The organism is Pseudomonas sp. NPDC088322 (genome assembly GCF_044740745.1).
GTDB lineage: Bacteria > Pseudomonadota > Gammaproteobacteria > Pseudomonadales > Pseudomonadaceae > Aquipseudomonas > Aquipseudomonas shirazensis.
Genome location: NZ_JBIURK010000001.1, coordinates 283,775 through 339,882 on the forward strand (window position 1 = coordinate 283,775; position 56,108 = coordinate 339,882).

Here is a 56,108-nt window from a genome sequence, read left to right on the forward strand (position 1 = left end):
GCGCCAGGTGGCTGCAGCGATTCGCAATTCATGCTCACGGCCAAGCGACCTGCCGGCGCGCTACGGCGGCGAAGAGTTCGCTCTGGTGCTGCCTAACACCTCGCCGGGCGGCGCCCGCCTGATTGCCGAAAAACTGCGCCAGTCGGTCTACGCCCTGGGCATTGCCCACACCGCACCCGAGGCCGATGCGCGGCTGACCGTGAGCCTGGGCATCGCTACCTTGACCCCGGCCATCGGTAGCCATTGCCGGCAACTGATCTCGGCCGCCGACAAGGGCCTGTACCTGGCCAAGAATAATGGGCGCAATCAGGCCGGTATTGCCTGATAAGCGCCTTGCGCCTGCCCGGCGGGTCTGCCGCCGTGGCTCGGACTGGTTTATACTCACCGGCTTTTCACCGAATTCGCGCGAGTAGCCTGCCCAATGGAAATCCAACCGATCCTCAACACCATCAAAGACCTCACCGAACGTTCCGAATCGATTCGGGGGTATCTTTGACTACGATCTGAAAGCTGAGCGCCTGATCGAAGTCAACCGCGAGCTGGAAGACCCGGCCGTGTGGAACAAACCCGAGTACGCCCAGGAGCTGGGCCGCGAGCGCGCCATGCTGGCGCAGATCGTCGGCACCCTGGACGAGATGTCCAGTGGCCTGGCCGATTCGCGCGAGCTGCTCGACATGGCCGTCGAAGAAAACGACGAAGCGGCGGTCAACGACGTTGTCGAAGTGCTCGAAGGACTCGAAGAGTCCCTGGCCAAGCTGGAATTCCGTCGCATGTTCAGCGGCGAGATGGACATGAACAACGCCTACCTGGATATCCAGGCCGGTTCCGGCGGTACCGAAGCACAGGACTGGGCCAACATCCTCCTGCGCATGTACCTGCGCTGGGCCTCCAAGCGTGGCTTCGACGCCACCATCATGGAGCTGTCCGAAGGTGAAGTCGCCGGCATCAAAGGCGCCACCGTGCACATCAAGGGTGAGTACGCGTTCGGCTGGTTGCGTACCGAGATTGGCGTTCATCGCCTGGTGCGCAAGAGCCCGTTCGACTCCGGCGCGCGTCGTCATACCTCCTTCTCGGCAGTGTTCGTCTCGCCCGAGATCGACGACAAGGTCGAGATCGACATCAACCCGTCCGACCTGCGTATCGACACCTACCGCTCCTCGGGTGCCGGTGGTCAGCACGTCAACACCACCGACTCGGCGGTCCGGATCACTCACGTGCCGACCAACACCGTGGTCAGCTGCCAGAACGAACGTTCTCAGCACGCCAACAAGGACACCGCCATGAAAATGCTGCGGGCCAAGTTGTACGAGCTGGAAATGCAAAAGCGCAGCGCAGCCTCGCAGGCTCTGGAAGACAGCAAGTCGGACATCGGCTGGGGTCACCAGATTCGCTCGTACGTGCTCGACGCGTCGCGAATCAAAGACCTGCGCACCAACATCGAACGCAGCGACTGTGACAAGGTGCTGGACGGCGATATCGACGAATACCTCGAAGCGAGCCTCAAGCAAGGCCTGTAACTTCTCGGCTGCTGAGCTGCAAGACCCTCGCCTGCGGGCGAGGGCAATGAATCCTTGATGGAAAATCTGACGACATGAGCGATCTCAAACTCGACCCGCAAGACCTGCAACAGGAAGAAAACACCCTGATCGCGTTGCGCAAGGAAAAACTTGCCGCCGAGCGTGCCAAGGGCCAGGCCTTCCCCAACGACTTCCGTCGCGACAGCTACTGCAGCGACCTGCAGAAGCAGTATGTCGACAAGACCAAGGAAGAGCTGGAAGCTGCAGCGATCCCGGTCAAGGTTGCCGGTCGTATCATGCTCAACCGTGGCTCGTTCATGGTTATCCAGGACATGACCGGGCGCATCCAGGTCTACGTCAACCGCAAGACCCTGCCGGAAGAGACCCTGGCTGCGGTCAAGACCTGGGACTTGGGCGACATCATTGCCGCCGAAGGCACCCTGGCGCGTTCCGGCAAGGGCGACCTGTACGTCGAGATGACCAGCGTGCGTCTGCTGACCAAATCGCTGCGTCCGTTGCCGGACAAGCACCACGGCCTGACCGACACCGAGCAGCGCTATCGCCAGCGCTACGTTGACCTGATGGTCAACGAAGAGACCCGCCACACCTTCCGTGTGCGTTCGCAGGTGATCTCGCACATCCGCAGCTTCCTTGCCAAGCGCGACTTCCTCGAAGTGGAAACGCCGATGCTGCAGACCATCCCAGGCGGCGCGGCGGCCAAGCCCTTCGAAACCCACCACAACGCGCTGGATATGCAGATGTTCCTGCGGATCGCGCCTGAGCTGTACCTCAAGCGTCTGGTCGTGGGTGGCTTCGAGAAGGTCTTCGAGATCAACCGCAACTTCCGTAACGAAGGTGTTTCGACCCGGCACAACCCCGAGTTCACCATGCTCGAGTTCTACCAGGCCTACGCCGACTACGAAGACAACATGGACCTCACCGAAGAGCTGTTCCGCGAGCTGGCGCAGCTGGTGCTGGGCAGCACCGACGTGCCTTACGGCGACAAGGTGTTCCACTTCGGAGAGCCGTTCGTGCGCCTGTCGGTGTTCGACTCGATCCTCAAGTACAACCCCGAGCTGACCGCCGCCGACCTGCAGGACGTCGACAAGGCCCGCGCGATTGCCAAGCAGGCAGGTGCCAAGGTGCTCGGCCACGAAGGCCTGGGCAAGCTGCAGGTGATGATTTTCGAAGAGCTGGTCGAGCACAAGCTGGAGCAGCCGCACTTCATTACCGAGTACCCGTTCGAAGTGTCGCCGCTGGCCCGCCGCAACGACGCCAACCCGAACGTCACCGACCGCTTCGAGCTGTTCATCGGTGGCCGCGAAATCGCCAACGCCTACTCCGAGCTCAATGATGCCGAAGACCAGGCCGAGCGCTTCCTGGCCCAAGTGGCGGAGAAGGACGCCGGTGATGACGAAGCCATGCACTACGACGCCGACTTCGTCCGTGCGCTGGAATACGGCATGCCGCCGACTGCCGGTGAAGGCATCGGTATCGACCGCCTGGTGATGTTGCTGACCAACTCGCCGTCGATCCGTGATGTGATCCTGTTCCCGCATATGCGCCCACAGGCCTGAGTGCTGTGAACAAGCCGCCTTTCGAGGCGGCTTTTTCTTGGCTGTCATCCGCGGCTCGGCCGCTGGGTGACAGCAGTGCTGTACGACGATCAATTCCACGAGGTATTCAGCGTGAACCCAGCAATCGCCGAACAAGGCGCAGCCGGCGTAGCCAGCGCCGTTGCTGAAAGCGTGCAGTACCAAGGGCGCAAGACCAGCCGCCAGGGCAGTGAACAACGCCGCCAGCTGATTCTCGATGCAGCGATGCGCATCGTCGTCCGCGACGGCGTGCGCGGCGTGCGCCACCGCGCCGTAGCCGCCGAGGCCGGTGTGCCGCTGTCGGCCACCACCTACTACTTCAAGGACATCGAAGACCTGCTCACCGATACCTTTGCCCAGTACGTCGAGCGCAGCGCCGACTACATGGCCAAGCTGTGGGCGACCAGTGAAGGGGTGTTGCGCCAGTTGCTCGCGCAGGACGATGGCAGCGCCGCATCACGGACGCGGCTGGTCGATGAAATCGCGCGGATGACCGCCGACTACGTCAGCCGGCAACTGAGCAATCGGCGTGACTTTCTCATGGCCGAGCAGGCCTTCCGCCAGGAGGCCTTGCTCTGCCCGCGGCTGGCCGAGCTTGTGCGCGCGCACGAACGGATCCTCGCGCAAGGCGCGCGGCAGATGCTCCAGGTAATCGGCTCGCATCATCCCGAGCAGGACGCACAGATGTTGACGGCGATTATCGAGCAGATGGAATATCAAGGCCTGCTTGAACAAACGAACGGGCAGGCCGATGGGCAGATGCTCGCTATTCTTACCCGCTACCTGCACCTGGTGCTGGCATCGGTCTGAGCTGCGAGCGGTTTGCGCTGTCACCGATCTATCTAGGAGAGCCTGATGAAAGCCTGGCGTATGGTGTTGTTGACGTTGTCATTCCTGATGCTGGGCGGTTGTCTGGTGACCTTTGGCGACCCGCTGCCGGCCAACCAGACCGCACCCAAGGCGTTACTGGGCAAGTGGAGCAGCAAGGATGCCTGGGGTGAGCCGCTCAAGCTGAGCATCAGCCGCGCGGCTGGCAACAGCTACAAGGCGCTGGCCACTGCCAAAGGCAAGCCGGCTGAAGACTACGTGTTTACCGTGGCCCGTCATGGCAGCCGCTGGTACCTGTCGGCCGGGGTGCCAAAGCGCCTGGGCGGCAACTTCCTGATTGGCGGCTTCGAGGTCAGCGCCGACGGCAAGGAACTGGTGGTGTACAACCTGGACGTCGATCAGGTGCACGAGGCGCTCACGCGCAAGGAACTCAGCGGGCGCAGTATCGAGGTGCCGGAAGACAACGGTCCGGGCGTGTTGATCGACAGCCCGACCGAGCGAGTGCTGGCCTATCTGGATGACCCGGCCAACTCTGACCTGTTCGTCGAAGTGGCGCGCTTCCAGCGCGTCGGCAAGTAATAGCCGCTACAAGGAATTAGCCGTGGACGAGTATCAGCAGACCATTCGCGCGTTGTCCGACCGCATTGTCGTGGCGCAGACGCCGATCCGCGTGCTCGATGCGGTGAAGTGGGACGATAACATCCGCCAGGCCTTCATCAACGGCAAGGGCAAAGAGCCGCCTGCCGTGGACCGCGCCTATTACCAGTCGCGCCCCCTGGGCTTCGATTCGAGTGCATTGAAGGCCGAGTTTCAGAGCATCGAGCGCGATATCACTCGCCAGCTTGGCCAGTTCAACCCGGTCGGGCAGATCATGCGGCGCATGTGCCGCGAGTACCGCATGGTGGTGCGCATGCTGGAAGCGCGCGGCACCGAGGACTTCGGCCTGATTTCGCAGGAGCTGTATGGTGCAGCTTCCGATGCGTTTCATGCCGGCGACCCGACCCTGGCCGACCTTGGCCTGATGCTTTCTGATTACCTGAACAACATCGATGGCCGCGGCGATCTCAAGGACGAGCCGAAGAACCTCACGGCCAAGCAAGCGGTGGATATCCTCCAGCGCCGGCTGAATACGGTGTTCGGCGAGGCCGAAGGCACCATCCGCGTGTTCGAGTCCGACGGTATCGTGGCCGATGCAGCGGCGGGCGCCGACTACATCAAGGTGCGCGCCGATGCCATGTTCAACAGCCGTGATGTGCGTGCGCTGGAGGTTCATGAAGGGCTGGTGCATGTTGGTACCACGCTCAACGGGCTTAACCAGCCGATCTGCACCTTCCTCGCCAAGGGGCCGCCGTCGTCGACTGTGACCCAGGAAGGCCTGGCCATCCTTATGGAAGTGATCGCCTTTGCCTCGTACCCGAGTCGCCTGCGCAAGCTGACCAACCGCACGCGGGCCATTCACATGGTCGAGCAGGGCGCCGATTTCATGCAGGTGTATGAGTTCTTCCGTGGCCAGGGCTTCGAGATCGGCCAGAGCTACAGCAACGCCAGCCGAGTGTTCCGCGGCTCGGTGCCGAACGGCCTGCCATTCACCAAGGACTTGTCCTACCTCAAGGGCTTCATCATGGTTTACAACTACATTCAGTTGGCGGTGAAGAAGGGCAAACTTGAGCAGATCCCGTTGTTGTTCTGCGGCAAGACCACTCTGGAGGACATGCGCACCCTGCGTCAGCTGGTCGAAGAAGGCCTGGTCGAACCGCCCAAATACCTGCCCGAGCAGTTTCGCGACCTGAATGCGCTGTCTGCCTGGATGTGCTTCTCCAACTTCCTCAATCACCTGAGCCTTGATCGCATTGAAGCCGACTACGCGAACATTCTGTAAAGGCCTGGCGCTGACACTGGCGCTGACCCTCGGCGGCTGCAGCAGCCTGCTGTTCTATCCCGAGCCGGGCCAGGCATTCACCCCCGAGCGGGCCAAGCTGGCCTATCGCGATGTGACCCTGACCACCAGTGATGGCGTGCGCTTGCACGGCTGGTGGCTGCCGGCCAAGGATGGCGTCGAGGTCAAGGGTACGGTGCTGCACCTGCACGGCAACGGCGGCAACCTGCCTGGGCACCTCGGCGGCAGCTACTGGCTGCCGGAGCAGGGCTACCAGGTGTTGATGATCGACTATCGCGGTTATGGCCTGTCTGAAGGCAAGCCAAGCCTGCCTGAGGTGTACGAAGACATAGCTGCGGCCATGAGCTGGCTTGAACGGGCGCCTGAGGTGCAGGGCAAACCACTGGTGCTGCTGGGGCAGAGCCTGGGCGGAGCGATGGCGATTCATTACCTGGCGGGCCACCCTGAGCAGCGTCAGCGCTTCAGTGCGCTGGTGTTCGATGGCGTGCCGGCCAGTTATCGCTCGGTCGGGCGATACGCGCTGGGTACCGGTTGGCTGACCTGGCCGCTGCAGGTGCCGTTGTCATGGCTGGTGCCCGACGGCGACAGCGCGATCCGTTCGATCGAGCGCCTGGACAGCCCGCCGAAGTTGTTTTTCCACAGCATCGACGATGCCCTGGTGCCGCTGGAAAACGGTCTGGACTTGTACCGTCATGCGCCACCACCACGGGTGTTGCAACTGACCCGCGGCGGCCACGTGCAGACCTTTGCCGACCCGACCTGGCGCCAGGTGATGATCCGCTTCCTGGATGATCCGACCCATTTCAACGGCCTGCGGCGCTTGGCCGAAGTGCCTAATTTCCCTGATGAGAAGAACAAGCAATGAGTGAAGAACGCAACGCCATCCCGCTGATTCTGACCGGCGTCGGTAGCATCATCGTGACGGTAGGGGCCCTCTGGTATTACGGCTACCTGCATTTTGCCAAGCCTGAGGATGCCCTGTTGCTGCAGGACTTCACCATGCTCAAGACGGTGCCGGGCGAGGATTACAAGGTCTCGCTGGAGCCTGCGGCGCAGGTGGCGCAGTGCATGGATGGGGTGTTGGTATTGATCGATATGCAGCAGAAGGGCCTGACCGGTGTGCTGGTCGACAATCGCAAGCGTGCGGTGCGCTGTGTTGGCGAGGAGACGCCGCGGCAAGTGCAGTGAATCGCATCGGGGCCGCTGCTCGGCCCCAGCAATTCTGAAACTCCCGCCAAAGCAGAACACAAAAAAACCGCGTGAGCCCAAAGGCTTCACGCGGTTTTTGTTTGTCGCGACGGGGCTGCCAGGCAGCCCCGCTGGCAACCCTTACTGGTTGGCAGCAGTACGCGGTGCAACCGGCTGGTTGTCGTTGGAAATGGTTACTTCCACACGACGGTTCTGGGCACGGCCGGAGTTGCTGGTGTTGTCAGCAACCGGGTATTCCTTGCCATAGCCCTGCGAGACGATACGCGCTGGATCTACACCGGCACGTACCAGGGCCATGCGCACAGCGCCAGCACGACGCTCGGACAGGCTCTGGTTGTAGCTGGCCGAACCGACGCTGTCGGTGTAGCCCTCGACAATCACTTTACGCTCTGGGTTTTCAGCCAGGAACTGCGCCAGCTTGGTCACGTTGGGCAGGGCGCTGCTCTTCAGTTCAGCCTTGTTGAAGTCAAACAGCACGTCGCCGAAGGTCACCAGGGTGCCACGGTCGGTCTGTTTGGCGTTCAGGCTGTCCTGCAGCTTCTTGATCTGGGCGTCACGGGCATCCAGGCGAGCCTGGGCACGTTGCGCCGAAGCGTTCTTCAGCTCGCCTTCAGCAGCGCGCAGGGCGATGGTCTGCTTGGCGACTTCAACGCGCTGGCTGGTCAGGTAGGCCAGCTGGTCGACTTTCTTGGTGTCTTCGCGATCCATGTAGGCCTTGTCGGCCTTGTTCAGCCAATCCTGCGCGTCCTTGGTCTCAAGGGCGGCCAGTTTGGTCGACTGTGGATCGCTCTGCAGCGCTGAGAAGCTGGTGCGAGCAGACTCGAGGTTGGCGTTTGGATCATGCGAGCAAGCAGCAAGGCCAACACTCAGGGCCAGCAGAGCGGGGATCATGACGTAGTTGCGCATAGTGTTCTTCCTTTAATCAGTAACGAAGGCTGGGGGAGGCGGGCAGGCTTATTCAGCGCTGCGCAGGCCTTCCTCACGCAGTTCCTGGACGCCTTGGCGGGAGTCCTGCACGGCTTTTTGCGCTTTGGCAGCCTGTGCCTTGCGCTCTGCTACGCGGGCGTCCCACTCAGCCTGCTCGGCGAGCACCTTGGCTTCTTCGTACTTTTTGTCGTGCATGGCAATTTCAGCTTTCTTGAACTTGTCCTGCGCCGCTTTCATTTCCACCGCAGCGAACTCGGTACCACCGGAGCTCACCGCCGCGTTGACCGCAGATTGGGTCACGGCGTACTGCTCGGTTGGCGGCTTGCCGGCGCAACCAGCGAGGACAAACGTGCTGCCCAGGGCCAGCGCGGCCAGTTTCAGGCCATGCATGCGGGTGGATGATGTTGGCATAGTGCGGCTCTTCATGTTGGTCAGCTCCATTGGATCACTCCTGATGACAATGTCCGTGGCAGTCCATCGCTCGTTCCCTGACAGTGCGCGCTTCAGCTGAACTGTGCACTACCACTGTGTGCAGGGTTTTAGCGTGATGGCTATTGGCTCGGACTGGAGCGTTTTTCGAATAGTTCCGAAAAAAATAGCAAGCCGTTACAAGTATTTTCTGACTGAACGGTCAGCGAGAAACTGCGGAACTTTCAGCTCGCGCAGGGGTAGGGCAGGGTAACTGCGGCGGGGCGCACGGGCCCCCCCGCGGTCGTCAGCACGTTATTTGGCAGGGTCTTGATCGGTGCTTGTGAACGTCTGCAGATGCTGCCGCGACAGCGCCAGAAAGCGCGGCGTAGAGCCTACGTCTTCATACATGGGGTCGCCTTGCTCATCGGTGGCAATGACCTGCCGGCCCTGCACATAGGGGAAGCTCGCTTCCAGCTCTTCGAGGGCCGAGGCGACCAGTTCGCCGAGCAGTTCTTCGGCGGTGCGTTTGGGGAACATATCGATCAGCGCGGCCAGGCGCGCCTCCGATTCCAGGTCCAGATGCAGGATGTGGCTGGTCGGGCTCAGGCTGCCTGCGGCGTTCTGTTCCCAGTGTTGGGCGAGTTCGCGGATTTTCATGATGACCTCTGTGCAGCTTGGATAGGGCGTGATGCCATGCACTGATTGGGAGTGGCTCTGCTCAACTTTAGTTGCTTTGGCGGTGTCAGGCTTGCCTTGAGCGCGCTGCTGTGGGCACTCTTGGGGCTGCTGGTTCCTGAATGGATGCGCGGACGAGCCGCGCTGGAGAAAGGCCTGATGACCGATATCGATGTACGCTTGCGTGAGGATGTCCATCTGTTGGGGGAACTGCTGGGTGAAACCATTCGCCAGCAGCATGGCGATGCGTTTTTGCAGAAGATCGAAGCCATCCGCCACAGCGCCAAGGCCGACCGCCGCGGCGCGGCCGAGCAGCTCAGCTCGACCCTCGACGACCTCGCCGATGACGAGCTGTTGCCGGTGGCGCGGGCATTCAACCAGTTTCTCAACCTGGCCAACATCGCCGAGCAGTATCAGCTCATCCACCGCCGCGCTGCCGACCAGCCCGAGCCGTTCGAGAGCCGGGTTTTGCCCGAGCTGCTGGCCCGCCTGAAGCAGGAAGGGCACAGCGACGATGCCCTCGCTCGGCAGTTGGCCAAGCTCGATATCCAACTGGTGCTGACCGCGCATCCAACCGAGGTCGCGCGGCGCACCCTGATCCAGAAATACGACGCCATCGCCGCGCAATTGGCCGTGCAGGATCACCGCGACCTGACCCCCGCCGAGCGCGAGCAGGTGCGCGACAAGCTGCGCCGATTGATCGCCGAGGCCTGGCACACCGAGGAAATCCGCCGCACCCGGCCGACCCCGGTGGACGAAGCCAAATGGGGCTTCGCAGTCATTGAACATTCACTGTGGCAGGCCGTGCCCAGCCATCTGCGCAAAGTCGACAAGGCGCTGTTCGAGGCAACCGGCCTGCGCCTGCCGCTAGAGTCGGCGCCGGTCCGTTTCGCCTCGTGGATGGGCGGTGATCGTGATGGCAACCCCAACGTCACCGCCGCCGTGACCCGCGAGGTGCTGCTGCTGGCGCGCTGGATGGCCGCGGACCTGTTCCTGCGTGATATCGATAGCCTGGCCGCCGAACTGTCGATGCAGCAGGCCAGTGCTGAACTGCTCGAACAGGCAGGCGAGGGCGCTGAACCCTATCGCAGTGTGCTCAAGCAGCTGCGCGAGCGCCTGCGTGCGACTCGCAGCTGGGCCCAGGCCGCACTGACCAGCAACCAACCGCCTGGTGCCCAGGTACTCAGCGACAACCGCCAGCTGCTCGACCCGCTGGAGCTGTGCTACCGCTCGCTGCACGAGTGCGGCATGGGGGTGATCGCCGATGGCCCGCTGCTCGACTGCCTGCGCCGCGCCGTCACCTTTGGCTTGTTCCTGGTGCGCCTGGACGTGCGCCAGGACGCTGCTCGCCATCGCGATGCGATGAGCGAGATCACCGACTACCTCGGCCTTGGCCGTTATGCCGACTGGGATGAAGAGCAGCGCATCGAATTCCTCCAGGCTGAACTGAAAAATCGCCGGCCGTTGCTCCCGGCCCATTTCAAACCGCAGGCCGAGACCGCCGAGGTCCTCGATACCTGCCGCGAGGTGGCCGCCGCGCCGGCGGCGTCACTTGGCTCATACGTCATCTCCATGGCCGGCGCGGCATCGGATGTGCTGGCCGTGCAACTGCTGCTCAAGGAAGCCGGCCTGACCCGGCCAATGCGCGTGGTGCCGTTGTTCGAGACCCTGGCCGACCTGGACAACGCCGGCCCGGTCATGCAACGGCTGCTCGGCCTGCCGGGTTACCGCAGCGGCCTGCGCGGCCCGCAGGAAGTGATGATCGGTTACTCCGACTCGGCCAAGGACGCCGGCACCACGGCGGCGGCTTGGGCGCAGTATCGCGCCCAGGAAACCCTGGTGCAGATCTGCCGCGAGCATCAGGTCGAACTGCTGCTGTTCCACGGCCGTGGCGGCACCGTCGGCCGCGGCGGTGGCCCGGCCCATGCGGCGATCCTGTCGCAGCCACCCGGCTCGGTCGCCGGGCGCTTCCGTACCACCGAGCAGGGCGAGATGATCCGCTTCAAGTTCGGCTTGCCGGGCATCGCCGAGCAGAACCTCAACCTGTATCTGGCCGCCGTGCTCGAAGCCACCCTGCTGCCGCCACCGCCGCCTGAGCCGGCCTGGCGCGAGGTGATGGACCAACTCGCCGCCGATGGCGTCAAGGCCTATCGCGGGGTGGTGCGCGAGAACCCTGACTTCGTCGAGTACTTCCGCCAGTCGACTCCCGAGCAGGAGCTGGGCCGCCTGCCGCTGGGCAGTCGCCCGGCCAAGCGCCGCGCGGGCGGTATCGAAAGTCTACGGGCAATTCCATGGATCTTCGGCTGGACGCAGACACGGCTGATGCTGCCGGCCTGGCTTGGTTGGGAAAGCGCCCTGAACAATGCCTTGGCGCGCGGCCAGGGTGAGCTGTTGGCGCAGATGCGCGAGCAGTGGCCGTTCTTCCGCACCCGCATCGACATGCTCGAGATGGTCCTGGCCAAGGCCGATGCGCAAATTGCCGAGGCCTACGACCAACGTCTAGTGCAACCCGAGCTGCTGCCATTGGGTGCGCACCTGCGCGACCTATTGTCGCAGTCATGCCAGGTGGTATTGGGCCTGACCGGGCAGCCGGTGCTACTCGCACACAGCCCTGAGACCCTCGAATTCATTAGCCTGCGCAACACCTATCTGGACCCGCTGCATCGCCTTCAGGCCGAGCTGCTGGCGCGCTCGCGCAGCCGTGAAGCCGCTCTGGACAGCCCGCTGGAGCAGGCGCTGCTGGTCACTGTGGCAGGGATTGCCGCCGGCCTGCGCAACACCGGTTAGGGTGCCTCCAAAGGAGGCTCAGGTGGGCGGGGGCGGGCTACGATAGTGCACGGCAGAACAGGGTTGCACCGAGGGCAACCCTTGCCACGGCAGGTCGCAAGTGGCGGTTTATCGCAACTTTGGGACGCTTGTCTGGTCGCCGGGCGCTGTGTATCTTGATCAGCCTTTTGACCGATTTTCTGGTCGACACCTGATTTTCCGGACTTGGCCCTGACGCCGACTCCGTTGATTTGCATAAAAAAATATGAGGAGCACAAGATGCGCGTAATTCTGCTGGGAGCTCCCGGGGCCGGTAAAGGTACTCAGGCAAAATTCATCACCGAAAAGTTCTCGATCCCACAGATCTCCACCGGCGACATGTTGCGTGCCGCAGTGAAGGCTGGCACCCCCCTGGGCATCGAAGCCAAGGCGATCATGGACGCTGGCAAGCTGGTTTCCGACGAGCTGATCATCAACCTGGTCAAGGACCGTATCGCCCAGCCAGACTGCGCCAACGGTTTCCTCTTCGACGGCTTCCCGCGCACTATTCCGCAGGCTGAAGCGCTGGTCACTGCCGGCGTCGAGCTGGACGCTGTGGTCGAGATCGCTGTGGAAGATGAAGAGATCGTTCAGCGCATTGCTGGCCGTCGCGTCCACGAAGGCTCGGGTCGCGTCTATCACGTGGTCTACAACCCGCCAAAGGTTGCCGGCAAAGACGACGTGACTGGCGAAGATCTGGTCCAGCGTAAAGACGACACCGAAGAAACCGTGCGTCATCGCCTGTCGGTCTATCACGACCAGACCAAGCCATTGGTCAACTTCTACCAGAAGCTTGGCGCTGCCAACGGCAAGCCGAAGTACAGCCACATCGAAGGTGTCGGCTCGGTTGAAGCAATCACTGCCAAGGTCCTCGCAGCCCTGAGCTGATCGTTACCTTGCATACGACAACGGCCCGCTTGCGGGCCGTTGTCGTTTATACTGGCGCTCTTTTTCTTGCGTCTGGAAACCCGTTCGATGACCACCTTGCTGGCCCTGGATACCGCCACCGAAGCCTGTTCCGTTGCATTGCTGCATGACGGCAAGGTCACCAGCCACTATGAGGTCATCCCGCGTCTGCACGCGCAAAAGCTGCTGCCGATGATCAAGCAGTTGCTGGCCGACGCGGGCGTGGCGCTTAGCGCTGTCGACGCCATCGCCTTCGGTCGCGGCCCTGGCGCCTTCACCGGCGTGCGCATTGCCATTGGCGTGGTCCAGGGCCTGGCCTTCGCCCTGGAGCGGCCGGTGCTACCGGTTTCCAACCTCGCCGCGCTGGCCCAAGGCGTGTTGCGTGAGCGTGGCATCGCTCAGGTTGCCGCAGCCATCGATGCGCGCATGGATGAAGTCTACTGGGGCTGCTATCAGGCCACTGCTGGCGAGATGCGCCTGGTTGGCCGCGAAGCGGTGCTGCCGCCGGAGCGGGTAGCGCTGCCGGATGGTAGCAGCGGCGACTGGTTCGGCGCCGGCACTGGCTGGGTTTACCACGAGCGCCTGGCGGTACCGGTCAGCGCCATGGACACCAGCTTGCTACCCAGCGCGCTCGATGTGCTGAGCCTGGCCGGGTTTGCCTGGGCCCGCGGTGAAGCGGTCGCCGCCGACCAGGCGCAACCGGTTTATCTGCGCGATAACGTGGCCACGCCCAAGGCGGTTTAAGCGGCTGTTCGTCGGCTGCTTACTTTTGCGCTAAACCTTTGGTGAGAACTGTGGTCCAGTTATCACAACGGCATTAGCGATGGATCTCTGATGCTGCTAAATTGCCATCATTGATCCTGAGTGTTCATTTCATGCGTATCGACGGCTTTTCACCGCAGTCCTATCCGATCAAGCGCGCACCGCGCAAGGCACCGGTGCGTGACGAAGCAGTCGAAGATGCCGAGCTGATCGAAGAGTCCGAGGTTGCGCAGGAAACCCGCACTCGCCGCAGCGCGGGTGGCTTGCCCGCCCGCCAGCAGGACATGGTTTTTCCCCGCGCCCGCGACCGGCGCACTGCAACCGCTCTGGCCAGCTACATGGCGACTGCAGGATTCACCGATTGGGATATGGAAGTGTTGGGGCTTGATCTGTACATTTGATGGATGAAGCCATCGCCCCTGCCATACTTTCTCGGTTGCCCGTCCTGGAGCGAAAGCGCCTGGCGCGACTATCTCTACCCCGCCGATGCCCGCGTCACTGACTACCTCGCGCTGTACAGCCAGGTCTTCAACGCCGTCGAAGGCAATACCACCTTTTATGCCAGCCCGGCACCGTCCACGGTAGAACGCTGGGCGCAGATCATGCCGCCCGGCTTTCGCTTCACCGCCAAATTCCCGCGTGAAGTCAGCCATGGCGGTGATCTACGTGAGCAACTTGAGGCAGGGTTGGCCTTTACCCGGCTGATGGCGCCGCTGGGTGAGCGGGTCGCGCCGTACTGGCTGCAGTTGCCGGCCACCTTTGGCCCTTCGCGGTTGCCCGAGCTTGCGTACTTTCTGCAAGAGATCGGCGTGCCGGTTGCAGTCGAGGTGCGTAACGACGCTTTTTTCGCTCGCGGCGAAGAAGAGCGGTCGCTCAATCGTCTGCTGCATGGCATGGGTGTCGAGCGCATCTGTCTGGACTCGCGTGCGTTGTTCAGCTGCACCTCACGCGAGCCTGCCGTGTTGCATGCGCAGAGCAAGAAGCCTCGCGTACCAGCGCGTCCGGCTGCTTTCAGCCAGCACCCACAGGTGCGCTTCATCGGCCAGCCTGAAGTGATTGGCAACGAGCCGTTCCTGACGCCATGGGTGAGCAAGGTCGCCGAGTGGATCGAAGCCGGCCTGAGCCCTTATGTGTTTCTGCATACTTCCGATAACCAGCAAGCGGCGGCCCTGGCTCAGCACTTTCACCAGCGCTTGAGCGAGCGTCTGCCGGGGTTGCCAGCACTGGCGGAATTGCCACGAGCGCCTGAGGTCGAACAGCTGGGTCTACTCTGACCACTCGTCAATCTGCCGGAGCCAGTGATCATGGATGTACAAACCCTGCGAGCTGAGGCCTTCAAGGCGCTGCATGAGCGTGACGGTGCCTTTGTCATGGCCAATCCCTGGGACGCCGGCTCGGCCAAACTCCTGGCCAGCATGGGCTTCGAAGCGCTGGCGACCACCAGTGCCGGCCTTGCCTTCAGCCTCGGCCGCGCCGATGCCGAGGGTGCGCTGAGCCTGGACGATACTTTGGACAACGCCCGCGCCATCGTCGATGCGAGCGCCTTGCCAGTCGCCGCCGACCTGGAAAACGGCTTTGGCGACTTGCCTGAAGACTGCGCCCAGGCGATCCTGCGCGCGGCCGAGGCGGGCCTGGTGGGCGGCTCGATCGAGGACGCCACTACCCGCAGCGATGCCCCCATCTATGACATGGGCCTGGCCGTCGAGCGGATCCGTGCCGCCGCCCAGGCCGCGCGTAGCCTGCCGTTCACCTTCACCCTGTGCGCCCGCGCGGAAAACCTGTTGCATGAGCGGATGGACCTCGACGACACCATCCTGCGCTTGCAGGCCTACGCCGAAGCGGGGGCCGATGTGCTCTACGCACCAGGCCTGCGCAGCGCCGACGAAGTGCGCGCGGTGGTGCAGGCGCTGGCACCCAAGCCGGTCAACGTGCTGATGGGCCTGGCTGGCGTGCCATTGAACGTCAACCAGCTGCAGGACCTTGGCGTGCGCCGCATCAGCGTCGGCTCGTCACTGGCCCGCGCGGCCTTTGGCGCGCTGCAGCGGGCAGCGCTGGAAATCCGCGAGCAGGGCACCTTCAGTTACGCCGAGCAGAGCATGCCGTTTGCTCAGCTCAACGATCTGTTCCGTCGCTAAGCCTTGATGCGCTGGCTCGGTTGGCTGCTGGTCATCCTCTCTCTGGCGGCGGCGCAAGCCTGGTACCTGGGCTGGCGCCCGCCTGCCGCCTGGAACCCATGGGCAGCGCTCGACGTACGCCAGCCGCCTAACTGGTTGACCGCGTACAAGCTGTCGCGGCTGCGCCAGGATCCAGCCCTGTGCGAACAAGCCCTGCAAAGCTCCGGCCTGCGTTATCGCGCCCAGGCCGACAGCCCGGCCAGCGCGCGCTGCCCTTTGAGCAATGTGTGGCGGGTCGAGGCAGGCCAGGCCAGCCTGAGTAGCAGTTTCCTCGCCAGCTGCCCGCTGGCGGTGGCCTATGCCTTGTTCGAGACCCATGGCTTGCAGCCGGCCGCGCAGCGCGTGTTTGGCCAGCCGGTGACAAGGGTCGAGCACCTTGGCAGCTTTGCCTGTCGCAATGTGTACAACCGCAAGGAAGGGCGCCTGAGCCAGCATGCGACGGCCAACGCCCTCGATATCAGCGCTTTTCGGCTCAAGGATGGCCAGCGCATCGTGCTGGCGCAGGACTGGCAGGTTGGCGGGCAAAAGGCTGAGTTTCTGCGCGAGGTGCGCAAGGCTGCATGTGCCAGCTTCAGTACGGTGCTAGGCCCGGACTACAACGCTGCTCATCACAATCATTTTCACCTGGACATGGGCGTCTGGCAGGTCTGCCGTTAGGCATGTACGCGCACGTTGTTCAGCACCACCGGGCGTGCCCAGTGCATGTCGAACTCAAGGTCGTGCTGCTGCAGCGTCAGGGTCGGCTGATCGAACGGCTCCGGCGCCGGGTCGAGCAAGTCCATGTCGAATTCGGCAATCGGCAGGTACAGCGGGCGCGGCGCGGGGGCGGCGCCAGGCGTTGGCAGCGGCTGGCCCTGGTGCATGACGACCGGGCGTAACCAGCTGTTGGTAAGGTCCATATCGCGCTGCTGCTCGATCATCTCGGCGGCGCTGAACGGCTCTGGTGCAGGTTCGAGCAGTGCGGCTTCAAGCTCCGCCTTGGGCAGAAACAGCGGCTCGGGTGGCTTGACCTCGGTGTCGCTGACCTGACAGCTACGCTGTAGGTCGATCAATGCCAAGGCGCGGGCGCCGCCGGTGGGCTCACCACTGACTTGGTCATGCTGCTGCAGCGCCTGGCTGACCGGGTCCACTTCGACAGCACTTTGGTCGGCCATCGCTCGGGCGAAGAAATCCTGCCACAGATGGCTGACGCCACCGAGTGCCTGGGTATTCTGCCGACCGTAGTTGCCGACAGGCGACAGGTAGGTCAAGCCGATGGGAAGAGTGTCTGTCATGGCAGTCGCGGCGGTTCAGCTCTGGCACAATAGCGGATACTGCGTGTATCGGCCGTGGCCGGGGTTTCATTAATTTTTTCGGGTGCAGGATCGGATGGTAGAGCAAGAGCAGGGCACGGGCATCACAGTCGAGGCGTTGGCGCCCGAGTACCAGGCCCAGGCGCAGCAGTGGGCTGTGCAACTGGGTTTGCCGCTGAACGACGACAGCGCCGCCGTGGCGCTGCAGATCGGCGCCGACGGCCTGCAACTGCAGCAGCTCGGAGCGCAGGCGCCAGGGCCGGTGCGGGTCGACTTCGTTGAAGGTCAAGCCGCGCACCGGCGCCTGTTTGGCGGCGGCAGCGGGCAGATGATCGCCAAGGCGGTCGGCGTGGCCCAGGGCGTGCGCCCGCAGGTACTGGATGCCACTGCCGGCCTGGGCAAGGACGCCTTCGTGCTGGCCAGCCTCGGTTGCCAGATGACCCTGATCGAGCGCCAGCCGCTGGTTGCCGCGTTGCTCGCCGACGGCCTGCAGCGCGCGCGTGACGACCATGAAGTCGGGTCCATCGTCGAGCGCATGCGCTTGCTGGTCGGCAACGCCATCGACACCATGCACGCCTGGCAAGGGGAGCCACCCCAGGTGATCTACCTCGACCCGATGTTCCCCCATCGAGAGAAGACCGCGCTGGTGAAAAAAGAGATGCGTGTGTTCCGCCCGCTGGTGGGCGACGACCTCGATGCTCCGGCGTTATTGGCTGCCGCGCTGGCACTGGCCAGCCATCGCGTAGTGGTCAAGCGCCCGCGCAAGGCGCCGATCATTGACGGGCCCAAGCCCAGCCACAGCCTGGAAGGCAAATCGAGTCGCTACGACATCTACCCGAAAAAAGCCCTCAAGGCCTAAGGCGCGTACGCCCGCACAAACAGCTCGACTACCTCGCGCACATGCGCCTCGGCCTCTGCGCCTACCAACGGCGGCGCGCAGCCGAGCAGCAAGCGATAATCCGGCGCGCCCTTGATCAGGCAGAAGAAGTGTTCGGCCGCTCGCCACGGGCTGTCGACGCGCAACAAGCCACGGTCAGCGGCATTGCGTAGCAGTGCTTCCATTTCGGCAAGAATCCGTTTGGGCCCGGCCTCATAGAAATACCGGCCAAAACTTGGGTCATGGCTGCCTTGGGCCATGATCAGCCGGCTCAGCTTGACCGACTCGTCGCTGCTGATCAGCGCGTGGAAGTTTCGCGCGATGTTCAGCAGCACCTGGTCAATCGGCACACCGTCGGGCAGCTCGAATATCAGCTCCGGCAATTGGCTTTGGCAGGTCGCCATCACCGCCGAGCCGAACAGGGTCTGCTTGTCGGTGAAATGGCTGTAGACCGTCAGTTTTGAAACACCTGCCGCCGTGGCGACCGCATCCATGCTGGTGTTGGCGTAGCCAAGGCTCAGGAATAGCGCTTTGGCAGCTTCAAGGATGGCCTCGCGTTTGGCTAGGTCCTTCGGCCGGCCAGGGCCGATGGGTGCGTCGTTTGGCATCAGGGTCTGCATCTTGGTGAACAGGAAGCCATCTTACCGGTTCAAAGGCGCTACGGCTGTAGTGGTCGATCAATCGTCAAGCCGAGCCGTCAGGCTTGTAGCCCAGGCTGCGCATCAGGTCATGAGCGACTTCGAAAAACATCGGCTCCAGGCTTTCGGCATAGTCCACGGTCAAGCGGCTGGCCGGCCCTGAAATGACCAGAGCACCCATAAGCTCCTGCTGCGCACCATAGATCGGCAATGCCACGGAAGCGGCATGCGGGTCGGTGGCGCCTTTGGAAAAGTAGGGTTTCTTCAGCGCGATCCCAACCTTGAACGGAGCGCGCAGGGCCTGCGCACCCGCTGCTTCGTCCATCGGGCGCATGTCGCCTGGTTGTAGATTCAGCCGCAGGCGGTGCGAAGAGTTTATGCGGTACTGACACATGCGATAGGCACCGTGGCGCACATAGAACGATGCGGTTTCGCCCGATTGCTCAGCCAGATACTGCAAGCGCGGCAACACGTGACTTTCGAGGTCGAGAGCCTCCTGATAGACCGTGTTCAGGCGCATCACTTCGCTCGCCAGCTGATAGCGTCCATCAGCCATGCGATTAACGAAGCCGTGATTCTCCAGCGATACCATCAAGCGCATGATCGTGCTCTTGATGAGTCCGGTGCGCTCGACCAGCTCCACCAGGGTCAGCGCACTATCGCCTATCTGAAACGCAGTCAACACGGTCAAAACACGGTCTGCCGATGCCACACCATTCACCGCAGGCCGCGGCCGCGCTTTAACCATCTGTGAATCCTCACAATCATTGAAGACCCTTGAGTCATACCCAAGGGCGGAAAACCGGATTATCCAACAACGGCCGGCCCTCGCCAACGTAACACGCGCAGTGCGCCAGATGAAAAGAGCCTGCCAGCGATGTCTGCACTGCTGGTCATCAGCAATGGCTGACTGTCGTCGGGCTGGCGGGCTGCTGCTGGCGCAATCTATGCGTTTTGATGCTGCTCTGGCCGGGCGATCCCGCCAAGCGGCGGGCATCTCACGGCCAGGCTCAGGCAGCCTGACTGCTCACTTGCGGCGAGCCACGCTGTGTTGAGCTATCAACGCCGTCACCAGCACACCTCCGGCGATCCCCAGGGTCGCCGGAGCTCCCCAGCGTGCTGCGATCAGGCCTGCGGCCATGCCGCCCAGGGCCTCAAAACCGAAACGCATGGCGATATAGAAGGCGATCACCCGACCGCGCAAGTGGCCGGGTGCGTCGCTTTGCAGCTGCATGTTGGTGCTGACATTGCTCAAGGTGATGCCAAAGCCCAACAGCCCCAGCGCCAGCAGGGCCAGCGGTAGCGAACCAGCCAGCCACAAACAGATCAGTGCGCCCGCGCACAGCAGAGCCCCGGCATTGGTGAACTGGCGCAGGCGTGGCAGGGTGCCGCCCACGGCAAGCACCAGCGTGGCGGCGAACGCGCCCGCGCCGGCAGCGCCCCATAACCAGCCAAGCACCTGCGCATCGCCCGCGAACACTGCTCGGGCCAGAATCGGCAGCAGCGCTGCGTAGCAAGACGCGAGCAGGTTGACCATGATCACGTTGATCAGTAGCTGGCGGACGTTGCGCGTCTGCCACATGTACGCCAGCCCTTCGCGAAACACCTGCGTGGTGGAGCCGCTGGCCTTGGGGCTGTCACTGCCGCGCACCTTCAGCAAGCCCGCGAGCAGCGCCACGAAGGTCACGGCCGTCAGGGCGAAACAGGCGGCTTCGCCGGCCAGGGCGATGAGCCCGCCGGCCAATGGCGGGCCGACGAAGCGCGCGGCGTTGATCAGCATGGCATTGAGCACCAGCGCGTTCGGCAGGTCGGCCTTGTCGTCGACGAAACTGCCGATCAGTGCCTGGCGCAGAGGTGTTTCCAGAGCATTGAGCAGGCCGAGCAACAAGGCCATGACAGCAATGAAGGGGCCGTCTACCCAGTCAAGCCAGGTCGCAACCGCCAGCACCAGCGACTGCACGATCAACAGCGACTGCACGATGATCAGCAGGCGGCGCTTGTCGTGCCGGTCGATCCATGCGCCAGCCAACGGGCCAATGAGCAACTGCGGCGCCAGCGAGAGAAAGGTGATCAGGCCCAGCAGCACGGCGGAGCCGGTCAGATGATAGGCCAGCCAGGCCAACGCGACCTGTTGGACCCATTTGCCAAGTGTGGAGACGCCTTGGCCGGCGAAATAGATCTGGAAATTGCGATGCGCGAGTGCCCGCACGGCGGCGGGCCAGCGCTGGCGATGCGCTGATGGTGAATCGGACAAGTGTGCGAATCCTCAGTAGACCCGCCACCGATACCGACCTCTCAGCTGCTGCGCACCCCAGCGCAAGGTACGCAGCCCATGATCAATCAGCCTGGCAGCAGGCAACCTTTGTTTTTCAAGGACGCCAGAACCCAGGAGCGGTCGTTGGTGCCTCGGGCAATTTGTTCCATTTGTGCAGTTTCGGCAGAGTGCTTTGCGGTGGCGCCAGCGTAGACGTCAGCGACATGGTCATAGGGCACGCACAGCAAGCCATCGTCATCGCCAATCATCAGGTCACCGGGCTTGATCACCATACCATCGATGGCGATCGGCACATTGATCTCGCCTGGGCCGTCCTTGTACGGGCCACGGTGCGAAATGCCTGCGGCAAATACCGGGAAATCACCTGCGCCAATGTTGGCTGCATCACGGATGGCGCCATTGATGACGATACCGGAGACGCCGCGTTTGAGCGCATAAGCCACCATCATCTCGCCGATCAGGGCGTTGGTCAGATCACCGCCGGCATCGACCACGATCACGTCGCCTGGCTGAGCGATGTCGATGGCGTAATGCAGCATGAGGTTGTCACCAGGGCGGGCCTTGACGGTCAGGGCAGGGCCGCACAGCACGCCTTCGCGGTGCATCGGGCGCAGGCGGGCACCGCCAGCCGTCATGCGATTCATCGAGTCGCTGACGTTGGCTACCGGCACTTCACGGTAGCGTGCGACCCACTCATCCCCGACTTTGCGTGCGCGCTCAAGCACTTGGAAGCCAACGCTCATGTGACATACCTCTCTTGGATTTATTAGGTGTCATCGACTGCTGTCGAATCGTTTTTTAGAATGGCATTGCATTTAATAATCCGCAATGCATTTTTGATGGCTCTAATGCTGGTTTCAATGGGGTTGTTTTAATTTTCTTGCAACGGCATTTCATTATGCTAGTGTTCAGGCATGCCGCACCTCAGCGGCAGACTGCTGCTGGACTGCCCCCGACAAGAACAAGGTATCCACGATGTCTCGTACTATTCTGCTGACCGGCCCCGAGCTTGCCCTCGATGCCATGAACCTCGCCGCCGAACAGGGCGTCAGAATCGTCCCCACCACGCCTTATCTGCCGGCGGACGAGCTGGAAGCCATCATTCGTGCTGAACAGCCCGATGCCATCGTGGTCCGCCAAGGCGAACTGACCCGCGCCATGATCGAGGCTTCGGACAACCTCAAGGTGATTGCCAAGCATGGCGTGGGTTACAACACCATCGATATCCAGGCCGCTGCGGATCGCCGCATTCCGGTATCGATTGCCGTAGGCGCCAATGCCCAGTCCGTGGCTGAGCTTGCCTTCGCCTTGATGTTCAGCGTGGCCCGGCAAACCGCGCTACTGGATGCGCGCATGCGCGATGGGCATTGGGACAAGGCCTCGGCCAACGGTATCGAGCTGGCGGGCAAGACCCTGGGTCTGATTGGCCTGGGTTCGATCGGTGGCATCCTGATGGATCTGGTGGCTCCGCTGCGGATGAAGGTCAAGGTGTTCGATCCCTACCTCAAGCAGCTGCCAGAGCGCTCGCATGTCGAGCGTGAAGAGGACTTCGATCGCTTACTGGCCGAGAGCGATATCATCAGCCTGCATTGCCCTCTGACCGACTCCAACCATAACCTGATCGGCGCCGCTCAGCTCGAGCGCATGCGTCCCAACGCCATCCTGATCAACACCGCCCGTGGCGAGTTGATTGAGACCAAGGCACTGGTCAAGGCCCTCAGCGAACGGCGCATCGCCGGCGCTGGTCTGGATACCTTCAATCCCGAGCCACCACCGGCCGACAGCCCGCTCTGGGGCCTGCCTACCCTGGTTGCCACGCCGCATGTCGGCGCCAATACCAGCGAAGCGCGTGACCGCGTGGGTCTGGTAGCACTCAAACAGGTTCTGGATGTATGGGCGGGTGATGCGCTGGACCCGCGCTGCGTAGTCAACAGCCACCTGTTCGCCCACTGATTGCTGACACCTGTGTGGCCCTCTGCTGAAGAGGACCGCATCCGCCACGCTCCAGAAAAAAAACAATTGGAGAGCACCATGACTTCAACCACGTTCCAGCCCGATGAACTCGAACGCAGTACGATGCGTCGTGTCGCCTGGCGCCTGTTGCCATTCCTTATCGTCTGCTACCTGATCGCGATCATCGACCGCGGCAACATTGGCATGGCTTCGCTGCAGATGAACGAAGACCTGCAGCTCACCGCGAAGATCTTCGGCTTCGCCAGCAGCCTGTTCTTCTTTGCCTACTTCCTGGTCGAAGTGCCCAGCAACCTTGCCATGCAACGCTATGGTGCACGGATCTGGATCGCTCGAATCATGATCACCTGGGGCCTGATCTCGGCAGGTACGGCGTTCGTCCAGGGTGCCAACTCCCTGTATGTGATGCGCTTTCTGCTCGGCGCCGCCGAGGCGGGCTTCTTCCCGGGGGTGCTGCTGTATCTCACCTATTGGCTGCCATCGGCTTACCGCGCGCGCATGGTTGCGTTGTTCATGGTGGCGATCCCGGCGGCCAACTTCATCGGTTCACCGTTGTCTGGCCTGCTGTTGAGTCTGGATGGCTGGATGGGCATGCGCGGCTGGCACTGGCTGTTCATCCTTGAAGGCATTCCAGCGGTACTGCTGGGCATCGCCTGTCTGTTCGTGCTGACCGACCGTCCCGAGCAGGCCAAATGGCTGAGTGACGAGCAACGCGGCTGGCTCATCCAGCGGCTGGCAGATGAAGCCTCGAAAAAGACGGCTATCGGCCACATTTCGCTGTGGAAACTGCTGCGCCACAAAGATATCTGGGTGCTGGCACTTATCTATTCCGGAGCATCTGCTGCAGGCAGCACCATGAGTGTGTGGGCGCCGCAACTGCTGAAGACCTTTGGCCTGACTTCCATGGAAATCGGCCTGGTCAATGCCATCCCTTACGGCGTTGCCTCGGTCCTGATGATCATCTGGGGGCGCAGCTCCGACCGTACCGGCGAGCGTCGCTGGCACACCGCGATGACCATGCTGTTGATCGCCGCAGGCTTGCTGATGACCTTGTTCACATCATCCTTGCCAGCAACAGTGGTGATGCTCACCATGGTGTTGGTCGGGGCGTACTCGATGAAAGGGCCGTTCTGGGCGCTGGTATCGGGTTGGCTGTCCTCGTCAACCGCGGCTGCAGGGCTGGCGGCGGTGGGGGCCATGGCCAACCTGATCGGTGGCGGCATCATGGTCAACGTCTACGGGGCCATTCACGATGCCACAGGTAGCTACGCGCTGGCGCTGATGCCGTTGGCGGCGTTGTGTAGTGTGGCTGGCATCGCGGTCCTGGTAATCGGCCGCAAACGTCAACTCGAGAAACAGGCGGGCAGTGCGGTCGTCGCCAAGTAACTTACCTCAGCTGTTCCCCGATGCCCGCGTTTCTCTCTGAGGAGCGTGGGCATCGTCGTTTCCCGGCATGCGTCATTGTGGCCGTAGCTGTAGCAGCGCCCGCGGACCAGCTGTAGATCCTGTTCTGCTAGTGAGACATAGTCATGCGCACGGGTGACAAGGAGAGCACGATGAACACAGGTTCGGCGATGACAGTTGTGGTGGTTGGGGCGGGTATTGTGGGGGCCTCCGTGGCTTATCATCTCTCACGGCTGGGTGTGCGGGTCACCATAGTGGAAGCACGGCGGGTGGCGTCTGGTGTGACATCGACGTCCTTTGCATGGATCAATACCTGCTGCAGCGGCGCAGACCCGGTCGCACCGCTGCGAGCCGCTGCCATCGCTGACTACCGCCGCCTCGAGGCGGAGTTGCCGGGGGTGAATGTGCAGTGGACAGGGGCGCTGACCTATGGCATTTCGCCGATGCCGGCTGCTTGTGCCAAGTCTGCTGGGGTCGCAACAGTCTCTTGTGCTGAGATTCTGGCTCTGGAGCCGAATCTCAAGCATCCACCTGTTCAGGCTGTTTATGCAGCAGAGGAGGGGGCACTGAACGCGGTCGATGTTACCTGGGCGCTGATTGAAGGTGCTCGGGGTCATGGTGCCAGGCTTATGGAAGGGACCCAGGTACTGGGGTTCACCGAAAGCGCTGATCGCGTCTCGGGTGTGCGAACCAGCAGCGGGGTAATCGATGCTGATCTAGTGGTGCTTGCAGCTGGTACGGGTATTACGGCGCTGATGGGCTCTTTGGGTTACTCGCTTGCGCTGGAGGCCTCACCTGCCATCTATATCCGCTACAGGTCGCCCAGTCGGCTTGTCAGGGGGATTGTGTCCAATGCGGCGATGGAGGTGCGGCAGGGCAAGGATGGGAGCCTGCTGGCGGCGGAGGATTATCTGGATGATGCGGTCGATAACCGGCCTGGGGCGATTGCGCTCAGAGCCGCTGGGGCGATCAAGAGTGAGTTGCATGGCGTTGCTTCGCTCGACGTTGTGGAGGCTTGTGTTGGTTTGCGGCCTGTGCCGAGTGATGGTGCGCCGCTTGTTGGATATGTGCCGGGCATCGGTGGTGTGTACGTTTGTGTGATGCACCCTGGGGTTACTTTGGCTGCTACCGTGGGGCGTTTGGTGGGGGCGGAGATTGTGAGTGGCGTGGAGGCTGCTGATCTGGCGGCTTGTAGGCTTGAGCGCTTTGGTTAGCTTCGGGATTTATGGTGGTTGCCTTTGCTCTGCTCTGCGGGGTTCCCTCGCTCCGGTCTTGCTCCCGGGAGGACCGCGCTGTACTGGGCCTCTTGGGCCGCTGCTTTTGACTTTCGCTCTTGATCTTGATCAACCTGCGACTTCAGGAGCAAGACCGGAGCGAGGGAATTCCGTAGCGCAGCGAAGGGGCCGGAACCATCACTAATGAATCGGATAAGTCCACCCTCTCATAGCCGCAATCCGGCCCCGCGCAGCCAGATGCCCAGCATCCACATACACTAACCACCACCCAATAATTTCTACCTTTCACCGACTTCCCGCCACCGCACAGCTGATTTAATATACTCGCCAGTATAAATATTAGAAGCGCCTTACACGGACGGTCCCCCATCATGTTGCGTCATGCCTGGTCAATTGCTTTGCCCGCCGCTGCAGCCTTGCTGCTGGCCGCCTGTGGTCAGGAGACCGCGCCGCCCGCCGCGCCGCGTCCGGCCCTGGTGGTGCAGCCGCAGCCGGCCAGCGCTGCCGCCGACAGCTACCCCGGCGAAGTACGCGCCCGCTTCGAGCCTGAGCTGGCCTTCCGCATTGGCGGCAAAGTCAGCAAGCGCCTGGTGGAAGAGGGCCAGCGGGTCAAGGCCGATCAGCCACTGGCCGAGCTCGACCCACAGGATGTACGCCTGCAATTGCAAGCCAACCGTGCCCAGCTTGCCGCCGCGCAGGCCAACCTGGCGCTGGTGCAGACCGAACGTGAGCGTTATCAGAAATTGCTCGACCGGCAGATGGTCAGCCGCTCGCAGTTCGACAACGCCGAAAACCTCTACCGCGCAGGCCTCGCCCGCCTCAAGCAGGCTCAGGCCGAAGCTGATGTGGCCGGCAACCAGGCCGACTATGCAGTGCTGCGTGCGCCGCAGGCGGGGGTGATTTCCAAGCGTCAGGTCGAGGTCGGCCAGGTCGTCGCAGCAGGGCAGACGGTGTTTACCCTGGCAGCAGATGGCGAACGAGAAGTGGTCATCGGCCTGCCTGAGCAGCAGTTCGCGCGCTTTGCCGTCGGCCAGCCCGTCAGTGTCGAACTGTGGTCGCAGCCCAATCAGCGTTACCCCGCGCGCATCCGCGAACTGTCCCCGGCAGCCGACCCGCGCTCGCGGACCTTTGCCGCACGCATCGCTTTTGACTCGAGCAAGGCCCCGGCTGAGCTGGGCCAAAGCGCCCGAGTGTTCGTCGCCCATGAAGGCCAGCCGGCATTGGCGCTGCCGTTGTCGGCGGTGACCGCTGAGCAGGGCCAGGCCTACGTGTGGCGAGTTGACAAGGACAAACGCCTGCAGCGCGTTGCGGTGCGCCTGGGTGCCTATGGCGCCGACAGCGTGCCGGTGCTGGACGGGCTGGCGCCGGGCGACTGGATCGTCGCTGCCGGTGGTCATGTATTGCGCGAGGGCCAGCAGGTGCGGCCGGTCGACCGCAGTAATCGTGATGTGGATCTGGCGGCCAAGGAGTAAGTCCCGATGGGTTTCAACCTTTCCGCCTGGGCGCTGCGCAATCGCCAGATCGTACTGTTCCTGATGATCCTGCTGGCCGCGATTGGTGCGATGTCCTACACCAAGCTGGGGCAGAGCGAGGATCCGCCGTTTACCTTCAAGGCTATGGTCATCCGTACCATCTGGCCGGGTGCGAGCGCCGAAGAGGTGTCGCGCCAGGTTACCGAGCGCATCGAAAAGAAGCTGATGGAAACCGGCGAGTACGAAAAGATCGTTTCGTTCTCGCGCCCAGGCGAGTCGCAGGTCACCTTCATGGCGCGCGACTCGTTACACTCCAAGGACATCCCCGAGCTGTGGTACCAGATCCGCAAGAAGGTCGCGGATATCCGCCATACCTTGCCGCCGGAGATCCAGGGGCCGTTCTTCAATGACGAGTTCGGCACCACCTTCGGCAATATCTATGCGTTGTCTGGCGAAGGCTTTGACTACGCGGTGCTCAAGGATTACGCCGACCGCATCCAGATCCAGCTGCAACGGGTCAAGGATGTGGGCAAGGTCGAGCTGATCGGCCTACAGGATGAAAAGATCTGGATCGAGCTGTCCAATCTCAAGCTGGCTACCCTTGGCGTGCCGCTGGCCGCCGTGCAGCAGGCGCTGCAAGAGCAGAATGCGGTGAGCAGCGCGGGCTTCTTCGAGACCCCGAGCGAGCGCCTGCAACTGCGCGTCAGTGGCCGCTTCGACAGTGTCGAGCAGATCCGCCAATTCCCGATCCGGGTCGGCGAGCGCACCTTCCGCATCGGCGATGTCGCCGAGGTGCACCGTGGCTTCAATGACCCACCGGCGCCGCGCATGCGCTTCATGGGTGAAGACGCCATAGGCCTGGCCGTGGCGATGAAGGACGGCGGCGATATCCTGGTGCTGGGCAAGGCGCTGGAGGTCGAGTTCGCTCGGCTGGCGCACAACCTGCCAGTTGGTATGGAGCTGCGCAAGGTGTCTGACCAGCCGGCGGCGGTCAAGGCCGGGGTCGGCGAGTTCGTGCAAGTGCTGGTCGAAGCGTTGGTGATCGTGCTGCTGGTGAGCTTCTTCTCGCTCGGGCTGCGTACCGGGCTGGTGGTGGCGCTGGCGATTCCGCTGGTGCTGGCGATGACCTTTGCCGCCATGCACTACTTCGGCATCGGCTTGCACAAGATTTCCCTCGGTGCGCTGGTATTGGCCCTGGGTCTGTTGGTCGACGACGCGATCATTGCTGTGGAGATGATGGCGATCAAGATGGAGCAGGGCTACGACCGGCTCAAGGCGGCCAGTTACGCCTGGACCAGCACGGCGTTCCCGATGCTCACCGGCACCCTGATTACCGCGGCGGGCTTTTTGCCAATCGCCACCGCGGCCTCCAGTACCGGCGAATACACTCGCTCGATTTTCCAGGTGGTGACCATCGCCCTGCTGACCTCCTGGGTAGCGGCGGTGCTGTTCGTGCCGTACCTGGGCGAGCGTTTGCTGCCGGATCTGGCCAAGCTGCATGCCGCTCGCGGCCACACTGACCCCTATGCGACGCCGTTTTACCAACGTGTGCGGCGAGTGGTGGAATGGTGCGTACGCCGGCGCAAGACGGTGATTCTGCTGACCATCGCCGCGTTCGTCGGCAGCATCCTGCTGTTCCGTTTCGTGCCGCAGCAGTTTTTCCCAGCCTCGGGTCGGCCGGAGCTGATGATTGACCTCAAGCTGGCCGAAGGCGCCTCGCTGAGTAATTCCGCCGAACAGGTCAAGCGCCTCGAAGGCCTGCTCAAGAACCACGACGGCATCGACAACTATGTGGCCTACATCGGCACTGGCTCGCCGCGCTTCTACCTGCCGCTGGACCAGCAGTTGCCGGCGGCCAGTTTTGCCCAGTTCGTGGTGCTGGCCAAATCCCTGGAAGATCGCGAGGCGCTGCGTAGCTGGTTGATCGCGACCCTGGATGAGCAGTTCCCGCAATTGCGCTCCCGCGTCACGCGCCTGGAAAACGGCCCGCCGGTAGGTTACCCGGTGCAGTTCCGGGTCACCGGCGAGCACATCGAGAAGGTCCGCGCGCTGGCCCGGGAAGTGGCGAGCAAAGTGCTGGAGAACCCGCACGTCGTCAACGTGCACCTGGACTGGGAAGAGCCGAGCAAGGCGGTGTTCCTGCAAATCGACCAGGAGCGTGCGCGCGCGCTGGGGGTGAGTACTTCCCAGCTGGCGAGCTTCCTGCGCAGCTCGTTGACCGGCAGCTCGGTCAGCCAGTTCCGCGAAGACAACGAGCTGATCGAGATTCTGGTGCGGGGCACGGCCGAGGCGCGTGGCGACCTGGGTAACCTGGCAAGCCTCGCAGTGCCGACCGATAACGGCCAGAGCGTGGCGCTGTCGCAGGTGGCGACTCTTGAGTACGGCTTCGAGGAAGGCATTATCTGGCATCGCAATCGCCTGCCAACGGTGACCGTGCGCGCCGATATCTACGACAAGCAGCAGCCGGCGACGCTGGTCAAGCAGATCGAGCCATCGTTGCAACAGGTGCGTGCCAGCTTGCCGGACGGCTATCTGCTTGAGGTCGGCGGCACTGTCGAGGACTCCGAGCGCGGGCAGAAGTCGGTCAATGCCGGCATGCCGCTGTTCATCGTGGTGGTGTTGAGCCTGTTGATGATCCAGCTGCGCAGCTTCTCGCGCACGGTGATGGTGTTCCTCACCGCACCGCTGGGGTTGATCGGGGTGACGCTGTTCCTGCTGATCTTCCGCCAGCCGTTCGGCTTCGTCGCCATGCTCGGCACCATTGCCCTGGCCGGGATGATCATGCGCAATTCGGTGATCCTGATCGATCAGATCGAGCAGGACATCGCCGCGGGCATGCAGCGCTGGCAAGCCATCATCGAAGCCACGGTGCGGCGCTTCCGGCCAATCGTGCTGACTGCACTGGCCGCCGTGCTGGCGATGATTCCGCTGTCACGCAGCGTGTTCTACGGGCCGATGGCGGTGGCGATCATGGGCGGCCTGATCGTCGCCACGGTGCTGACGCTGCTGTTCCTGCCGGCGCTGTATGCGGCATGGTTCAAGGTCAGGAAGGAAGCGTAAGAGGCGCTGGGCGCACCTGCTGCCAATCTGCAGCAGGCGCGCCAGCGAAGGGCCTCAGAGGGCGCCGAAGACTTTCTTGGCCAGGCTGGTAGCGGCCTGCGCCGGGTTCTGGCGAATGCTCTGCTCTTGCTTGGCAATCATTTCGAACAGGCCATCGAGGGCCTTCTCGGTGACGTAGCTTTCGACGTTGGCGCTCTTGCTGCTGCCAAGGCCCAGGGCCGAGGCTTGACCGGCGAAGCTGTTGTACTGCTGGACGACGCCGACCTTGTCGGTGGCGGCCTTGACGATCGGTAGGAACTTGGCGCGGATCTGCTCGCGGCTGCTCTTGTTCAGGTACTGCGTGGCGGAGTCTTCACCGCCGCTGAGGATGCCCTTGGCATCGGTCACGGTCATCTTCTTCACCGCATCGACGAGGATCGCCTGAGCCTGCGGTACGGCGGCTTCGGCGGCCTTGTTCATGCTGTCTTCCAGCGCTTGCACCTGGTCGCCCTTGCCAAACATCTTCATCGCCTTGGCGGCTTTGCCGAGGTTGCCTGGCAGCTCGATGCGCACGTCGGGATTGTTGCTGAAGCCACCGGGGGTGCCGAGTTGCTTGATCGCCACTTGGGCGCCTTGGGTGAGGGCGTCTTTCAGGCCGCCGGTAGCGTCCTGCTGGCTGAGGTCGCCGAGCGACAGGGCCAGCGCACTGGCGGACAACAGCAGGCCAGTGCAGAGGCCGCCGAAGCGCAGGGAGGAGCGAATCATGGATTATTCCTTATGACAGTGAATAGGTGCAGGGCTCAGCGAGCCGGGTCGACTTTGATCCGCAGCGGCTGCTGGTCGCTGCCGTCGAGCGCGACGCTGTGCTGTTCGGTGCTGATGAACAATAGTTGGCCTTGATACTCGATGCGGGCACTGACCGCGTAGCGGTGTCCCGGTTTGACCTGAGCAGGGTCATAGCTCAGGTGGAACGGCAGCGGCACGTTGCCTTGGATCGGGCCGGCCTGGCTGGCCAGGGTCACGGCTGGGGCATCCATCAGCGATACATCCTGCAAGCTGACGCTGAGGGTAGCGGCTGGCGGCAGGGCAATGCGCTGCAGGTAGAACACTTCGCCATCAAGGCTGGCCTGTGGTGCCGGGCTGTTGCTGGAGCAGGCTGCAAGCAGAGAGGCGCAGCACAGCATAAAGAGCTTTTTCATGGATTCTCCGTAGTCCTGGGGTCGGCTTGTGACCAACCCCGGGGACTGTAGCGGATTTTCCTGCCAAGGTCGCGGCAGTCGCGGCCAAGGGTTTGCACTCAGGTGGGGATTTGCTCCACACCTTCTATTTCGCGGTGCAGCGCCACCTGGCGAATCGACAGGCGCAGCTCGGCCGACAGCACGCGCTTGGCCACACCCTCGGCCAGCTCGCCGAGCTTGTCGTGATGGCTGAGCTTGCCGTTGCCGGCGGGCCGCAGCACGCCTTGCTGGAGCAAGGTCTGGATGAAGTGGCGGAACAGGCTCTTGTCGAAGAACTCCGGAGCATTCAGGCCATGCAGGATCGACAGCCGCTGGGCCATCATCACGCAGAGGTCTTCCAGTTCCTCGGCGGTCAGGGTCTGCTGGCCGTTGTTGACCAACAGTGAGGTCGCCATGTAATAGCGCTGCAGGGCTTGGGTGATGGTCCGCGAGAGCAGCGTCAGCAATACGAACGCACGCGAACTCGGTGCCGGGCGCAGGTAGACGCCTTTTTCCACCCGCAGCAGGCCTTGGGCAACCAGCGCGTCGAGCCAGTGATCGATGGTTTCGTCGAGTTGCTCGGGCGTCCAGCGCAGGAACAGCTCGGCTTGCAGGTACGGATACAGCGCCTTGACGTACTGGCCGATCAGCTCGCGGCTGATCCGTGAGCTGCTCTGGAAGAAGCTCGCCAGCAGCGCCGGCAGGGCAAAGATGTGCAGTACGTTGTTGCGGTAATAGGTCATCAGCACCGCGTTGGCTTCATCCAGATAGAGGATGCGGCCCATGGCATCGTTCTGCTCGGACAGCAGGTTCATGCCTTTGACGTGGCTGATCAAGGCCATGCCATCGCCCTCAGGCAGGGTGGTATGCGCCGAATAGGGCACTTCACGCAGCAAGCTCAGGTATAGGTCGAGCACCCGCACCAGGGCGCTTTCGTCGAGCGCGTGACGGCTGGTCGAGAGCAATGCCAGCGCGACCAGGTTGACCGGATTGACCGCCGCGGCTTCGTTGAGATGGCGGGCCACGGTTTCGCCCAGGCGGTGGGTGGTGTCGTTCAACCAGGCCGGACGAAACTGCTCGCCGTGATCCTCTTCGCGCCAGCCTGGGCGCTGCTCATCGAGGAAGCTGGCCAGGCGGATCGGCTCGCCGAAGTTGACCGACACCTGGCCGTAGCGCTGTTTGAGCGCGCCGATGACCTTGAAGATGTCGAAGATGGATTCTTTTTTCTTGCTCGCCCCACGCAGCTCGCCCAGGTAGGTGCGGCCTTCGAGCACCCGCTCATAGCCGATGTACACCGGCACGAACACGATCGGTGTGCGCGACGAGCGCAGGAAACTGCGCAGGGTAATCGCCAGCATGCCGGTACGTGGCTGCAGCATGCGCCCGGTGCGCGAGCGGCCGCCTTCGACGAAGTATTCGACCGGGAAGCCCTTGGTGAACAGCGTGTGCAAGTATTCGTTGAACACCGCGGTGTACAGCGGGTTGCCCTTGAACGTACGGCGCATGAAGAACGCCCCGCCACGGCGCAGCAGGCTGCCGATGACCGGCATGTTGAGGTTGATGCCCGCGGCTACGTGCGGTGGCGTCAGGCCGTTGCGAAACAGCAGGTAGGACAGCAGCAGGTAGTCGATGTGGCTGCGGTGGCAGGGCACATAGATCACCTCGTGACCGGGAGCGATGCCTTGCACCTGCTCGATGTTGTTGACCTTGATGCCGTCGTAGATCTTGTTCCAGAACCAGCTCAGCACCACTTCAAGAAAGCGGATCGCGGTGTAGGTGTAGTCCGAGGCAATTTCGTTGCCGTAGCGCAGCGCTCGCGCCTCGGCTTTCGCCAGCGGAATCTGCTCGCGTTCTGCCTCCTCGGCGATGGCCTGACGCACCTGCTGGTCGTGGATCAGGCCTTTGACCAGGTTGCGCCGGTGCGAAATGTCCGGGCCGATGACCGCGCTCTTGAGGTTGCGAAAGTGCACGCGCATCAGGCGCTGGGCCATACGCACGGTACGCGCATGGCCCTTGTTGTGCTCGACCAGCTCGCGCAGGTGGATCGGCGCCGAGAACTGCACGCGGGTCTTGCGCCCGAGCATGATGATGGTGAGCAGGCGACGCAGGCGTCCGGTTACCGCCCAGCTGTCGGCAAACAGCAGCTTCCATGGGCTCGATTCACTGGCCGGGGTCTGCCCCCAGAACACGCTGACCGGGATGATCTGTGCGTCTTCTTCGGCATGCTGGCTGACTGCTTCGACCAGCCGCTCCAGGGTCGGCGGCGCGCCGCGTTTGTCGTGGCGGCCGAGCCAGTCCGGCTCCGGGGTCAGATAGAAAAACGCCGCAGGCTCGTGCAGCGGGCCAACCACAACGGGCAACACTGGCCGCGGCAGCCCCGCTTTGGTGCATTCGCGGTCGAGCACCGCCAGGTCGGTCAGCGACGGCGAGGGCAGGGCATAGAACACCGGGCGGCTGCGGTCGAGCTTTAGGGTCAGCGATGACTGATTGATGGTCTCGGAGCGTACCCACAGGTAAAGCACGCGGCGCAGGGCGCCGAAGATCAAGCGGCGCAGGGGGGAACGGGTCATGTGATGTGTGGGCCCTGGGAAGAATTTCGGATCGATTTGCAGTCAGTGAGTCTGCCGTATCTGCGCAAGTTCAGCAAAAAACTGCATTGAACAGGCCTGTCATGAATTTTCTTTGTTCTCTGTCATATACTCGGTCCGCCCCTTGCAGGATATTTCAGCAAGCGGCGTCGGCACGGGGAAGCCCAGTGCCTGCAAGGCGATCTTCACAATAAAAAAACTGGAGTAGTTCAGATGTCGTCTCGTGAGACTGGGAATGTAAAGTGGTTCAACGATGCCAAGGGTTATGGCTTCATTCAGCGCGAAGATGGGGCCGATGTATTCGTCCACTATCGGGCGATTCGTGGTGAAGGGCATCGCTCGCTGGTTGAAGGGCAGCAGGTTGAATACAACCTCACCCAAGGCCAGAAAGGTCTCCAGGCCGAGGATGTAGTGGGCCTGTAAGCGCTGGTTGGCAAGCCTCAAGCTGCAAGTTGTCCGTGGAACTTGCAGCCTGATGCGATTGCTCGTGTTACATCCCTCTCGCAGTATTACTGCGTGCGCCAGGTGATTTCCTCTTCACCATCGGCGCTGATGCGGACCCAACGGTCGGCATCCTCTTCCCCGTGTTCTTCGCTCCAGCTGCCCGGTGCACAACGCACTTCGACGTTGAGTGCGGCAAAGGCTGCGCGTGCGCAGGCAATGTCGTCCTCCCACGGGGTCTGGTCGCTTTCCAGGTAGAGGCTGTTCCATTTCCCTACAGCCTTCGGTAACCAGGTCACCGGGATGTTACCGGCCTGGCATTTCCAGGTCAGGCCTTTCTGGGTCCATTCGGTGCACGGGCCCAAGGCCTCGACCAACCACTGGGCAATCTGCTTGTGGTCGACGTCGGTGTCCTTCAGGTAAATCTCGATATCAGGTTGACGCATAAAGGGCTCCGGTGTGCTCAGGATTGGCGCAGGAAATAGTCATAACGCATGGAAACGGTTACCTCGAACGGCGCGGCCTGGTCGATCACCAGTGCGCGCTTTTCAGCGCTTGCTCGCCAGCCGTGCGGGGTCATCGCCAGCAGGTCGGCGCGAGCCTTGGGTGCGGCCAGGCTGAGGCGAAACTCGAGGGTTTCGCTGTGAGCATGGACCATTCCCGCTGGCACCAGTGCCAGGTGCTTGTCGTCAGCATACGGACGCACTTCATCGTAAAGCACCTCGCGCAGCTCCATCAGGTGACCGCTGGTCGGGCCGACCCGCATCAGGCCGCCGCCGGGGCTGAGCAGGCGCAAGGCCTCCTGCCAGTCGAGCGGGCTGAAAACGCTGGCGATGAACTGGCAGCTGGCATCGGCCAGGGGCACGCGGGCCATGCTGGCGACCATCCAGGTCACCTGCGGCGCGCGCTTGCAGGCGCGTTTAACCGCTTCACGGGAAATATCCAGGGCGTAACCCTGGGCCGCCGGCAGGGCATTGGCGAGCTGCGCGGTGTAATAGCCTTCGCCGCAGCCGATATCCAGCCAGGCGCCGGGCTGGCGCTCGGCAGCCAGCTGCGCCAGGCGCTCGGCGACCGGGGCATAGTGGCCACCGTCGAGAAAGTCACGGCGGGCCTCGACCATCGCCTGATTGTCACCTGGATCACGGCTGTTCTTGTGCTGCACCGGCAACAGGTTCAGATAACCCTGGCGAGCACGGTCGAAGCGATGGCCGGCGCTGCACGCGACACCGTTGTCCAGCGCTGCCAGGGCCGCCTGGCAAAGAGGGCAGATGAGCATCAGGCGAGCAACCGCACCAGGGTCTGGTAGTAGATCTCGGTCAGCAGGTCGAGATCGCTGGCCAGGATGCGCTCGTCGACCTGGTGGATAGTGGCGTTGACCGGGCCGAGCTCGACCACCTGAGTACCCATGGTGGCGATGAAGCGGCCGTCGGAGGTGCCGCCGCTGGTCGATGGCTGGGTATCGCGGTCGGTGACGGCCTTGATGCTGGCCGCTACCGCGTCGAGCAGTTCACCTGGCTCGGTGAGGAACGGCAGGCCCGACAGCGCCCAATCGATCGACCAGTCCAGCTGATGCTTGTCGAGAATCGCCGCCACCCGCGCCTGCAGGCCCTCGACGGTCGACTCGGTGGAGAAACGGAAGTTGAACAGCGCAGTCAGGTCGCCAGGCACGACGTTGGTCGCGCCGGTACCGGAATTGAGGTTGGAGATCTGGAAGCTGGTCGGCGGGAAGAACGCATTGCCTTCGTCCCAATGCTCTGCTGCCAGTTCGGCCAGCGCTGCCGCGGCCAGGTGGATCGGGTTGCGCGCCAGGTGCGGATAGGCAACGTGGCCCTGCTTGCCGCGTACGGTCAGCTTGGCACCGAGCGAACCGCGGCGGCCGTTCTTGACCACGTCACCGAGCAAATTGGTGCTCGATGGCTCGCCGACGATGCACCAGTCGAGGCGCTCGTTGCGTGCGACCAGGCGCTCGACGACGGCTTTGGTGCCGTGATGGGCGGGGCCTTCTTCGTCGCTGGTGATGAGGAAGGCGACCTTGCCGCGGTGGTTGGGGTAGTCGTGCACAAAGCGCTCGCTGGCCACCACCATCGATGCCAGGCTGCCCTTCATGTCGGCAGCGCCGCGGCCGCAGAGCATGCCGTCGGCATCGATCAGTGCCTGGAACGGCTCATGTTGCCACTGCTGCACCGGGCCGGTCGGGACCACGTCGGTGTGGCCGGCAAAACACAACACCGGGCCGTCCTTGCTGCCATGGGTGGCCCAGAAGTTGTCGACGTCTTCGATGCGCATCGGTTCAAGCTGGAAGCCGACAGCGCCCAGGCGGTTCATCATCTGGGTCTGGCAGTCGGCATCGACCGGGGTCACCGAGGGACGACGGATCAGGTCGCAGGCCAGTTGAAGGGTAGGCGAGAGCTCGGCGGGGGCCGTCATGGGGAACTCCGGGGGCAAGGCAAGGACGAAAAAACAGGCGCGTTATCTTATATCAAATGCGCCCGCCGGGCACCTTCAGGGTGCCAGCGGGTGGCCTTTGTGGTCAGGCAGTCGAGGCTTGTGCTGCATCGCTTGCCGGTTTGGGCAGCGACGACAGGAAGGCCATGATCAGCGCGGCCAGGTACGGCAGCGATTGCACCAGCAGCATGGCTACCCAGAAGCGCATGTCCGAACTCGGCAAGCCCTGCACCAGGTAGATGCCAGCGGCAGCGCCCCACAGCAAGAGCATGATGAACAGCTCTTCGCGCGCCTCGGAAATCGCCACCAGCAAACCATGGCTGTCGGCGTTCTTCGGCGTGCGGAAGAACGGCATGCTGCTGGTGAAGAAACCGTACAGCACGGCCTTGGCAATCGTATGCGACAGCGCCAGCCCGGCCAGGGCGGCAGCGAAGGCGTCCTTGAGGTTGACGCCGACCGCACGACGGTAGAGGAACAGGATCTTGCCGACCTTGAAGAAGAACAGCGCCAACGGCGGGATGGCAAAGATCATCAGCGGTGGATCGACCCGGTGCGGGACGATGATCATCGCCGCCGACCACAGCAGCGCACCGACGGTGAAGAAGATGTTCATGCCATCGGCGACCCACGGCAACCAGCCGGCGAGGAAGTGATAGCGCTGGCCGCGGGTCAGTTCACTGCCCTTGCCCTGCAGCAGGGCGCGGGCGTGGTGCTTGATGATCTGGATCGCGCCGTAGGCCCAGCGGAAGCGCTGCTTCTTGAAGTCGATGAAGGTGTCGGGCATCAGGCCCTTGCCGTAGCTGTTGTGCGCGTAGGCGGCAGACAAGCCTTTTTCGAACACGCGCAAGCCCAGCTCGGCGTCTTCGCAGATGCACCAGTCGGCCCAGCCGAGTTCTTCCAGCACCGAGCGCCGGGTCATGGTCATGGTGCCGTGCTGGATGATCGCGTCACGGTCGTTGCGGGTGACCATGCCGATGTGGAAGAAGCCTTTGTATTCGCTGTAGCAGAGCTTCTTGAAGGCGCTTTCGTGCTGGTCGCGGTAGTCCTGCGGCGACTGCACCACAGCGATCTTCGGGTCGGCGAAGTGCGGCACCATGTGCTTGAGCCAGTTGCGGTCGACGCAGTAGTCCGAGTCGATCACGGCGATCACTTCGGCGTCCTTTGCCGTGTGCGGCAACAGGTAGTTGAGTGCGCCACCCTTGAAGCCGGCCAGCGGCGCAACGTGGAAGAACTTGAAGCGCTCACCGAGCAGCTCGCAGTGGGCCTTGAGCGGCTCCCACACGGCCGGGTCCTTGGTGTTGTTGTCGATCACCAGCACTTCATAGTCGGGGTAGTCGAGCGCGGCGAGGGCGTCGAGGGTCTGTTTGACCATCTCCGGTGGCTCGTTGTAGCAGGGCACGTGCACCGACACTTTCGGCCGGTAGGCGCTGTCGCCCTGCACCGGCAGGAATTCGCGACGGCGCTTGGCCGTCCACACCGTTTCGGCCAGTTCATGGGCTTCGGTCATCAACACGATGAACACACCAATCGCCCCCAGCGCCAGCAGGAAACCGACGATCAGGCTGAACCAGGTGCTGTATTGCTGGCTGTAGTCGTAGGCGATCCACACCAGCACCGAGCCACAGAGGAAGGTAATGAAGGTGAGGAAGGTGCGCCCGCGTTGGCGTAGCGCCGAGCCATCGATCAGCAGGATGGTCAGGGCAAGCATCGCCAGCACCACCGAAGCGACCGCAAGGGCGCGCCACTGCGGAATCGCCACCACCGGCCCTTCGAAGTTGAATTTCTGTTGGCGCTCGGCGTTGAACACGCCCCAGTAGGCGCCCACCGAACCTTCGTCGCTGGCCTTCCACGGTTGGTCGTAGGCCTCGATGACGAAGTAGTTGTAGCCGCGTCGGTTCAGCGTGTTGACCAGCGTGCGCAGGTAGATGGCCTGGTCGGCCTGGGTGGCATCGGCGCCGCCGCGCATGCGGCCGTTGCTCGGCCAGCCAACCTCCGACAGCAGCAGCGGTTTGCGCGGGAACTGCTGCTTGAGCTCACGGGCGCGATCAAGCACGAACTCGACCGAATCCTGCATCGGCACAAATTCCCAGTACGGCAGGATGTGCGCGGCGATCAGGTCGACGTGGGGGGCAAGCTCCGGGTTTTCTTTCCAGATATGCCACTGTTCACTGGTGGTCACCGGCACCTTGACCGCCGCGCGGACCCGATCCAGGTACTGGATCAGCGCCTCGGGGGTGACCTCTTTGCGGAACAACGCCTCGTTGCCAACCACCACCCGCACCACGCTGCGCGAGCTGTTGGCCAGCTCGATGGCCTTGCTGATCTCGCGCTCGTTGCGCTCAAGGTCCGGGCTGATCCAGATACCCAGGGTGACGCGCAGGCCGAATTCCTCAGCCAGCCGCGGGACTTCGGCCTGGGTGCCTTCGACGGTATAGATACGGATACTGTCGGTCAGTTTGCTCAACTGCTCGAGGTCCTGGCGCATCTCCTCCTCGCTCGGGTATTGGCCCTTTTGCGGGCTTTCACCCAGGCGAAACGGCGAGTAGGAGAAGCCGGAAATCTGCTCCGGCCAGGCCGGCGCGGACACCGGGCGGTTGATCAGCGCCCAGAACCCGGTGAACAGCGCGGCGATGACCAGCACCACTACCAGGTTGAGGCCGAATTTGCGTGATGACATAAGCGATTGTAGGTTCCGAAGAGGGGAGTGGGCGGGTGCCAGCTGGGGCTGCGTTCTACGCTTGGACAAGAAAGCAGCAGTGCCATTCGGCGCAGAGGGTGAAGCTCTGGTCCCACTCGGTTGTCGTCCAAGTCTGACTCTCTGATCGGATATTAAAGCAGGATTGGTAGGTTTTTTACCAACTAACAGCGCCGTGCGGCCCGGCAACCCGCCAGCTGGCATATAATGCGCGCCGGTTTTTTGCGGATAGCGAGCATGAGCACAGAAGATCCACGCTTCGCCGGCGTTGCCCGTTTGTACGGCGACCAAGGCCTGCAACGCCTGCGCGACGCCCATGTGGCGGTGGTCGGCATCGGCGGGGTCGGCTCATGGGTGGCCGAGGCGCTGGCGCGCAGCGGTGTTGGCGAAATCAGCCTGTTTGACCTCGATGATGTCTGCGTGAGCAACACCAACCGCCAGGCGCATGCGCTGGAAGGCCAGGTAGGGCGGGCTAAAGTCGAGGTCATGGCCGAGCGTCTGCTGGCAATCAACCCGGCCTGCACAGTCCATGCAGTGGCAGACTTCGTCACCCGTGACAGCATGGCCGAGCACATCACCGAGCAGATGGACTGCGTCATCGATTGCATCGACAGCGTGATGGCCAAGGCGGCGTTGATTGCCTGGTGCCGGCGGCGCAAGATCGCCGTGGTCACCACCGGTGGCGCCGGCGGCCAGATCGACCCCACGCAGATCCAGATCGGCGACCTGAACAAGACCTTCAACGACCCGTTGGCCTCACGCGTGCGCTCGACCCTGCGCCGCGACTACAACTTCTCGCGCAACACCTCGCGCAATTACGGCGTGCCGTGCGTGTTCTCCAGCGAGCAGCTGCGTTATCCCAAGGGTGACGGCAGCGTTTGCCTGCAAAAGAGCTTTGTCGGTGAGGGCGTGCGCCTGGATTGCTCCGGCGGCTTTGGCGCGGTGATGATGGTCACCGCCACGTTCGGCATGGTGGCGGCGAGCAAAGCCATCGAAAAACTGGTGGCCGGTGCGCGCCGGCCGTCGGAACGGGTGGTCGCGCCGGCGGCTGATCTGTAAGCAGCGGTCAGCGCTTCAGGCTTCGCTGGCGAGCTGCGCCATACGCTGCAGTACCGCATGCAGGCCGTTGCTGCGCGACGGCGACAATTGGCGTTCAAGCCCCAGCTCGCTGAACCAGCCGCGCAGGTCGAGCTGGGCCAGCTCGGCGCTGGCCAGCCCTTGTACCCGCGCCAGCAACAGCGCCAGCAAACCGCGTAACAGACGCGCATCGCTGGTGGCCTTGAAACGCCATTGGCCATCATCGACTACGGCCACCAACCAGACCAGGCTTTCACAGCCGTGGACACGGTTGCTTTCGGTTTTCTCGGTGTCATCCAGTGGCGCCAGGCGCTCGCCCCACTGCATCAGCAAGCGTGCGCGCTGCTCCCAGCCACGGGCTTCGGTGAAGCACGCCAATGCCTCGCGAGCTTGTTCGGGCAGGCTCATCGCAGCAGCTCCAGGCCTTGATCCAGCGCTTCGAAAAGGCGCGCCAGATCGTCACTGTCGTTATACAGCCCCAGCGACACGCGGATCGCGCCCTCAAGGCCGAGACCTTTGAGCAGGGGCATTGCACAGTGATGACCGGCGCGCACGGCGATGCCTTGCTCGGTCAGTACATGGGCGATGTCGGCGTTGTGTACGCCGTCGACGACAAAGCTGACCAGCGCGGTCTGTGGTGCGCCCAGTACGCGAACGCCCTCGCGATCAGCCAGACCGCGCAGCAGGTGCTGGTGCAGGCTTGCTTCGTGGCGCTCGACCGCGTTGGCATCAAGGCTGGCCAGATAGTCCAGCGTGGCGCCCAGGCCAATCACGCCGGCAATCGGTGGCGTGCCGGCTTCGAAGCCGAGCGGCGCAGGACGAAAACTGGCGCTGTGGTAATCCGCCAGTTGGACCATCTCGCCGCCAAACTGCCAATGGCGCAACTGCTGCAGCGCGCGATGGCGGCCGTAGAGCACGCCGACGCCTTCCGGGCCGTACAGTTTGTGGCTGGAGAACACGTAGAAGTCGCAGCCCAGTTGTTGCACGTCGTGGCGTCCATGCACCACGCCCTGAGCGCCATCGACAACGGTCAACGCGCCTTGGGCGCGGGCATGGGCGAGCAGGGCTGGCAGCGGTTGCCAGGTGCCGAGCACATTCGACAGCTGGCTGACCGCCAGCAAGCGTGTACGTGGGCCGATCAGCTGCAGTGCCTGGTCAAGGTCAATCTGGCCTTGCGAGTTCACCGGCAATATCACCAGGCGCAGATTGCGCCGCTGCACCAGTTGCTGCCAGGCCAACAGGTTGGCGTGGTGCTCCAGCGCACTGATGGCGATCTCGTCGCCGGCATTGAAGCCGTGCTCAAGGCCATAGGCGAGCAGGTTCAGCGCTGAGGTCGCGCCGTGGGTGAAGATGATCTGTTGCGCATCAGCGGCATTCAGCCAGGCAGCCACTTTGTCGCGGCTGGCCTCGAACGCTTGAGTGGCCAGTGCTCCCGGCAGGTGTTGCGCGCGGTGCACATTGGCGGCGCCATGGCTGTAGTAATGGCTCAGTGCATCCAGCAGGGCCTGTGGCTTCTGGGTAGTGGCGGCGCTGTCCAGGTAGGTCTGGTGCTGGCGTTGCAAGGCGGCGATCGCGGGGAAGTCGGCGCGCCAGGGGGAGGGCTGAAACATGTTTGCGGGACCTGCAATGAAAATCGGGCCTGGCTTTACGCCAGACCCGATCTTATCACTTCGAACCTGATGGTTCTCAGTTGTGCGCGTGCAGCGCCTCGTTCAGCTCGATTGCCGACTTGTGCGTCTTGCACTCGACTGCGCCGTTGAGCGAGTTGCGACGGAACAGCAGGTCGGTCTGGCCGGCCAGATCACGGGCCTTGACCACCTTGACCAGTTCGTTGTTCTCGTCGAGCAGGTTCACCTTGGTGCCGGCCGTGATGTACAGGCCAGCTTCAACGGTGTTGCGGTCGCCCAGCGGGATACCGATACCGGCGTTGGCGCCGATCAGGCAGCCTTCGCCGACCTTGATGACGATGTTGCCGCCACCGGACAAGGTGCCCATGGTCGAACAACCGCCGCCCAGGTCCGAACCCTTGCCGACGAAGACGCCCGCCGAGACGCGGCCTTCGATCATGCCTGGGCCTTCGGTGCCGGCGTTAAAGTTGACGAAGCCTTCGTGCATGATGGTGGTGCTTTCGCCAACATAGGCGCCCAGACGCACGCGCGCCGCATCGGCGATACGCACGCCGGCCGGGACCACGTAGTCGGTCATTTTCGGGAACTTGTCGACCGAGAACACTTCCAGCAGCTCGCCCTTCAGACGTGCTTCCAGTTGCAGTTCGGCAAGCTCAGCCAGGTCGACCGCGCCACGGTTGGTCCAGGCTACGTTCGGCAGCAGCGGGAAAATGCCGGCCAGGCTCAGGCCGTGCGGCTTGACCAGGCGGTGCGAGAGCAGGTGCAGCTTGAGGTAGGCCTCAGGCGTCGAGGTCAGTGCGCTGTCTTCGGCCAGCAAGGTGGCGACCAGCGGCTTGTGGCTTTCTGCCAGGCGGGTCAGCAGCGCGTACTGGGTAGCGTCGACCGACTTGACCGCATCGGCCAGCTGGCCGGCCTGGGCATTGCTGAACGCGATGGCCTGGTTGCCGCCTTCATAGCCCAGCACCGGGGCGATGGCAGCGATCAGTTCGGCGCTCGGGTTGAGCAGTGGTTGTGCGTAGAACACTTCCAGCCAAGTGCCCTGACGGTTTTGGGTGCCGACACCGAAGGCCAGGCTGAACAGAGTAGTGGACATGCGATTACCTCTTGCAAATAGGGGGTGGCAGCGCTGTTGGGCTCAGCCCAGCGCAGCGGCGTACAGATCCGGCTTGAAGCCGACCAGGGTGCGTTCGCCAAGGTCGAGCACCGGGCGCTTGATCATCGACGGCTGGGCCAGCATCAATTCGACGGCCTTGGCCTGGTCAATGTCGGCTTTGCTGGCATCGTCGAGTTTGCGGAACGTGGTGCCGGCGCGGTTGAGCACAACCTGCCAGCCGTGCTCGTTGCACCAGCGGATCAGGCTGTCACGGTCGATGCCTTGGCTTTTATAGTCGTGAAAGGCGTAGTCGATGGCGTGTTCTTCAAGCCAGCTACGGGCCTTTTTCATGGTGTCGCAGGCCTTGATGCCGTAGAGAGTGTAAGCCATTGAATTCAAAGGGTCCGGCGGGTTCACCCAAAACCTCCCCAATATCTCCCGTTGTTTAGTCGGCGGATTATGCGACATCGCTGGGGCTCGCGCCACGGCTGGCTGCCGAATGCCCGCGGTTAAGCGCGTTGAGTAGCACGCTGTTACACATTCTGCGGCAGCCTGCGACTATCGTGCAGCGGCAGATGCCCTTAACTCCCCGCTAACATATTGTTTCAATTGCGGTCCTAGCGCTGTAAGCGTTTCTCCAATTTGACAGGATTTTTACCGATGCAGTCAGCCTATACCGTCCTCATCCTGCTGACGCTGGTAAGCGTGTCCAAGCTGGTCGGGCGCTTGATCCCACTGCCGTTGCCGTTGGTACAGATCGCGGCAGGCGCACTATTGGCGTGGCCCAGCCTGGGCTTGCATGTGGCATTGGAGCCGGAGCTGTTCCTGTTTCTGTTCCTGCCGCCGCTGCTGTTCGCCGATGGCTGGCGTATCCCCAAGCGGGAGCTGTGGCGCATGCGCGGCCCGGTCATCGCCCTGGCCGTTGGGCTGGTGCTGTTTACCGTGGTCGGCGCGGGTTACTTCATTCATTGGCTGCTGCCGAGCATTCCGCTGCCGGTGGCGTTTGCCCTCGCCGCCGTGCTGTCGCCGACCGATGCAGTGGCCGTCTCGGCCATTGCCCAGGACCGACTGCCGACGCCGTTGATGCACATGCTTCAGGGCGAAGCCTTGCTCAATGATGCCTCGGGCCTGGTGACCTTCAAGTTCGCCTTGGCTGCGGCGATTACCGGGGTGTTTTCGCTCACCGACGCGAGCTTGTCGTTCGTACTGGTGGCGTTGGGAGGGCTGGCCGTCGGCGTGGCGTTGAGCTGGCTGGTAGGGCGGCTACGCGCGTGGATGATCACCCGCGGCTGGGATGATCCGGCCACCCATGTGGTGTTCATGCTGTTGCTGCCGTTCGCAGCCTATGTGCTGGCCGAGCGTCTTGGTGTGTCGGGCATCCTTTCGGCGGTAGCCGCAGGCATGATGCAGAGCTGGCTGGATCTGCTGCCGCGCCAGACCAGCACCCGGCTACTCAATCGCAGCGTCTGGTCGTTGCTTGAGTTCGCCTTCAACGGTTTGATCTTCTTGCTGCTGGGCCTGCAGTTGCCGGACATCATCAAGGCAGTGGTCAGCCACGAAACCTCGCTGTGGCCGGCGCTCGCCTACCGCTGCCTGGAAGTGCTGGCGATCTTTGCGGCGCTGATCGTGCTCCGTTTCATCTGGGTGCAGAGCATCTGGCGGGCGATTGGCGTGGTACGCCGCTGGCGCGGCAAGCCTGAACTGGTATTGGTGCCGACTGCACGTTCCTGCTGGCTGTTGACCCTGGGCGGCGTGCGCGGGGCGGTGACCTTGGCAGGCGTGATGTCGGTGCCGTTGTTGATCAGTGCCGGGGAGGCGTTCCCGCAACGCGACTTGCTGATCTTTATTGCCGCCGGGGTGATTCTGTTGTCGTTGATCAGTGCATGCATTGCCTTGCCGCTGCTCTTGCGCGGCATTACCCAGAGCCCGGACGAGCGCTTGCAGCAGGAAGTGCGGGAGGCGTGGCGGCTGACCGCAGAGGCAGCGATCCATGCCCTCGAAGCCGAGGAAGTGGTCGATGCCAACGCTGCTCAGGATGCGGCTCAGGCAACCTTGGCGGTCGAGCTCAAGGCGCGGCTGATGGCCGAGTATCGCGATGAACTGGCCAGCTACAACGACAGCGCCGAAGCCCGTGAGCTGGCGCACCAGATGGACTTGCTCGAGCGTCGCCTGCGTTTGCGTGCGCTGCGTGCCCAGCGCCTGGAGCTCTATAGCCTGCATCGCCAGCACCTGGTAGGTGATGAGGTCGTGCGCCAGGTGCTGGGCGATCTGGACATGAGCGAGGCCAACCTTGGACAGGTTCGCTAGGTTCAGTCGTGCGGGTAGGCCAGGCGCATCAGCTCAAGGTCCTTTTCGCTGAGCTGGTGGTTGCGTGCGATTTCAAAATCGCCGATGGTCTGCCATTGCGCGACGGCATAATGCATGATCGACAACGGGTCGTAAGCGGTTTTTATCATGGCTGTATCAGCCTGCACGTCCAGATACTGCTGGTGCACATCCTGTGCAGTCCAGCCAGCGGCTTGGAGCGTGGCGATAAGCGCCTGTTCGTTCCACGGGATATTGGCATCAGGGTGGGTGTGTTCGTGCTGTAGTCCGAGGGCGTGGCCGAACTCATGCAGCACTGTACATTCAAACCACTCTTCGCCGGGAGCGACGTTCAGGCACATGGTCTCATCGGTATAGGCCAGCGCATCGGTGCCGAGGTCTGATTGATTGTGCAGGACATCCTTGCCGGTCAGAACCCTGATCTGGGCCTTGGCATCGTTGTCTTCGGCCAGATCCAATTCCAGATTCGCCTCGGACAAGTCAGTCCACTGGCTCGCCAGTTCGAAAATTGCCATTTTCAGGCTTCGATCAGGTGAGCCCATGAACGAGATCCACAGCGTGCGGCCCGGCTCCCACAAGTGCGTGTGTTTGACGAGGCCGCGTTTGTGTCGCCCGCCACTACTTACGCCTCTGTTGCGTGGGTTTTCGGCGATCGCCAGGTCGTAGGAGAGCTGCTCTGGGATGCGGTTGCGGCAACAAGGCCGGGAATCGATGATCATCGGGAAAGCTCCTGGTCAATTGATGGACCACGAGCTTCGCGGATCGGCTATGCAGCTGTGCCTTACATATATCAGCTTGTAACTGGCTCAGCGGCGTTCAAGGAAGCGCTGGATACGCGACGCCGCCTCGATGCACTCCTCCAATGGTGCGACCAGGGCCATGCGCACACGGCCTGCGCCTGGGTTGACGCCGTCGACTTCGCGGGACAGGTATGAACCCGGCACGACGGTGACATGCTCAGCTTCGAACAGATCGCGGGTGAAGTCAGCATCGCAACCCGGCACCTTGGCCCACAGGTAGAAGCTGCCATCGGGCCGCTGCACGTCCATAACCGGCTGGAGAATCTCCAGCACGGCGTCGTACTTGGCCCGGTACTGGTCGCGGTTGGCCCGTACGTGAGTTTCGTCCTGCCAGGCGGCCACGCTGGCCAGCTGGGTTTGCACGGGCATGGCGCAGCCGTGATAGGTGCGGTACAGCAAAAACGGCTTGATGATCTGCGCATCGCCCGCGACAAAGCCTGAGCGCAGGCCGGGCAGGTTGGAGCGCTTGGACAGGCTGTGGAACACCACGCAGCGCTTGAAGTCGCTGCGACCCAGCTCGGCGCACGCGGTGAGCAGGCCCGGCGGCGGGTTTTCTTCGTCGAAGTACAGCTCGCTGTAGCATTCGTCGGAGGCAATCACGAAGTCGTGCTCGTCGGCCAGGGCGATCAGCCTTTTCAGCGTGTCCAGCGGCACCAGCGCGCCGGTCGGGTTGCCTGGCGAGCACAGGAACAGGATCTGGCAGCGTTGCCAGGTCTCGGCCGACACTGCGTCGAAGTCAGGATTGAAACCGTTGTCTTCCAGGCACGGCAGGTAGTGCGGGGTGGCACCGGCCAGCAGCGCTGCACCTTCGTAGATCTGGTAGAACGGGTTGGGGCTGATCACCAGGCCATCGTTGGCGCGGTTTACCACCGCCTGGGTGAATGCAAACAGGGCCTCGCGGGTACCGTTGACCGGCAGGATGTGACGGTCAGCGTCAAGCCAGCCGCCGGGCACATTGAAGCGGCGTTCGCACCACTGGCCAATCGCCTGACGCAGGGCCGGCAAACCCAGCGTGCTGGGATACACCGCCAGCTTGTCGAGGTTGTCTGCCAGGGCCTTGGCTACAAAGGCCGGCGACTCGTGCTTGGGTTCGCCGATCGACAGGGCAATGGCACGTTTGTCAGCGGCGGGCTGCACGCTGCCGAGCAGGGCGCGCAGCTTCTCGAACGGGTAGGGCTGCAGCTGGGTCATGGCTTGGTTCATCGGCACGAGGTCTCGTCAATCATCTAGATAGTCAGGCGGGCAGGGCTGTTGTCGCTGCCTTGGCTGGGCTGCAACTGCTGGACCAGCGCTTCTTGCAGGCGGCTGCACAGTTGCGGGTCGGACAGCGGCTGGTTGTTGGCGTCGGTAATGAAGAACACGTCTTCGACCCGCTCGCCGAGAGTGGCGATCTTGGCGTTTTGCAGCGACAGGTCGAACTCGAGGAAGATCCGCCCGATCCGTGCCAGCAGGCCAGGCCGGTCGGGAGCCGTGATCTCGAGAATGGTCACCGCGCGCTGGGCATCATTGAGGATGGTCACCTGCGGCGCAAAGGTGAAGTGCTTGAGCTGACGCGGGACTCGCCGCTGGATGATGGTCGGGTAGTCTTCCGGGTTGCGCAAGGCTTCGGTCAAACCGTCGCGAATCTGCTTGACCCGCTGCGGATTGTCGCCGATCGAGCCGCCGTCGTTGTCCAGCACGATGTAGGTGTCGAGGGTGAACTGGCTGCTCGAAGTGATGATGCGCGCGTCGTGGATGTTCAGGTTCAGCTGCGACATCGCCGCCACCGTCACCGCAAAGAAGTCGTGCTGGTCGGGCGCATAGATGAAGATCTGCGTGCCACCTTCGAACTCGCGCTGGGTGGTTTCCTTGATCAGCACCAGCGGGCCGCCGTCAGCCGGCTGCTGCAGGATTGCATCGCTGTGCCAGGCGACGTCGGCGGCGGTGTGCTTGAGGAAGTAGTCGTCACCCAGTTGCGACCAGAGCTGCTCGACGTCGTCCGGGTCGGTGCCTTCGCGGATCAGGATGTCCAGCGCAGCGCTTTGTGTCTGGCGGATCTGCTCTTCGCGGTCGAGCGGGTTTTCCAGGCCGCGGCGCAGTGCGCGCTTGGTCTCGCTGTAAAGCTGGCGCAGCAGGCTGGCGCGCCAGGAGTTCCACAGCGTCGGGTTGGTCGCGTTGATGTCGGCAACGGTCAGTACGTAGAGATAGTCGAGGCGCGTTTCATCGCCGACGTGCAGGGCAAAATCATTGATCACCTGCGGGTCGGAGAGGTCCTTGCGCTGGGCCGTGGTCGACATCATCAGATGGTTGCGCACCAGCCAGACGATCAGCCGAGTGTCCCAGGTCGGCAGCTGGTGGCGTTCGCCGAACGCCTGCGCATCGACTGCACCGAGCTCGGAGTGGTCGCCCTGACGGCCCTTGCCGATGTCGTGATAGAGCCCGGCCAGGTAGATCAGCTCGGGTTTGGGCAGACGGCCCATGAGCTTGCTGGCCAGCGGGAATTTCTCTGAAACCGGGGTGTACTGCAATTTGCGCAGGTGCTTGATCAGGTTGAGCGTATGCGCATCGACCGTATAGATGTGGAACAGGTCATGCTGCATCTGCCCGACGATCAGGCCGAACTCGGGCAGGTAACGGCCAAGAATGCCGTAGCGGTTCATCCGGCGCAGGTTGCGGTGGATGCCGATCTCGCACTTGAACAGCTCGATAAACAGGCTGGTGTTGCGGATATCGTTGCGAAAGTCATCGTCGATCAAGTGTCGATGGGCACGCAGCAGGCGCACGGTATCGGCGCGCACGCCCTTGATTTCGGGGTGCTGGGCCATCAGCACGAACATCTCGAGCATGGCAAACGGGGTGCGCTTGAACACGTTCTGATGGGCGGCCTCGATGTAGCCATCATGCAGCCGGAAGCGGGCGTTGAGCGGCTGGGTGGTGCCGCTGTCTTCGTCCGCCAGAATCACTTCTTCGAAATGCTGGATGATCAGGTCGCAGAGCTGGCTGATGCTCATCACCACCCGATAGTACTGCTGCATGAACTGCTCGATGGCACGCTTGGGGTTTTCGTCGCTGAAGCCGAGCAAGGCGGCGATGCTGCGCTGGTGATCGAACAGCAGGCGGTCTTCGGCGCGGCCGGCGAGCATGTGCAGGGCATAGCGCACCCGCCAGACAAACGCCTGGGACGATGCCAGCAGTTCGTTTTCGCTTTCCAACAGGAAGCCTTCGCCGGCCAGGGCGTGCAGGTTCAAGGTGCCGTACTGGCGGCGCGCGACCCAAAGCACGGTCTGGATATCACGCAGGCCGCCGGGCGAGCCCTTGACGTTGGGTTCGAGGTTGTATTCGGTGTCGTTGTACTTGTGGTGGCGGGCCTTGAGCTCGGCGCGCTTGGCCAGGAAGAACTCCTTGCTCGGCCACAGGTGCGAGGTACTGGTGGCCTCGAGCATGCGCTGACGCAGGGCTTCGGGGCCGCAAATGGTGCGGCTTTCCATCAGGTTGGTGATCACCGTCAGGTCGGCGCGGGCCTGCTCGACGCACTCGTCGACACTGCGCACGCTCTGGCCGACTTCAAGGCCGATGTCCCAGAGCAGGGTCAGTAGCTGTTCGATGGCGTCGCGATACTGCTCGTGCTGGGCGCCGTCGAGCAGAATCAGCAGGTCGATGTCCGAGTACGGGTGCAGTTCGCCGCGGCCATAGCCGCCCACGGCGATCAGGGCGATCGCTTCGGGTGGTTGCCAGTCGAACTGGCTCCAGGCCTGTTGCAGGATGTTGTCGACGAACCAGGCGCGATCTTCGATCAGCCGGCGGATGTCACGGCCTTCGCGAAAGCGCCGATCGAGCACCTCGCGGGCCAGGCGGATAGCCTTCTTGAAGGCTGCGATGGGGCTTGCCTTGAGCGCCAGTTCCGCCTGGAACTGGCCGCGGTCGAACAGCTCGGGATCCACCTGGGGCATCGAGTCGCTTTCCTGAAAGTGTTAGGCCGACGTGCGGGGGATGGTGTCGTCTTTGCGCAGGGTGAAGATCTCGTAACCGGTCGCGGTAACCACCAGGGTGTGCTCCCACTGCGCCGACAGCTTGCGGTCCTTGGTGATGGCCGTCCAGCCGTCGCCCAGTACCTTGGTGTCGGCCTTGCCCTGGTTGATCATCGGCTCGATGGTGAAGGTCATACCTTCCTTGAGCTCCATGCCAGTGCCGGCCCGGCCGTAGTGCAGGATCTGCGGTTCTTCATGGAAAACCTTGCCGATGCCGTGACCGCAGAACTCGCGCACCACCGAAAAACCGTTCTTCTCGGCGTGCTTCTGGATCACTTCGCCGATGTCGCCCAGACGGCAGCCCGGCTTGACCAGCTCGATCGCCTTGTACATGCATTCCTGGGTGACCTGGGACAGGCGCTCGGCCCACACCGGCACGGTGCCGACATGGAACATGCGGCTGGTATCGCCGTGGTAGCCGTCCTTGATCACGGTCACGTCGATGTTCAGCGTGTCGCCATCCTTCAACGGCTTGTCGTTGGGGATGCCATGGCAGACCACGTGGTTGATCGAGGTGCAGATCGACTTCGGGTAGCCTTTGTAGTTGAGCGGGGCCGGGATGGCTTGCTGAATGTTGACGATGTAGTCGTGGCACAGGCGGTCGAGCGCTTCGGTGGTAACGCCGGGCTTGACGTGTGGCTCGATCATCTCCAGCACTTCAGCAGCCAGGCGGCCGGCGATGCGCATCTTTTCGATGTCTTCTGCAGTCTTGATGGTAACGGTCATTGACAGGCTCTCTACGGCGCCGTGCAGGGCGCGAACAAACGGGAAAGGCCAGATTCTACCAGAGCGAGGCGCCCATCTGTCGGCAGAAAGGCCCGCTGGCGGCTCTCTATATGAGGCATTTTGGCGCGATTGCGGGCCCGCTGCAAAAAGCACTGACGGACGCGACAGGATTGCAGTTCCGTCAGCGCCGAGTCTGTGGTATAAAGTGCGCCGCTTTCGGGGACGACCTCGACTGCCTTAACCCACACACGTGTCGACACGATGACCTGGGTGCCCCGACCGCTTCGGCGACGTGGGTTGGTCATTGGGATACGTGGAGGCCCAACCCGACTTATCAAGGAACAATCATGTCCCAAGTCAATATGCGCGATATGCTGAAGGCCGGTGTGCACTTCGGTCACCAGACCCGTTACTGGAACCCGAAAATGGGTAAATACATTTTCGGCGCGCGTAACAAGATTCACATCATCAACCTGGAAAAAACCCTGCCGATGTTCAACGACGCTCTGTCGTTCGTCGAGCGCCTGGCCCAGGGCAAAAACAAGATCCTGTTCGTCGGCACCAAGCGTTCCGCCGGCAAACTGGTCGCCGAGCACGCTGCTCGCAGTGGTTCGCCATACGTCGACCACCGCTGGTTGGGCGGCATGCTGACCAACTACAAGACCATCCGCGCTTCGATCAAGCGTCTGCGTGATCTTGAAGTCCAGGCTGAAGACGGTACCTTCGCCAAGCTGACCAAGAAAGAAGCTCTGATGCGTTCGCGCGATCTGGAGAAACTGGACCGCAGCCTGGGTGGTATCAAGGACATGGGCGGTCTGCCTGACGCACTGTTCGTCATCGACGTTGATCACGAGCGCATCGCGATCACCGAAGCCAACAAGCTGGGCATCCCGGTTATCGGCGTTGTCGATACCAACAGCAGCCCGGAAGGTGTTGATTACATCATCCCAGGCAACGATGACGCCATCCGCGCAATCGAGCTGTACATGGCTTCGATGGCTGACGCCATCATCCGCGGCCGCAACCATGTTGCTGGCGGCACCGAAGTCTATGTTGAAGAAGCAGCGGCACCAGCTGCTGAGTAATTGACGCCTGGCGTCTACTTGGCACGCAAAAAGGGGGCTTGGCCCCCTTTTTGCCACCTGAAATCCTCCTGTCAGCAATACCGCCGCATGATGACCTCCTGCTGGCAACAAGACAGTGGATTAGCAGAATTGAACGCCCGTGACGAGCGGGTGGAATGGTTGAAAAACTTTCCAAGAGGATTTTGAAATGGCAGCAATTACTGCAGCGCTGGTCAAAGAACTGCGCGAGCGTACCGGCGAAGGCATGATGGATTGCAAGAAAGCCTTGGAAAAGGCTGACGGCGATATCGAAAAAGCCATTGACGACATGCGTGCCTCCGGCGCCATCAAGGCCGCCAAAAAGGCTGGCAACGTTGCCGCTGAAGGCGCTATCGCCATCAAGGCCGACGACAAGTCCGCCGTCCTGCTGGAAGTGAACTCGCAGACCGACTTCCTGGCTCTGCAAGACGACTTCAAAAACTTCGTTGCTGAAAGCGTGGAACAGGCTTTCAACGACAAGCTGACCGACGCTGCCCCGCTGATCGCAGCGCGCGAATCGGCGCGTGAAGCACTGGTCGCCAAGGTTGGTGAGAACGTCAACATCCGTCGCCTGGTGCGCGTTGAGGGTGACGTTGTTGGTGCCTACCTGCACGGCAACAAGATCGGTGTTGCGGTTGTTCTGAAGGGCGGCGATGTTCAGCTGGCCAAAGAAATCGCCATGCACGTTGCTGCGTCGAACCCTGAGTTCCTCGATTCGTCGGAAATCTCCGCCGAGGCCATCGAGCGCGAGAAGGCTGTGTTCCTGCAGCTGAACGCTGACAAGATCGCCGGCAAGCCGGAAAACATCGTTGAGAACATGATCAACGGTCGTATCACCAAGTTCAAAGCCGAAGCCTCGCTGAAAGAGCAAGCTTTCGTCATGAACCCGGAGATCAAAGTCGGCGAACTGGCCAAGAAAGCCGGTGCTGAAATCGTTTCCTTCACCTACTTCAAAGTAGGCGAAGGCATCGAGAAGCCGGTCGACAACTTCGCTGAAGAAGTTGCCGCCCAGCTGGCTGCTGCCAAGCAGTAAGACAGCCTCGTCTGTCGCCCCAAAGAGGCTGCCCGCTCACGCGCGCAGCCTCTTTGTCAAACCGGCACCAGGTTTATCCGGCCTGGTACCGCTGGCGCTGAAGCAGCGCCACGCTACAGTTAGCTGGCTGTAACCCAGCCCGCGCAGAATTTTCTTAAAAACGCCGCAGGAGAGACTCGCAATGGCTCAGCAGGTGAGTGGTCGCCAACCTCGCTATAAACGCATTTTGCTCAAACTTAGCGGCGAGGCCCTGATGGGCTCGGAAGAGTTCGGGATCGACCCGAAAGTGTTGGACCGCATGGCCCTCGAAGTGGGGCAGCTGGTCGGCATCGGTGTCCAGGTGGGCCTGGTCATCGGCGGCGGCAACCTGTTCCGCGGTGCAGCGCTCAGCGCCGCCGGCATGGATCGGGTTACCGGCGACCACATGGGCATGCTCGCCACGGTGATGAATGGCCTGGCCATGCGCGACGCCCTCGAGCGTTCGAACATCCCGGCACTGGTCATGTCGGCCATCTCCATGGTCGGCGTCACCGACCATTACGATCGTCGCAAAGCTATTCGCCACCTCAACTCCGGGGATGTGGTAATTTTCTCCGCCGGTACCGGCAACCCGTTCTTCACCACCGACTCCGCAGCCTGCCTGCGCGGCATCGAAATCGATGCAGATGTGGTGCTGAAGGCGACCAAGGTCGACGGTGTGTACACTGCCGATCCATTCAAGGACCCGCACGCCGAGAAGTTCGATCGCCTCACCTATGATGAGGTTCTGGATCGCAAGCTGGGTGTGATGGACCTGACCGCAATCTGTCTGTGCCGCGACCACAAGATGCCATTGCGTGTATTCAACATGAACAAGCCTGGCGCCCTGCTGAATATCGTGGTGGGTGGCGCTGAAGGTACTTTGATCGAGGAAGGCCAAGCATGATCAACGAAATCAAGAAAGATGCTCAGGAACGTATGACCAAGTCGCTGGAATCGCTCCAGCATGCGTTCAGCCGCATCCGCACCGGTGTTGCTCACCCAAGCATTCTCGAAGGCGTGATGGTGCCGTACTACGGTGCCGATACGCCGATCAAGCAAGTGGCCAGCATCACCGTCAAGGATTCGCGCACCCTGCAGGTCGTTGCTTTCGAGCGCAACATGCTCAGCGCGGTCGACAAGGCTATCGGTAGCGCAGGCCTCAACCTGAACCCGACCAACCTGGGCGAGCTGCTGCTGATCACCATGCCAGCCCTTACCGAAGAAACCCGCAAGGGCTTCACCAAGCAGGCCCGTGAAGCTGCCGAAGATGGCCGTGTCGCCGTGCGCAACATCCGTCGTGATGCGCTCAGCCAGCTCAAGGACCTGGTCAAGGAAAAGGAAATCAGCGAAGACGAAGAGCGTCGTGCGGCTGATGACATCCAGAAGCTGACCGACAAGTTCGTCGCGGATATCGAGACTGCCGTGAAGGCGAAGGAAAAGGACCTGATGGCCGTCTGAGGCCAGGGTTCTCTTCATGGAAAAGACCAAGCAAGCGGCGCCGTCAGGGGTGCCGCGTCACGTCGCGATCATCATGGACGGCAACAATCGCTGGGCGAAGAAGCGTCTGCTGCCCGGTGTTGCCGGGCATAAAGCTGGCGTGGATGCTGTGCGCGCGGTGATTGAAGTATGTGCCGAGGCGGGTGTCGAAGTCCTGACCCTGTTCGCCTTCTCCAGTGAAAACTGGCAACGCCCGGCCGATGAAGTCGGCGCATTGATGGAGTTGTTTTTCACGGCCTTGCGCCGCGAAGCCCGGCGCCTCAATGACAACAACATCAGCCTGCGCATCATCGGTGATCGCAGCCGCTTTCATCCGGAGCTGCAGGCCGCCATGCGCGAGGCCGAAGCGGCAACCGCCGGCAGCAATCGCTTCATCCTGCAGGTCGCTGCCAATTATGGTGGTCAGTGGGATATCGCCCAGGCAGCGCAACGGCTGGCCCGTGAGGTGCAGGCTGGGCATCTGCGCCCGGATGACATCACTCCGGGGTTGTTGCAGGCCTGTCTGTCGACCGGCGACCTGCCGCTGCCTGACTTGTGTATTCGTACCGGCGGCGAGCATCGCATCAGTAACTTCCTGTTGTGGCAGCTGGCCTACGCCGAGCTGTATTTCTCCGACCTGTTCTGGCCGGACTTCAAACACGAGGCCATGCGTATCGCGCTGGCCGATTTCGCTTCGCGCCAACGCCGCTTCGGGAAAACCAGCGAGCAGGTCGAGGCTGGAGCTCGTGCTTAATGCTTAAACAACGCATCATTACTGCGCTGATCCTGCTGCCGATTGCACTGGCTGGATTCTTTCTTCTGCAGGGCGGCGACTTCGCCCTGTTCATCGGCTGTGTGGTCACCTTGGGCGCCTGGGAATGGGCGCGTCTGGCCGGCTTGATGGCTCAACCAATGCGCATCGCTTATGCCGCTGTGGTGGCTGCGGCGTTGATGCTGCTGTACCTGTTGCCCGAACTGGCGCCTTGGGTGCTCGGCGCAGCGGTGATCTGGTGGGGGTTGGCGACCTGGCTGGTGCTGACCTACCCGCGCAGCAGCGAGCTGTGGTCGAGTGCCGCCTGCCGCCTGCTGATCGGCTTGCTGGTGCTGCTGCCGGCCTGGCAAGGCCTGGTGTTGCTCAAGCACTGGCCGCTGGGCAACTTCCTGATTCTCTCGGTGATGGTGCTGGTGTGGTCTGCCGACATCGGTGCGTACTTTTCCGGTCGCGCGTTCGGCAAGCGCAAGCTGGCCCCTCACGTCAGCCCCGGCAAGAGCTGGGAAGGCGTGTATGGCGGCCTTGCCGTCAGCCTGCTGATCGCGTTGGGCGTAGGCCTGGTGCGTGACTGGAGCATCGGCCAGCTGCTGTTGGGGCTGCTGGGTGCGGTAGTGGTGGTGATGGCTTCGGTGGTGGGTGATCTCACTGAAAGCATGTTCAAACGCCGCGAAGGCATCAAGGACAGCAGCAACCTGCTGCCTGGCCATGGTGGTGTGCTTGATCGCATTGACAGCCTGACCGCTGCCATCCCG

53 protein-coding genes (2 of these 53 running past the window's edge) are annotated in these 56,108 nt (G+C 62.5%); 30 read left to right on the forward strand and 23 right to left on the reverse strand.

Going from position 1 to position 56,108, the window contains the following annotated elements:
• The 8 genes from ACIOAU_RS01285 to ACIOAU_RS01320 all read left to right on the forward strand — a co-directional run.
• Positions 1–325, forward strand: the end of a protein-coding gene (locus ACIOAU_RS01285; RefSeq protein WP_188035508.1) for a PleD family two-component system response regulator. 680 nt of this gene lie to the left of the window's left edge; only the last 325 of its 1,005 coding nucleotides appear in the window; the start codon falls outside the window, past its left edge; its stop codon occupies positions 323–325.
• 96 nt (positions 326–421) lie between these two features.
• Positions 422–1,517, forward strand: a protein-coding gene (gene prfB / locus ACIOAU_RS01290) for a peptide chain release factor 2 (protein WP_101317151.1) whose coding sequence is annotated in 2 segments (ribosomal slippage) — positions 422–493 and positions 495–1,517 — 1,095 coding nt in all. Because the reading frame shifts where the segments join, the coding sequence is not laid out codon by codon here.
• 74 nt (positions 1,518–1,591) lie between these two features.
• Positions 1,592–3,094, forward strand: a complete 1,503-nt coding sequence (gene lysS / locus ACIOAU_RS01295) for a lysine--tRNA ligase (RefSeq protein ID WP_101317154.1) — start codon at positions 1,592–1,594, stop codon at positions 3,092–3,094.
• Between the two features lie 123 nt (positions 3,095–3,217).
• The gene (locus ACIOAU_RS01300; protein WP_101322957.1) at positions 3,218–3,922 is read left to right on the forward strand and encodes a TetR/AcrR family transcriptional regulator; all 705 of its coding nucleotides are present in this window, start codon (positions 3,218–3,220) and stop codon (positions 3,920–3,922) included.
• A gap of 45 nt (positions 3,923–3,967) precedes the next feature.
• On the forward strand, positions 3,968–4,519 hold the full coding sequence (locus ACIOAU_RS01305) for a hypothetical protein (protein WP_101317156.1): 552 nt from the start codon (positions 3,968–3,970) through the stop codon (positions 4,517–4,519).
• A gap of 22 nt (positions 4,520–4,541) precedes the next feature.
• On the forward strand, positions 4,542–5,819 hold the full coding sequence (locus tag ACIOAU_RS01310) for a flavohemoglobin expression-modulating QEGLA motif protein (protein WP_101317158.1): 1,278 nt from the start codon (positions 4,542–4,544) through the stop codon (positions 5,817–5,819).
• The gene (locus ACIOAU_RS01315; RefSeq protein WP_181106149.1) at positions 5,791–6,702 is read left to right on the forward strand and encodes an alpha/beta hydrolase; all 912 of its coding nucleotides are present in this window, start codon (positions 5,791–5,793) and stop codon (positions 6,700–6,702) included. Before ACIOAU_RS01310 ends, ACIOAU_RS01315 begins: the two co-directional genes overlap by 29 nt.
• A complete protein-coding gene (locus ACIOAU_RS01320) occupies positions 6,699–7,025 on the forward strand; it encodes a hypothetical protein (protein ID WP_101317164.1) in 327 nt (108 codons plus the stop codon). The genes ACIOAU_RS01315 and ACIOAU_RS01320 overlap by 4 nt, the downstream gene beginning before the upstream one ends.
• 141 nt (positions 7,026–7,166) lie before the next feature.
• Here the strand turns inward: ACIOAU_RS01320 and ACIOAU_RS01325 are convergent, their stop codons facing one another.
• From ACIOAU_RS01325 to ACIOAU_RS01335, 3 genes are all read right to left on the reverse strand, one after another.
• Positions 7,167–7,952 (reverse strand): OmpA family protein, encoded by a 786-nt coding sequence (locus ACIOAU_RS01325; protein WP_101317166.1) that lies wholly within the window; start codon positions 7,950–7,952, stop codon positions 7,167–7,169.
• Positions 7,953–8,000: 48 nt separating this feature from the next.
• Positions 8,001–8,414, reverse strand: a complete 414-nt coding sequence (locus ACIOAU_RS01330) for a DUF4398 domain-containing protein (protein WP_101317168.1) — start codon at positions 8,412–8,414, stop codon at positions 8,001–8,003.
• A 282-nt stretch (positions 8,415–8,696) separates the two neighbouring features.
• Positions 8,697–9,041, reverse strand: coding sequence for a pilin assembly protein (locus tag ACIOAU_RS01335; RefSeq protein ID WP_101317170.1), 345 nt, complete (start codon positions 9,039–9,041; stop codon positions 8,697–8,699).
• Between the two features lie 177 nt (positions 9,042–9,218).
• On the opposite strand from ACIOAU_RS01335, the gene ppc reads away from it, so the two are divergent.
• The 7 genes from ppc (at position 9,219) to ACIOAU_RS01370 (ending at position 16,363) form a co-directional block, all read left to right on the forward strand.
• Entirely contained in the window at positions 9,219–11,846 is a 2,628-nt protein-coding gene (ppc, locus tag ACIOAU_RS01340) for a phosphoenolpyruvate carboxylase (protein ID WP_101317173.1), read from the forward strand.
• Positions 11,847–12,104: 258 nt separating this feature from the next.
• Complete coding sequence (gene adk / locus ACIOAU_RS01345) at positions 12,105–12,752, forward strand: adenylate kinase (RefSeq protein ID WP_101317175.1); 648 nt, start codon at positions 12,105–12,107, stop codon at positions 12,750–12,752.
• A gap of 87 nt (positions 12,753–12,839) precedes the next feature.
• Positions 12,840–13,514, forward strand: coding sequence for a tRNA (adenosine(37)-N6)-threonylcarbamoyltransferase complex dimerization subunit type 1 TsaB (tsaB, locus tag ACIOAU_RS01350; protein ID WP_181088571.1), 675 nt, complete (start codon positions 12,840–12,842; stop codon positions 13,512–13,514).
• A 131-nt stretch (positions 13,515–13,645) separates the two neighbouring features.
• On the forward strand, positions 13,646–13,933 hold the full coding sequence (locus tag ACIOAU_RS01355; protein WP_101317179.1) for a hypothetical protein: 288 nt from the start codon (positions 13,646–13,648) through the stop codon (positions 13,931–13,933).
• A 3-nt stretch (positions 13,934–13,936) separates the two neighbouring features.
• The gene (locus ACIOAU_RS01360; protein WP_188035510.1) at positions 13,937–14,806 is read left to right on the forward strand and encodes a DUF72 domain-containing protein; all 870 of its coding nucleotides are present in this window, start codon (positions 13,937–13,939) and stop codon (positions 14,804–14,806) included.
• A 30-nt stretch (positions 14,807–14,836) separates the two neighbouring features.
• Positions 14,837–15,667, forward strand: coding sequence for an oxaloacetate decarboxylase (locus ACIOAU_RS01365; RefSeq protein ID WP_101317183.1), 831 nt, complete (start codon positions 14,837–14,839; stop codon positions 15,665–15,667).
• A gap of 6 nt (positions 15,668–15,673) precedes the next feature.
• A complete protein-coding gene (locus tag ACIOAU_RS01370) occupies positions 15,674–16,363 on the forward strand; it encodes an extensin family protein (protein WP_188035511.1) in 690 nt (229 codons plus the stop codon).
• Here the strand turns inward: ACIOAU_RS01370 and ACIOAU_RS01375 are convergent.
• Positions 16,360–16,980, reverse strand: a complete 621-nt coding sequence (locus ACIOAU_RS01375; RefSeq protein WP_188035512.1) for an energy transducer TonB — start codon at positions 16,978–16,980, stop codon at positions 16,360–16,362. The genes ACIOAU_RS01370 and ACIOAU_RS01375 overlap by 4 nt on opposite strands.
• Positions 16,981–17,074: 94 nt before the next feature.
• Here ACIOAU_RS01375 and ACIOAU_RS01380 point away from each other — a divergent pair, with 94 nt between their 5' ends.
• Positions 17,075–17,857 (forward strand): class I SAM-dependent methyltransferase, encoded by a 783-nt coding sequence (locus ACIOAU_RS01380; RefSeq protein ID WP_188035513.1) that lies wholly within the window; start codon positions 17,075–17,077, stop codon positions 17,855–17,857.
• On the opposite strand, the gene ACIOAU_RS01385 is transcribed toward ACIOAU_RS01380, so the two are convergent.
• The 4 genes from ACIOAU_RS01385 to ACIOAU_RS01400 form a co-directional block, all read right to left on the reverse strand.
• Positions 17,854–18,495: a TetR/AcrR family transcriptional regulator gene (locus ACIOAU_RS01385; protein WP_150571539.1), complete on the reverse strand. Its 642-nt coding sequence runs from the start codon at positions 18,493–18,495 to the stop codon at positions 17,854–17,856. The two genes, ACIOAU_RS01380 and ACIOAU_RS01385, sit on opposite strands and share 4 nt — an antisense overlap.
• Positions 18,496–18,559: 64 nt before the next feature.
• On the reverse strand, positions 18,560–19,261 hold the full coding sequence (locus tag ACIOAU_RS01390) for an IclR family transcriptional regulator (RefSeq protein WP_401179491.1): 702 nt from the start codon (positions 19,259–19,261) through the stop codon (positions 18,560–18,562).
• A 279-nt stretch (positions 19,262–19,540) separates the two neighbouring features.
• The gene (locus ACIOAU_RS01395) at positions 19,541–20,722 is read right to left on the reverse strand and encodes an MFS transporter (protein ID WP_181106145.1); all 1,182 of its coding nucleotides are present in this window, start codon (positions 20,720–20,722) and stop codon (positions 19,541–19,543) included.
• A gap of 131 nt (positions 20,723–20,853) precedes the next feature.
• Entirely contained in the window at positions 20,854–21,531 is a 678-nt protein-coding gene (locus ACIOAU_RS01400) for an RraA family protein (RefSeq protein WP_188035515.1), read from the reverse strand.
• Between the two features lie 232 nt (positions 21,532–21,763).
• On the opposite strand from ACIOAU_RS01400, the gene ACIOAU_RS01405 reads away from it, so the two are divergent.
• The 5 genes from ACIOAU_RS01405 to ACIOAU_RS01425 all read left to right on the forward strand — a co-directional run bounded on the left by ACIOAU_RS01405 (position 21,764) and on the right by ACIOAU_RS01425 (position 29,930).
• Positions 21,764–22,741 (forward strand): hydroxyacid dehydrogenase, encoded by a 978-nt coding sequence (locus ACIOAU_RS01405; RefSeq protein ID WP_150571542.1) that lies wholly within the window; start codon positions 21,764–21,766, stop codon positions 22,739–22,741.
• 78 nt (positions 22,742–22,819) lie between these two features.
• Positions 22,820–24,145 (forward strand): MFS transporter, encoded by a 1,326-nt coding sequence (locus tag ACIOAU_RS01410; protein ID WP_181088563.1) that lies wholly within the window; start codon positions 22,820–22,822, stop codon positions 24,143–24,145.
• A gap of 170 nt (positions 24,146–24,315) precedes the next feature.
• On the forward strand, positions 24,316–25,377 hold the full coding sequence (locus ACIOAU_RS01415; protein ID WP_188035516.1) for an FAD-binding oxidoreductase: 1,062 nt from the start codon (positions 24,316–24,318) through the stop codon (positions 25,375–25,377).
• Positions 25,378–25,769: 392 nt separating this feature from the next.
• Positions 25,770–26,870: an efflux RND transporter periplasmic adaptor subunit gene (locus ACIOAU_RS01420; RefSeq protein ID WP_101317195.1), complete on the forward strand. Its 1,101-nt coding sequence runs from the start codon at positions 25,770–25,772 to the stop codon at positions 26,868–26,870.
• Between the two features lie 6 nt (positions 26,871–26,876).
• Positions 26,877–29,930, forward strand: a complete 3,054-nt coding sequence (locus ACIOAU_RS01425; protein WP_220633200.1) for an efflux RND transporter permease subunit — start codon at positions 26,877–26,879, stop codon at positions 29,928–29,930.
• A gap of 54 nt (positions 29,931–29,984) precedes the next feature.
• Here ACIOAU_RS01425 and ACIOAU_RS01430 read toward each other — a convergent pair whose 3' ends face one another.
• The 3 genes from ACIOAU_RS01430 to plsB form a co-directional block, all read right to left on the reverse strand.
• The gene (locus ACIOAU_RS01430) at positions 29,985–30,674 is read right to left on the reverse strand and encodes a DUF4197 domain-containing protein (RefSeq protein WP_401179498.1); all 690 of its coding nucleotides are present in this window, start codon (positions 30,672–30,674) and stop codon (positions 29,985–29,987) included.
• 35 nt (positions 30,675–30,709) lie between these two features.
• On the reverse strand, positions 30,710–31,108 hold the full coding sequence (locus ACIOAU_RS01435; protein ID WP_101317201.1) for a YbaY family lipoprotein: 399 nt from the start codon (positions 31,106–31,108) through the stop codon (positions 30,710–30,712).
• A 98-nt stretch (positions 31,109–31,206) separates the two neighbouring features.
• Positions 31,207–33,696: a glycerol-3-phosphate 1-O-acyltransferase PlsB gene (gene plsB, locus ACIOAU_RS01440; RefSeq protein WP_181106103.1), complete on the reverse strand. Its 2,490-nt coding sequence runs from the start codon at positions 33,694–33,696 to the stop codon at positions 31,207–31,209.
• A 231-nt stretch (positions 33,697–33,927) separates the two neighbouring features.
• On the opposite strand from plsB, the gene ACIOAU_RS01445 reads away from it, so the two are divergent.
• The gene (locus ACIOAU_RS01445; protein WP_101317205.1) at positions 33,928–34,137 is read left to right on the forward strand and encodes a cold-shock protein; all 210 of its coding nucleotides are present in this window, start codon (positions 33,928–33,930) and stop codon (positions 34,135–34,137) included.
• Between the two features lie 86 nt (positions 34,138–34,223).
• Here ACIOAU_RS01445 and ACIOAU_RS01450 read toward each other — a convergent pair whose 3' ends face one another.
• The 4 genes from ACIOAU_RS01450 to ACIOAU_RS01465 all read right to left on the reverse strand — a co-directional run bounded on the left by ACIOAU_RS01450 (position 34,224) and on the right by ACIOAU_RS01465 (position 39,277).
• Positions 34,224–34,601: a hypothetical protein gene (locus ACIOAU_RS01450; RefSeq protein ID WP_101317207.1), complete on the reverse strand. Its 378-nt coding sequence runs from the start codon at positions 34,599–34,601 to the stop codon at positions 34,224–34,226.
• Positions 34,602–34,618: 17 nt separating this feature from the next.
• The gene (locus ACIOAU_RS01455) at positions 34,619–35,431 is read right to left on the reverse strand and encodes a putative RNA methyltransferase (RefSeq protein ID WP_101317209.1); all 813 of its coding nucleotides are present in this window, start codon (positions 35,429–35,431) and stop codon (positions 34,619–34,621) included.
• Positions 35,431–36,582 carry a succinyl-diaminopimelate desuccinylase gene (gene dapE / locus ACIOAU_RS01460; protein ID WP_188035519.1) on the reverse strand — a complete coding sequence of 384 codons (1,152 nt, stop codon included), beginning with the start codon at positions 36,580–36,582 and terminating at the stop codon, positions 35,431–35,433. The genes ACIOAU_RS01455 and dapE overlap by 1 nt, the downstream gene beginning before the upstream one ends.
• A 103-nt stretch (positions 36,583–36,685) precedes the next feature.
• Complete coding sequence (locus tag ACIOAU_RS01465) at positions 36,686–39,277, reverse strand: glycosyltransferase (protein WP_188035520.1); 2,592 nt, start codon at positions 39,275–39,277, stop codon at positions 36,686–36,688.
• A 255-nt stretch (positions 39,278–39,532) separates the two neighbouring features.
• Between ACIOAU_RS01465 and tcdA the strand changes: the two genes are divergently transcribed.
• Positions 39,533–40,354, forward strand: a complete 822-nt coding sequence (gene tcdA / locus ACIOAU_RS01470) for a tRNA cyclic N6-threonylcarbamoyladenosine(37) synthase TcdA (protein ID WP_150570840.1) — start codon at positions 39,533–39,535, stop codon at positions 40,352–40,354.
• 15 nt (positions 40,355–40,369) lie between these two features.
• Here tcdA and ACIOAU_RS01475 read toward each other — a convergent pair whose 3' ends face one another.
• The 4 genes from ACIOAU_RS01475 to ACIOAU_RS01490 form a co-directional block, all read right to left on the reverse strand.
• Complete coding sequence (locus ACIOAU_RS01475) at positions 40,370–40,780, reverse strand: SufE family protein (RefSeq protein ID WP_150570841.1); 411 nt, start codon at positions 40,778–40,780, stop codon at positions 40,370–40,372.
• On the reverse strand, positions 40,777–41,982 hold the full coding sequence (locus ACIOAU_RS01480) for a cysteine desulfurase (protein ID WP_401179507.1): 1,206 nt from the start codon (positions 41,980–41,982) through the stop codon (positions 40,777–40,779). Before ACIOAU_RS01480 ends, ACIOAU_RS01475 begins: the two co-directional genes overlap by 4 nt.
• A 76-nt stretch (positions 41,983–42,058) precedes the next feature.
• On the reverse strand, positions 42,059–43,093 hold the full coding sequence (dapD, locus tag ACIOAU_RS01485; RefSeq protein ID WP_101317221.1) for a 2,3,4,5-tetrahydropyridine-2,6-dicarboxylate N-succinyltransferase: 1,035 nt from the start codon (positions 43,091–43,093) through the stop codon (positions 42,059–42,061).
• Between the two features lie 42 nt (positions 43,094–43,135).
• Entirely contained in the window at positions 43,136–43,483 is a 348-nt protein-coding gene (locus ACIOAU_RS01490; RefSeq protein WP_101317223.1) for an ArsC family reductase, read from the reverse strand.
• A gap of 270 nt (positions 43,484–43,753) precedes the next feature.
• Here ACIOAU_RS01490 and ACIOAU_RS01495 point away from each other — a divergent pair, with 270 nt between their 5' ends.
• Entirely contained in the window at positions 43,754–45,400 is a 1,647-nt protein-coding gene (locus ACIOAU_RS01495; RefSeq protein ID WP_150570843.1) for a Na+/H+ antiporter, read from the forward strand.
• Positions 45,401–45,402: 2 nt separating this feature from the next.
• Here ACIOAU_RS01495 and ACIOAU_RS01500 read toward each other — a convergent pair whose 3' ends face one another.
• The 4 genes from ACIOAU_RS01500 to map form a co-directional block, all read right to left on the reverse strand.
• Entirely contained in the window at positions 45,403–46,137 is a 735-nt protein-coding gene (locus ACIOAU_RS01500; protein ID WP_150572029.1) for a M12 family metallopeptidase, read from the reverse strand.
• Between the two features lie 87 nt (positions 46,138–46,224).
• A complete protein-coding gene (dapC, locus tag ACIOAU_RS01505; RefSeq protein ID WP_401179512.1) occupies positions 46,225–47,421 on the reverse strand; it encodes a succinyldiaminopimelate transaminase in 1,197 nt (398 codons plus the stop codon).
• 23 nt (positions 47,422–47,444) lie between these two features.
• A complete protein-coding gene (locus ACIOAU_RS01510; protein ID WP_101317232.1) occupies positions 47,445–50,147 on the reverse strand; it encodes a [protein-PII] uridylyltransferase in 2,703 nt (900 codons plus the stop codon).
• Between the two features lie 21 nt (positions 50,148–50,168).
• Entirely contained in the window at positions 50,169–50,951 is a 783-nt protein-coding gene (gene map, locus ACIOAU_RS01515) for a type I methionyl aminopeptidase (RefSeq protein WP_101317234.1), read from the reverse strand.
• 347 nt (positions 50,952–51,298) lie between these two features.
• Between map and rpsB the strand changes: the two genes are divergently transcribed.
• The 6 genes from rpsB to ACIOAU_RS01545 all read left to right on the forward strand — a co-directional run.
• Entirely contained in the window at positions 51,299–52,036 is a 738-nt protein-coding gene (gene rpsB / locus ACIOAU_RS01520) for a 30S ribosomal protein S2 (RefSeq protein ID WP_101317236.1), read from the forward strand.
• A gap of 187 nt (positions 52,037–52,223) precedes the next feature.
• Entirely contained in the window at positions 52,224–53,087 is an 864-nt protein-coding gene (tsf, locus tag ACIOAU_RS01525) for a translation elongation factor Ts (RefSeq protein WP_101317239.1), read from the forward strand.
• A 181-nt stretch (positions 53,088–53,268) separates the two neighbouring features.
• Positions 53,269–54,012, forward strand: coding sequence for a UMP kinase (pyrH, locus tag ACIOAU_RS01530; RefSeq protein ID WP_101317241.1), 744 nt, complete (start codon positions 53,269–53,271; stop codon positions 54,010–54,012).
• On the forward strand, positions 54,009–54,566 hold the full coding sequence (frr, locus tag ACIOAU_RS01535) for a ribosome recycling factor (protein ID WP_101317243.1): 558 nt from the start codon (positions 54,009–54,011) through the stop codon (positions 54,564–54,566). Before pyrH ends, frr begins: the two co-directional genes overlap by 4 nt.
• Positions 54,567–54,582: 16 nt before the next feature.
• A complete protein-coding gene (uppS, locus tag ACIOAU_RS01540) occupies positions 54,583–55,338 on the forward strand; it encodes a polyprenyl diphosphate synthase (protein WP_101317245.1) in 756 nt (251 codons plus the stop codon).
• On the forward strand, positions 55,338–56,108 hold the 5' portion of the coding sequence (locus tag ACIOAU_RS01545; protein WP_101317247.1) for a phosphatidate cytidylyltransferase. Its footprint extends 45 nt past the window's final position; only the first 771 of its 816 coding nucleotides appear in the window; the start codon lies at positions 55,338–55,340; its stop codon lies beyond the right edge, outside the window. Before uppS ends, ACIOAU_RS01545 begins: the two co-directional genes overlap by 1 nt.

Coding starts and splice junctions, on each gene's coding strand:
- ACIOAU_RS01435 (WP_101317201.1), bottom strand. CDS start 31,108: ATGAAAAAGCTCTTTATGCTGTGCTGCGCCTCTCTGCTTGCAGCCTGC.
- ACIOAU_RS01400 (WP_188035515.1), bottom strand. CDS start 21,531: ATGAGCGTTGGCTTCCAAGTGCTTGAGCGCGCACGCAAAGTCGGGGAT.
- dapD (WP_101317221.1), bottom strand. CDS start 43,093: ATGTCCACTACTCTGTTCAGCCTGGCCTTCGGTGTCGGCACCCAAAAC.
- ACIOAU_RS01510 (WP_101317232.1), bottom strand. CDS start 50,147: ATGCCCCAGGTGGATCCCGAGCTGTTCGACCGCGGCCAGTTCCAGGCG.
- ACIOAU_RS01430 (WP_401179498.1), bottom strand. CDS start 30,674: ATGATTCGCTCCTCCCTGCGCTTCGGCGGCCTCTGCACTGGCCTGCTG.
- tsf (WP_101317239.1), top strand. CDS start 52,224: ATGGCAGCAATTACTGCAGCGCTGGTCAAAGAACTGCGCGAGCGTACC.
- ACIOAU_RS01370 (WP_188035511.1), top strand. CDS start 15,674: ATGCGCTGGCTCGGTTGGCTGCTGGTCATCCTCTCTCTGGCGGCGGCG.
- frr (WP_101317243.1), top strand. CDS start 54,009: ATGATCAACGAAATCAAGAAAGATGCTCAGGAACGTATGACCAAGTCG.
- ACIOAU_RS01465 (WP_188035520.1), bottom strand. CDS start 39,277: ATGTCATCACGCAAATTCGGCCTCAACCTGGTAGTGGTGCTGGTCATC.
- tsaB (WP_181088571.1), top strand. CDS start 12,840: ATGACCACCTTGCTGGCCCTGGATACCGCCACCGAAGCCTGTTCCGTT.
- ACIOAU_RS01355 (WP_101317179.1), top strand. CDS start 13,646: ATGCGTATCGACGGCTTTTCACCGCAGTCCTATCCGATCAAGCGCGCA.
- ACIOAU_RS01390 (WP_401179491.1), bottom strand. CDS start 19,261: ATGGTTAAAGCGCGGCCGCGGCCTGCGGTGAATGGTGTGGCATCGGCA.
- lysS (WP_101317154.1), top strand. CDS start 1,592: ATGAGCGATCTCAAACTCGACCCGCAAGACCTGCAACAGGAAGAAAAC.
- ACIOAU_RS01320 (WP_101317164.1), top strand. CDS start 6,699: ATGAGTGAAGAACGCAACGCCATCCCGCTGATTCTGACCGGCGTCGGT.
- pyrH (WP_101317241.1), top strand. CDS start 53,269: ATGGCTCAGCAGGTGAGTGGTCGCCAACCTCGCTATAAACGCATTTTG.
- ACIOAU_RS01330 (WP_101317168.1), bottom strand. CDS start 8,414: ATGGAGCTGACCAACATGAAGAGCCGCACTATGCCAACATCATCCACC.
- adk (WP_101317175.1), top strand. CDS start 12,105: ATGCGCGTAATTCTGCTGGGAGCTCCCGGGGCCGGTAAAGGTACTCAG.
- ACIOAU_RS01375 (WP_188035512.1), bottom strand. CDS start 16,980: ATGACAGACACTCTTCCCATCGGCTTGACCTACCTGTCGCCTGTCGGC.
- ACIOAU_RS01360 (WP_188035510.1), top strand. CDS start 13,937: ATGAAGCCATCGCCCCTGCCATACTTTCTCGGTTGCCCGTCCTGGAGC.
- ACIOAU_RS01480 (WP_401179507.1), bottom strand. CDS start 41,982: ATGTTTCAGCCCTCCCCCTGGCGCGCCGACTTCCCCGCGATCGCCGCC.
- ACIOAU_RS01385 (WP_150571539.1), bottom strand. CDS start 18,495: ATGCAGACCCTGATGCCAAACGACGCACCCATCGGCCCTGGCCGGCCG.
- rpsB (WP_101317236.1), top strand. CDS start 51,299: ATGTCCCAAGTCAATATGCGCGATATGCTGAAGGCCGGTGTGCACTTC.
- dapC (WP_401179512.1), bottom strand. CDS start 47,421: ATGAACCAAGCCATGACCCAGCTGCAGCCCTACCCGTTCGAGAAGCTG.
- ACIOAU_RS01410 (WP_181088563.1), top strand. CDS start 22,820: ATGACTTCAACCACGTTCCAGCCCGATGAACTCGAACGCAGTACGATG.
- ACIOAU_RS01335 (WP_101317170.1), bottom strand. CDS start 9,041: ATGAAAATCCGCGAACTCGCCCAACACTGGGAACAGAACGCCGCAGGC.
- dapE (WP_188035519.1), bottom strand. CDS start 36,582: ATGACGGCCCCCGCCGAGCTCTCGCCTACCCTTCAACTGGCCTGCGAC.
- plsB (WP_181106103.1), bottom strand. CDS start 33,696: ATGACCCGTTCCCCCCTGCGCCGCTTGATCTTCGGCGCCCTGCGCCGC.
- ACIOAU_RS01450 (WP_101317207.1), bottom strand. CDS start 34,601: ATGCGTCAACCTGATATCGAGATTTACCTGAAGGACACCGACGTCGAC.
- ACIOAU_RS01425 (WP_220633200.1), top strand. CDS start 26,877: ATGGGTTTCAACCTTTCCGCCTGGGCGCTGCGCAATCGCCAGATCGTA.
- ACIOAU_RS01420 (WP_101317195.1), top strand. CDS start 25,770: ATGTTGCGTCATGCCTGGTCAATTGCTTTGCCCGCCGCTGCAGCCTTG.
- ACIOAU_RS01475 (WP_150570841.1), bottom strand. CDS start 40,780: ATGAGCCTGCCCGAACAAGCTCGCGAGGCATTGGCGTGCTTCACCGAA.
- map (WP_101317234.1), bottom strand. CDS start 50,951: ATGACCGTTACCATCAAGACTGCAGAAGACATCGAAAAGATGCGCATC.
- ACIOAU_RS01305 (WP_101317156.1), top strand. CDS start 3,968: ATGAAAGCCTGGCGTATGGTGTTGTTGACGTTGTCATTCCTGATGCTG.
- uppS (WP_101317245.1), top strand. CDS start 54,583: ATGGAAAAGACCAAGCAAGCGGCGCCGTCAGGGGTGCCGCGTCACGTC.
- ACIOAU_RS01500 (WP_150572029.1), bottom strand. CDS start 46,137: ATGATCATCGATTCCCGGCCTTGTTGCCGCAACCGCATCCCAGAGCAG.
- ACIOAU_RS01495 (WP_150570843.1), top strand. CDS start 43,754: ATGCAGTCAGCCTATACCGTCCTCATCCTGCTGACGCTGGTAAGCGTG.
- ACIOAU_RS01490 (WP_101317223.1), bottom strand. CDS start 43,483: ATGGCTTACACTCTCTACGGCATCAAGGCCTGCGACACCATGAAAAAG.
- ACIOAU_RS01325 (WP_101317166.1), bottom strand. CDS start 7,952: ATGCGCAACTACGTCATGATCCCCGCTCTGCTGGCCCTGAGTGTTGGC.
- tcdA (WP_150570840.1), top strand. CDS start 39,533: ATGAGCACAGAAGATCCACGCTTCGCCGGCGTTGCCCGTTTGTACGGC.
- ppc (WP_101317173.1), top strand. CDS start 9,219: ATGACCGATATCGATGTACGCTTGCGTGAGGATGTCCATCTGTTGGGG.
- ACIOAU_RS01405 (WP_150571542.1), top strand. CDS start 21,764: ATGTCTCGTACTATTCTGCTGACCGGCCCCGAGCTTGCCCTCGATGCC.
- ACIOAU_RS01445 (WP_101317205.1), top strand. CDS start 33,928: ATGTCGTCTCGTGAGACTGGGAATGTAAAGTGGTTCAACGATGCCAAG.
- ACIOAU_RS01415 (WP_188035516.1), top strand. CDS start 24,316: ATGAACACAGGTTCGGCGATGACAGTTGTGGTGGTTGGGGCGGGTATT.
- ACIOAU_RS01365 (WP_101317183.1), top strand. CDS start 14,837: ATGGATGTACAAACCCTGCGAGCTGAGGCCTTCAAGGCGCTGCATGAG.
- ACIOAU_RS01380 (WP_188035513.1), top strand. CDS start 17,075: ATGGTAGAGCAAGAGCAGGGCACGGGCATCACAGTCGAGGCGTTGGCG.
- ACIOAU_RS01455 (WP_101317209.1), bottom strand. CDS start 35,431: ATGCTCATCTGCCCTCTTTGCCAGGCGGCCCTGGCAGCGCTGGACAAC.